Consider the following 57,671-nt stretch of genomic DNA (forward strand, 5'->3'; position numbering starts at 1 on the left):
GGTATTTCTCTACAAACAATCGTACCACATGCGAGCCTATGAAGCCTGCCCCACCAGTAATGAGGATATTTTTCTTTTTACCGTTTAGCATATATTAATTGCTTTTTACTTTGTGGCAAAAGTACTATAATTCCTCTTGTTAACAAGTTTATTTAGCCGATAAAATTGTTAAAAAAACTGTTTAAATAATTACACCTTACTTACCAAGGCCTTCAAACTTTCTACAGTTTCCCATATTGTATTCTCGCCGGAATTATAACTAAATCCAGTATTCACTTTTTTAGCCTTGTAAATTTTAACAAATTCCTCTACCTCCCAGTTAGGATTCGGTGGTAAAATAACATAGAAATTTCCCAAATCGTAAGTACAAAAGGCATCGGCAGGCGCTATCATTTCTTCATGGATCTTTTCTCCAGGGCGTATGCCCACAATAGGTTTCTTACAATCTGGACTTATCGCTTCGGCCAAATCTGTAATTCTATAAGAAGGGAGTTTAGGCACAAAAATTCGCCGCCCCAAGTACACTCCAAAACAGACAATACCATATCTACCCCCTCCTGAATCGAGATATTAAACCGTGTCATCTCGGGATGTGTAATGGGTAAAACGCCTGTTTCCTTTTTCTTTATAAAAAAGGGTACCACCGAACCACTAGATCCCATCATGTTACCATAACGCACTACTGAAAAACGTGTTGTCTGGTTGCTTGGAATACAATTGGTCGCCACAAATAATTTATCGGCTGCCAGTTTGGTTGCTCCATACAAACTGACTGGAGCACAAGCTTTATCCGTAGACAACCCCACTACACGGGATACTTTTGTTTTTAAAGCTGCTTCAATAACATTTTCTGCCCCTCCAATATTCGTTTTAATACATTCCCCAAGATTCGCTTCCGTAATACTTATATTTTTCATGGCCGCTGTATGAATCACATAATCGATGCCCTGAAAGGCTTGTAATACACGCTCTTTATCCCTTACATCACCAATTATAAAGTGTAATTTCGGATATTCTTCAACAGATAATTCCCGTGCCATCGATGCCTGCTCCTGTTCACCCCTTGAAAAAACAACCACACGTTCCACTTCAGGGTGTTTCTTTAGAATATGTTTGGTAAGTGCTTGACCAAACGAGCCTGTGCCACCCGTAATCAACACAGACTTCCCTTTATAATTGAATGTTGTTTTTGAATTCATTAGAATTTAATATTAACACTGCAAATTCCTTTATAAAAAAGAAATTGCTTCATTCGCTCCTCATTCGCAATAGCAAATTTTAACAGCTAATTTAAGGTAAATATAGTTTTCTTGAGATTAGTTTATAGAATTCTATTATTTAAATGATAATAAAATCCTAATTGGGAAAGAAGTACAACCGAAGCTATGTGTTGTATATGAAACTTGCCTCCAAGGGATTGCTTCATCCAGACTGCAAACGTCTGGATTCGCAATGACAGACTGCCCTTTATTCCATACAACACCCCAACATGCGTCATTGCGAGGACGAAGGACGAAGCAATCTGTTGAAAACAAAGCCCGCAACCTAGAGATTGCTTTGCCTTGCTCGCAATGAAGGATTGCTCATTGTTTCACTCAACAAACCCAATATATGTCATTGCGAAGGAGGTACGACTGAAGCAATCTCACGCTTTGGCTGACAGAACAAACAGATAGCTTCACTACGTTCGCCAAGACGTTGCATTGAGTTTGTCAAAATGAGCGCTGCGACCAAAGTAATCTCATAGTTAGGCCTACCTAACTTACGGATTGCTTCGCTATGCTCGCAATGACGGACTGCCCATTATGTTATATACCCCAACACAACCTGTACAATAAACTCTTTATCCGTTTTACTTAAATTTGATCCCGATGGCAAACACAGTCCCTGTTCAAAAATCGATTTCGACACTTTATTACCGTAAAACGAACAACCTTTAAACACGGTTTGTAAATGTAATGGTTTCCATATGGGTTTTGACTCAATTTTATGATCCTTCAGATATTTCAATAAGCCCAAAGAGGTTATATTGGCTTCATTTGAATGGATTTGGATACAGTTTAACCAATAATTCGAAAAGCAATCTAATGATGGTTCTGAAAACACCTCTATAAAATCATATGATTGAAATAATTGCTGATAAAATTGATGGTTCGCTCTACGCTTTTCAACATAATCACACAACACCTTCATTTGTCCTCGACCAATTCCCGCAGAAATATTACTCAAACGATAGTTGAACCCTACCTCGCTATGCTCATACCATAGAGCATCATCTTTAGCTTGCGTAGCTAAAAAAATAGCTTTTTGTTTTAGTTTTTCATCCTTACAAATTAATGCACCTCCTCCCGAAGTCGTTATCATTTTATTACCATTAAATGATAGGATTCCAAAATCACCAAAAGTGCCACATTGCTGCCCCTTATATTTACTTCCTAGGGCTTCGGCGGCATCTTCTATAAGTGGAATGCCATATTTTTGGGAGACCTTAAGTATCTCATCCATTTTGGCAGGCATGCCAAAAATATGAACCACAATAATGGCTTTGGGTTTTTTACCTTTCGCAATCCGATCTTTAATACCTCGCTCCAAATGTTTGGGACACATGTTCCAAGTCTCGCTTTCGCTATCAACAAATACGGGCATTGCTCCCTGATACAAGATAGGATTTGCTGATGCTACAAAGGTCATGCTCTGGCAAATCACCTCATCTCCCCTTTTTACACCTGCGAGTATCAAAGCCAAATGAATAGCCGCTGTGCCCGAAGATAAGGCTGCGACATAAACACCTCTTCCTAAATAAGATTCTAAGGCCTGCTCAAAAGCACCTATGTTTTTACCAGCCGGCGCTATCCAGTTTGTATCAAAGGCCTCTTGAATGTATTTCAATTCCTGGCCTCCCATGTGGGGTGTGGATAGTTTTATTTTAAAATCCATAAGATGAATTATAATGTTCGGTTTGGATCGTATAAAGATAGAAAAAGCAATCTTGTGAAGAACATTTTAGGGGTTGAACTGTTCTCGATACATCCGTCATGGCGAGGGAGACACGACCGAAGCCATCCCTTGGATAAGGACTCCCCACTTAAAGATTGCTTCGCCATACTCGCAATGACGTTAAAAACTGATTAACTGTACAAATAATGACCTGCTTTCCCCAAATTGATTGTCCAAACCCTTGTTACAAACCCAAACAAAAAACAAACACGTACGTCATGGCGAGGGAGACACGACCGAAGCCATCTCTTGGTTAAGGACTCCCCTACTTAAAGATTGCTTCGCCATACTCGCAATGACGTTAAAAACTGATTAGCTATACAAATAATGACCTGCTTTCCCCAAATTGATTGTCCAAACCCTTGTTACAAACCCAAACAAAAAACAAACACGTACGTCATGGCGAGGGAGACACAACCGAAGCCATCTCTTGGTTAAGGACTCCCCTACTTAAAGATTGCTTCGCCATACTCGCAATGACGTTAAAAACTGATTAGCTATACAAATAATGACCTGCTTTCCCCAAATTGATTGTCCAAACCTTTGCCGAAAGTCCAACCAAAAAACAAACACCTACGTCATGGCGAGGGAGGTACGACCGAAGCCATCCCTTGGTTAAGGACTCCCCTACTTAAAGATTGCTTCGCCATGCTCGCAATGACGTACCAAATGAAGTGCAAATCGTTTTAAGAATTATAATGATGTCCTTATAAAAGCTATATTCAGCAATATAGGTTTTGTTCAATTCAACCTTTTTAGGCCAAATCACAGTTCTATTATAGAATTCAGGATCTGTTTGTTGCGCTAACAAATGTTCTTCATTTTTAAAATACAACGATGCTGGTCCTGTAATACCTGGTTTTACCGACAATATAATGCGGTCATCGCCTTCAAGTATATCTGCAAAACCAGTAATATCAGGACGTGGCCCTACCAAACTCATATCTCCTAAAAGCACATTCAATAATTGGGGTAATTCATCTAACTTGGTTCGTCGCCAAAAATGCCCCAATCGCGTAACATTTAGTCTATTATCAGGCATCATTTTCATACTACGCAATTTATAAATCTCAAACAATCGGCCATTTTTGCCTACACGCTGTTGTTTAAAAATTCCTAGCTGCTTAGTGTCCAACCATGCCATGAACATAAATATTAAAATGAGCCAGCCGAATAAGAGCAATAACACTATCGACAACGAGAGGTCAAAGATTCGCTTTATGATAAGGTCTTTTCTTTTCAATACTATTAAATTAATTTGTTCGGTTTATAAAAATAGTTAAAACTTGTATACCGTGTAATCTTAGATTATTTATGATTTTCATATGGATACCTGCCTACGCAGGTATGACATTAATACGCTATTTTTTTCTTACTCAAAACCCTCGACAGCACTTAACGTAAAAAGTCAAAATATGCGCAGTTATGAATAGAGTCACCCTCTTATACTTTAGCCTGACCTAACTAGCAACAGAGCCTTTTAAGTTACTTGTCATGCCTGTGAAAACAGACATCCACTTAGCACTATGTGCTTATAAAAACTAAAAAATGTCGATAGGACTATGGGATACCTGCCTACGCAGGTATGACAACGAAACGTTTTTAATACAATTCCAAACACTATTTAGTCTGTCGTAAAGACTTTACCCCAACTATAACGCTTTAGGCTTGTAACCCGCAACAAGACCAATAAGGTTACCTGTCATGCCTGTGAAAACAGGCATCCACTTAGTAGTAAGTACTAATAAAAATTAAAGAAATGCCGATATGGTAATGTGGATACCTGCCTGCGCAGGTATGACTCACTGTACTGGCTAATAAAAATCATCTTGAATACAAACACACACCTATCTACTTCTACTTCTATTACAAACGCGCAGTGACCAATGCCTTTGGAAGAAAACTTTTTACATCATAAATAACACAGCCCTTATCTCTATACGATGCATAATCAATAGCCTCAAACTCGTTGTGACCAACCGCTAATACAATGGCATCGTAGCCGTCTTTCAACGTTTCCACCAATTCAAGATTATATTCTTTTCTAACTTCATCGGCCAGTGCATGCGGATCGAATACATCAACATCCAATCCAAACCCTTGTAATTCACTAACAACATCTACTACTCCTGAATTTCTTATATCCGGGCAGTTTTCTTTGAAGGTAATCCCCAAAACCAACACTTTGGCCCCTTTAATGACACTACTTCGTTCCACTAATAATTTTACGACTTTATTGGCTACATGGACACCCATCATGTCATTAACACGCCTTCCCGACAAGATAACATCTGGATAGTATCCCAAACTCTCGGCTTTGTGAGTTAGGTAATAGGGATCAACCCCTATACAATGCCCCCCTACCAAACCTGGCCTAAAAGGTAAAAAATTCCATTTGGTTCCGGCCGCTTCTAAAACTTCCATAGTATCAATCTCCAGTTTATCGAACACCAGGGCTAGCTCATTGATCAACGAAATATTAACATCACGTTGAATATTCTCTATGATCTTACCAGCCTCAGCCACCTTTATACTAGAAGCTTTATGGGTACCTACTGTTACGATTTGGTTATATAATTCATCAATGACACTTGCTATTTCTGCGGTGCTTCCAGAAGTAATCTTTACAATATTATGAACTTTTCGAACGGGGTCACCAGGATTGATACGTTCAGGAGAATAACCGCAGAAAAAATCTTGATTGAATTTTAAACCACTTGACTTTTCCAATTCTGGTACACAAACCTCTTCTGTACAACCAGGGTATACCGTCGATTCATAGATAACAATATCACCTTTGGATAAAACACTACCCACCAATTGACTGGCATTGATAAGAAATGACAAGTCTGGTGTATTAAACCTATCAATAGGTGTTGGCACCGTAACGATATAGATATTAGCACCTGTTAGCGCTTCAAGCTGTGTTGTAAACTGTAAGCCCTTAGCTTGCAAAAATGCATTCGAAGGTACTTCTTTAGTGACATCAATACCCTTTTTTAATTCCGATATGCGTCCCTCATTAATATCATAGCCTTGAACCTGAAATCCTTTTTTTGCAAATTCCATCGCCAAAGGTAAACCTACATAGCCCAGGCCTATTATTGCTATTTTATACCGTTCTTTATTCATGTTTTTAATCTAAATTGCAATAAACTCATTTAAACTTTTTCAATATATTAATTCTCACAATATACACTTAAAATCCGTACTATTTTTTGTTAATCTGTATAGTTATTTTAGGACGAGTCAATCTGTATAGGTACTGTATAGATAAAGTATGGATACAGTATGGATAGTGTATGAACACAGAATAACAATTTTTACTAAAACACCGCTCCTAAACACATTTTGCCAAAGCCCTTTTAAGGCTATATTCCCAACTGGGAATACATAGACTCAATTCATGCCGTATTTTTTCTTTATTTAGGACACTATAAGAAGGTCGCTTTGCTGCTGTATGATAAGCTTCTGTTTTTATAGGACTTACTTTTATTTTTGTTTTGGTAAGCTCAAAAATCGCCTTTGCAAAATCATACCAGCTCACAGACCCCATATTACTATAATGATAAAGACCATAATGTTTTGACTCAGTACAAATAATAGCAACTATAACTTCTGCCAAATCACCCGCATAGGTTGGCGATCCTATTTGATCGCAAACAACTCCAATCTCATCATTTGTTTCTGCCAATCGCAGCATGGTTTTCATAAAATTATGCCCGTATTCCGAATACAACCAAGACGTTCTAATAATAAAATAGTGCTCTAATAGCTCCTTAATTTCAATTTCACCCTGTAGTTTAGATGCCCCATATACACTCATTGGATTAGGAATATCCGTTTCAACATAAGGCTCTTTTTTTTCTCCATCAAAGACAAAGTCGGTTGATATATGAATCAAAACAATACCATACACCCGACAGCTTAAAGCTAAATTTTTAGGCCCCGTTGCATTTATGGCAAATGCCTTTTCTGTTTCAGTTTCTGCGCGATCGACTGCAGTGTATGCGGCACAATTGATACAGTAGTCTATTTTATTAGCCTTAAAAAAGGCTTGCACCTGATTTACATTGCAAATATCCAAGTCCTGATGGCTGGTATAGATAACATTTAAATCCTCATACCCCGAAGTTATATCCTTAATGCACGATGCCAATTGCCCATTTGCCCCAGTAACCAGGATAGTTACTAGTTGCTGGTTATTGGTTGTTGGGGTATTTGATGTTTTTTTCATTCAAAAAATACTATTATATACGATCAATAGATTCTTCAGTCGTCAACCTGCCCGCCATCTGGCATTTTCGCTAAACACATCCACTGGATGTATTTTTAACGCTCAATCCCCTTCTGAATGACAGAGAAGACACTTTCGTCGGACAAAAAGCCCCTCCTTGATGACAATATACTTTATAACAAAAGCCGGCTATTATATTATTCAAAAAATCATCTTTCTTTAACGGTCTCGGCACGTATAAGTAGTTGAGTATCCCAATGGCAATCGTGCTTCAGGAATAAGCAAGTAGAGGCAATTACTTATAGCAGTCATTGGGTGTAGTTTTTTTATTCTGTTATTCTATTTTTCAAATCCATTAGCCCGTGTAAGATTCTCGTGATTTCAATCGGTTGGTCAGTTCGTTTTCGATAAAAAATGATATGTCGGCTAGTTTTGAGTCCGAATAAGTCATTTGTTATTCCGTCATAATTCTTTCCCAATTCAGGATTACTAGCAATGTCCTGACAACTGTCCAACAGCAAATTATAATATCTGTCAGCTTGTGGTTCAGACCATTTTTCAATTGTGTATTCCCAAATTCCAGTCAAATCCTCAACCGCTTTGTTGGTCAGTTCATACTTAGCCATTCTTTTTACGTCTAGCTTTTAATTCCTGAAGATGTTTGTCTGGGTCAAAATCGTGTGCAATGCCGCTATCAATTCCTTCTTGAATTGCGTTTCTCAAGGCAATGACTTTACTTTCCTCGTTTTCCAAAAGACGAAGTCCAGCTCTGATTACTTCACTCACGTTTTTGTATCGTCCAGCAGTAACTTGACTACTAACAAATTGGTCAAAATAATTTCCGAGTGATATTGATGTGTTTTTACTCATAACTTCCTAATTATTTATTCAAAAATACCAAAAATTGGTAGGTTCCCCAAATTACATCCAACTCCTTTTACCTTATCTCCTTATAACTTTATCAATCCAACTAAGATTCTTCACTTCGTTGCTCAGCGTTTTGATGACCACACAAATTTAGATGATTACATATACAATGTGTCAAATAATGGTAAGTTTTGATCTTTTTCTGAAATAATTAACTGCGAATCAGGCATCCCCCAATCAATATTCAGGGTTCTATCATTAAATATAATACCGGATTCTGAAGCGCTGTTGTAATAATTGTCACATTTATAAGTGAAGATCGTATCGTTTTCCAATACCAAAAAGCCGTGTGCAAAGCCTCTTGGGATATAGAGCTGCTTATGTTCAATAGCATCTAAAACCACGGAAAAGTGTTGACCGAAAGTTGGTGATCCTTTTCTAATATCCACACAAACATCCAAAACCTTTCCTTTTACGACACGCACCAGTTTAGCTTGGGCAAATGCCCCTTTTTGAAAATGTAAGCCTCTTAAAACACCCTTCGAAGACTGGGATTGATTATCTTGTACAAAATCAACCCTAATTCCCGTTTGTTCTTCAAAATCACGCTGATTAAAACTTTCAAAAAAATAACCGCGTTCATCCTCAAATATTTGGGGTTGTATGATATAACAGTCTTTTAAAGGTGTTGGGGTTATGGTCATTGTATTGTTATGCTGTTATGCTGTTATGCAATTTTACAAACTTTTAATTAATTTGGAGCGCATTCGCCTTATATAAATCAATGCTTCCGAAGTTTCTTTTTGACTATCAATATAATTAAAATTTTCGGCTATCATCAGTTGGGTTTCTAACTCTGCTAAAGATCCTAATGCAATATATAAGAACTGCTTAAATTCTTTGTTACCCCTTCTAGCTGCTCCTTCTGCTATATTAGAAGGAATAGACACCGCAGCACGTCGCATTTGACTTACTAATGAAAATTGTTCTTCTTTGGGAAAGGTTTTTGTGATTACATAAATTTCCGTAACCATTTTCACACGTTTAAATTTTAGTAATTAATTGATTTTATTGTAATTATAAAATTAAGAACGTGTGCAACCACTCCTTACACTCGTTCTCTCATTAAAAATTTTAAACATTTCCTTTTGTGAAGTAATTTTTAAAATTTCTTAATGTTCGTTTCATGGCTTCTTTCCATACATTTAAGTCCTTATGGGAATTTATTGGTGTCACGTATTGTTTGTTATGTTGTTATGCTGTGATCAAGTGATGTTCTTTTTCTGTTATGGTGTGATCAGGTGATAGTGTGATGATATTTTTCATTTCAACCCAAAAGTTTAAACCTCTTCAATTTATGTTCCATAACCAAGTAACTCTTCCATTACATCACATGATAACTGCATCACTTGATCACAAATTTTACTCATCAACCAGCTGCATTAAATATTCCCCATAACCACTTTTAAGCAACGGCAAAGCCAATGCATTTAGCTTTTCCTTATCGATATACCCCATTTTATAAGCCACTTCTTCAATACAGCCAATTTTTTGTCCCTGGCGCTCTTCTATAACCTGCACAAACTGAGACGCCTGCATGAGCGAATTAAAGGTTCCTGTATCCAGCCAGGCTGTTCCTTTGTCTAAGATTTGCACATGAAGCACTCCTTTATCCAAATAAGCCTTATTGATATCGGTTATTTCCAGTTCACCACGAGAACTCGGAAGGATTTGCTTAGCAATTTCTACAACGCTATTATCATAAAAATAAATACCGGGCACCGCATAATTGGACTTTGGTTGTTTTGGTTTTTCTTCAATAGAGATCACCTTGTTGTTTTTATCGAATGCCACTACGCCGTAACGCTTCGGATCCTGAACATGGTAAGCAAATATAATACCTCCGTTAGGCTTAATACTTGCCTGTAACGTTTCATCTAATCCAGAACCGTAAAAAATATTATCGCCTAATATAAGAGCAACATCATCTTTCCCTATAAAATCTTCTCCTATAATAAAGGCTTCTGCCAGCCCATTGGGTTGTTCCTGAACGGCATATTCAAAACGGCAGCCATAATCGTTCCCATCTCCCAAAAGTTCTTTGAACCTGGGTGTGTCTTTAGAGGTCGAAATGATCAAAATCTCCCTGATCCCGGAAGCCATTAAGGTTGTTAGCGGATAATAGATCATGGGTTTATCATAGACAGGCATCAGCTGTTTACTCACTACTTTAGTAAGTGGGTGTAATCGCGTTCCGGAGCCTCCGGCTAATATGATTCCTTTCATTTTTTTTCTTTTAACTTAAACTCTAAAAACGCTCAAACAACACTAAATTATCTGTCATGCTGAGCCTGTCGAAGCACTAGCCTCCTTTTCCAAATTCAGTATAATTTTTTGAAAACTGAATCAGTTTCTCCCAATCTTTATCTATTAATGCCTTCTTTTTTCTTCTACTCCAACCTTTTAATTGCTTTTCTTTTTCTATAGCTAAATTAACATCAGTAAACTCAGCATACCACTTTAATTGAACTGGCTTTCTGCTATAGGTATATGATGAAATATCAACACCCCTATTATGCTCGTATAATCTTTTAGACAAATTAGACGTTATCCCTATGTAATAAGATGCATCTGAACATTCTAATATATACACATAATAAATTTTCAAGGCCTTAATATCCTTCGACAAGCTCAGGATGACATTTTAGTTCTTTTTACAATCTGATTTACTTCAATGTTAGTGTTTTTATAACGACTTAACGATGTAACCATCTCCCCTAATATAACTTTTTAACCATATCACTACCCCTAATAGCTTTTTTACTGCTTCTCATAATACGCCTGATACGAGCCACTAGTCACATGGTTTAACCATGTCTCATTTTGCAGATACCAATCAATGGTTTTGCTTAAGCCTTCTTCAAAAGAGACCGACGGTTGCCACCCTAATTCTTTTTTAATCTTTGAGGCATCGATAGCATATCGCAAATCATGCCCTGGACGATCTTTTACAAAAGTAATAAGCCCTTTTGAAGTTCCCAAAGGGCGTCCCAGTTTTAAATCCATCTGCTCACATAACAACGTTACCAAATCGATGTTCTTCCATTCATTAAAGCCTCCAATATTATAAGTTTCTTTAAGTTTTCCTTTATGAAAAATCAAATCGATGGCTTTAGCATGATCCATAACATACAACCAATCCCTGGTATAATTTCCATCGCCATATACCGGTAGCGGTTTATTATTGACTATATTATTGATGAACAGCGGAATTAACTTTTCAGGAAATTGATGGGGTCCATAGTTATTGGAACAATTTGAAATCACATAAGGTAAGCCATAGGTTTCTCCATAAGCCCTCACAAAATGATCGGAACTCGCTTTTGATGCTGAATATGGTGAATTGGGATCATACGAAGTCTTTTCAGTAAACAACCCTGTTGCCCCTAATGTTCCGTAAACTTCATCTGTGCTTATATGATAAAACAATTTTCCATTAAAATCATCACCCCATAAGACTTTAGCGGCATTCAATAAGTTTACTGTCCCGATAATATTTGTTTTTACAAACGCCAATGGGTCACTAATGGAGCGATCGACATGCGATTCTGCAGCTAAATGAATGACGGCATCGAATTGTTGTTCTTTGAAAAGCCTATCGACAAAGGCTCCATCTGTTATATCGCCTTTAATGAACCTATAGTTTTGCTGATGCTCGACATCTTTGAGGTTCTCCAAATTACCAGCATAGGTTAGGGCATCTAGATTAAAAACAGTGTGATTAGGATAGGTGTTTACAAACAATCTAACCACATGAGATCCTATAAACCCAGCGCCACCAGTTATTAAAAGCGTCATAGCATTTATATTCTATCTTTAAAACGATCTAAAAACCTCACAAATTCTCTTGTCAATAGCAAAACAAATGTTAAAAGTCCCAATAAAATAGCGTATTTTATTTTTTTGTTGATATCATAGCCTAATAACCTACTCGACGTATCTACCGTACCTGTATTCTCCTGACTGGATACAAGCTCTATTATTTTGGATTTATCCTCTTTTTTTCGTTGGATCTCCACCAATTCCCTACGCAACCTCACATCATTCGTATACAGTTCGAATTCTTTCGTTACACTTTTATCTTCGGTATTGTCTATTCGAATGGTAGTTTGCGAACTGGCATCTGTCCCAACTTGTTGTTTTAATACTTCTTGGTAGACTCCTTGTAGGGCTTCAGACTTGGACAACGCCTCATTAATTGCATTTTCCTGACGTGTTAACTCCAACGAGTCCTTTCTCTTCTCTGCTTCAAAATAGGGTGTCCTATTAATACTCTCAATAATATTCGGAATGACATCCTTAAATACATTTTTGGATTTAGCTTTTAAGATAATCCGTTGTAAAGGGTTCTCAGAAGTCTTGGCACTCTCAATATAATCTTCGAATGTAATGGTTGAAGCCAACACAGAATCCAAGCTTTTTTTATACTTATCGAAACGCACCATTTCATCATTTTTAGTCGCAACCGATTCCACCTCAAACCCAATAATACTTTCCAGTTTTTCTTCATTTTCAAGACCCAAAGAGGAACTTAAAGACGTAAAATCCCTTTCTCCAATCAGTTTGTTGTAATAATCTATTAAATTGTATAGATTTTCACCTGTTTTATAATTTTGCTTGACAATGGCAGTCGATTTATAAATAGGGGCAGACACTTGCTCTTTAGCCATTCCCAATCCAAAACCAATTACAGTGGCTATAACAATCTTTAAGGCATGTTTTTTAACAAAAAACACCAACCATACAAAACCCAAAAACAAGGCGTTAAAAATCCTACCTATAAACTTAAAAAAACGATCGAATGCATTCCCTATAAGTTTAAATAATTGTCCCAAATCGACTTCTTCAGATTGCTGGGGTTGCGGCAACTCTTTACTCATACTTCTTTCTTTTTAATTAAAAATTTGTTCTAATATATTTCTGGTTATCACATAGGTTGGTTTAACTCCTGAAGTTCCTAAGCCTCCCGATGCCAGCGTACTTCCTGTTTCTAACGGGTTATCACTGGCATAATAGGCGTAACGTACTTTTACACTAGGACTGATGTTTCCTCTAATTTTTGAAGCTGCCTGAATGGCCTTATGGTAATGTGCACCTTCCATCTCCAGACCAATGACCTTCCAGGTAGAATTGTAAAAAAACTTTAAAATATCTCTGTTCTGCAAGGAAGTTCCCAAAACGGTAATCATAGTACCCTCATAAACATCCACGCCTTCACACTGGATATCCTCTTTCTTTAGTTCATTTTTAAAAGGGTAATTATCGGCTGTACCTTCAAAAATATGTGCAGACGGAATCATGATGTCACCCTTTTTACCTTCTAAAATACCTGCTTTCCCCATAATGGATATAGATTCTACATTCAGGTGGATCTTTTCACCATTAACTTCATAAGGTTTTAAAAGCTCGTCCATGGTTTCATAAGCTTGTTCCCCAAAGGCATAATCCATGACCAAAATAATCGGTTTTTCCGATTTTAGCAATGTTTCATCTACTTTAATATCTATTTTGGAAACATCGAACATACTGGAATCAAAAATCTGTACATCGATATTGGTTCCAGACGTATCCTCAATATAACACATGCCCTTTAGCAAAGCTTCTTTTGTCACCTTTTCCCGAAGGTTTCCGTTTTCATTATGACTTAAAGCTTCGTACACTTCAAAAACATCTTTCTTGGAAACCAATGTTTTTAATGCATTGGGCGCAAACAAGGTATTCATCACACTATGCATATTGGCACTAATAATGTGGATAGGGCGCTTTAATATACTTTTTTTATAAAGTACATCTTTAATAGCATCCGCCCAAATTTCACCATGAATGTGGTGACCTATACGCTCCCGCAACATAGGGCTAAACATAACGGTACGTTTATCGTTATGCAACTGTTCTTCAATGGCTAATTTCCCCAACCAATATACAATATGAAGAAACCGTTCGGGCTGAGATTTCGTAGCAAATTTCGAATATACTGCACTTATTTCATTAAAGGTTCTTCCTAAAATACTGGCGGTATGTGTTATGGCTATTTCTCTTGCCTCTTGTGTTAGCTTCTTAGTATCTAAAACTACTTTTTCTAATTTCTTCCAATCACGCGTAGTCGTTCCTGCCTCATCTATTAGCACGCGGTTACTTATTTTATGGGACTCTACAAACAAAAAAGTAAGATGCGTTAGAATATCATAGATCTCCGAGCGCCCCCGGGTAATCTCAATATTCATTTGCTCAGCATCAATTCTATAACAGTTACGGCGTCTCTTTTCTGGAATAATGGGTTTAAAATGTGATTTGCTATAACCTTCGTCACTTGTTAAATTGATGAACCGACATTCCTCAATGCCTCTTGGCAATCTATCAATTACATAAAGAAGCCCCTCTAATTCTGCTTTTTGATCACCTATAGAACCATATATTTCAGGACGTAATAGCAATAAAGACTCTCGTAAAGTTTCACCCGAAATCCCCATAGGCTTATAAAAGCCCCTGTTAAACAAATGGCGCATGGTTATATACATCCTTTCAATGGCACTGGAGCTCTCTTGTGCCCGTGTTCTGTCATGATGTTCCTGATTGCCCATTTGTCTTCTTTTTCGGATGCAAAGATAGCATTATTTCACTTAAACTAACTGCGAAAAACCATCAACTATTTTCCTGTCGTTGGACAGTCGGGGCACCTTATTTTGTCCTCCTAATTTCCCAACAGATTTCATATAATCTTGAAAACCATCTTTTTTCACTTTGGTAATTTTAAGTGACTGCAATACTTTTCCTTGTATCAAATCGAAATAATAACTGTTTTGCTTTTGGAGGGACACGTCAATTTTTTTTGCAAATGCCTGTATATCCTCCGGTTCATTTTCAAACTCTACAAACCATTCGTGATAAGGCAACCCTGTTGGAGGGTTTATTTGTGGCGCCACTGTAAATTCTGAAACACGAACCGATGTATCTATAATAGCTTCCTGAATGGCTTGCTCTACTTCCTTCCCAATAACATGCTCTCCAAAAGCGGATATAAAATGCTTGATGCGCCCTGAAACGATAACACGATAAGGTTTTATTGAAGTAAACTCTACGGTATCTCCAATACTATAGGCCCAAAGTCCCGCATTGGTAGAAATGATCATGACGTAATTAACACCCAACTCCACATCTTTAATTGTAATCCGCTTAGGGGAATCATCGTAAAATTCATCTGCCCTTATAAACTCATAAAAAATACCAGAATTTAACTGCAACAGCATACCTCTTTCATTTTGTTTATCCTGAAAAGCAAAGAATCCTTCACTGGCAGGATACAGCTCAATGCTATCGACTGGGCGTCCGATAAGGTTTTCAAATTTGGCACGATAAGGCTCGTAGTTTACACCACCGAAAATGAACAAATTAAAGTTTTTAAAGACCTCTCCTACTTTCTTTCCTGTTTTCTTTTGTAATTTTTCAAAATACATCTGCACCCAAGACGGTATCCCGGAGATTACCGTCATATCTTCTAGTAAAGTTTCTTCCACAATAGCGTCCACCTTAGTTTCCCAATCTTCTATGCAGTTGGTTTCCCAAGAGGGCAACCTGTTCTTTTGAAGGTACTTGGGAACATAATGCGCCACGATCCCCGACAGGCGTCCAAGCTGAATCCCATTTTGTTCTTTAAGTATGGGACTGCCTTGTAAAAAAATCATTTTTCCATCCACAAAGCGGCTATTCCCGGTTTCGTGAATATACATCAAAATAGCATTTCTGGCTGCTTCAACATGACTGGGCATGCTTTCTTTAGTAATCGGAATATATTTTGCCCCAGAAGTTGTACCCGATGTTTTTGCAAAGTACAGAGGCTTGCCTGGCCAAAGCACGTTTGATTTACCCTCAACAACCAATTCTACATATGACTTCAAACCTTCATAATCTCTAACAGGCACACGTCTTACAAAATCTTCATAAGTGTTAATACTTATAAAGTCATGATCTTTTCCAAACTGAGTAGACACCGCTTTGGTTATTAATTCTTGAAAGACCTGTTCTTGTGTCTCAACAGGGGTATTGGCCCATTTACGAATGCGCTTATAGATCTGTTTTGCAAATGGCTTTGCTAAAGCTGATTTTAATGATAGCATTAATCAATTTTTTAGTTATGAAATCATATTGATTTCTAGGTTAAATTTCCTGTGGCCTTAAAATAGTTTCTGAATGAACAACTTCATAACGTCTTACAAAGGCTATTATTTGTTTACACATAAACACAACCACTAAAATGACAAAGGTTAAAAGTGGAAATATTAAGCAATATCTGTTCCAAATGTTCTTATCAATGAATCCTATTTCCTGAAAACTTGAAACACTATCAAAATAAGTGTCTTCTTCTATTTGCTGTGCCGATAATTTAGTTAACTCATTTCTTAATTCAAGTTCTTTGGATAGCAATTCGTATTCACGAGTATTGACGCGCTCTTGAACCAGCGACATTCCATCCTTTAGGGTGATAGATCCCGTATTAGAATTGGATTCTGTTTGCATGACTTTAATATAAACCTTTTTAAGGGAATCTATCTGGTTTAAGGATTCTCCAATACGTGCTTTTTCTACAACTATTAACGAATCCCTTTTCTTCATTTTTTTTATAGAATAATTATTCGTGAAATTTGAATTTAAACCAGTCTCCAGAGACCTAAAAAGATCCTTTTTTAAAGACCTTACCTTAATTTCAAATAATGTGCCTCCGTAAATACTTCTATTCTCTATAAAATCATCAAATTGGATATTTTGTTGCCTTACACTATCTAGTTTCTTTATAAAACTCTCATATTGAAGAATTCGATCGTTTTCCGTTTCCGGTCCTGGGTTAATTTCAAATTCCAATAAAGTTTCGGCATCTCTTTTTTCAATCTGAAATATTTCAGCAAGGCGCTTGTAATTTTTATCTTCAATCAAAGCATTATAATAATCAATGTTCGTTACCAGCTGGTATTTCGACTCGAAATAGGGCTTTACCAACATTTTTGAGGCATATACTTTACTGGACATTCGCTCTAATCCCAAGCCTAAAACAGCTGCAGTGACTATAGATATTCCTATAAGTTTATAATTGTCGATAATCTTTTTTACAATAAAGACGAAAACATATAAAATCGAATTAAAAATAGATTTTATAAAGTTGTAAAATCGGTCAAAAGCTTTTCCTATAAGCTTAAATAACTGTCCAAGGTCTACCTCTTCGGACGGTAATTGTTGTGGTGTTTCTCTATTCATTTTTTGGGTTAAATTGGTTAGGTTTGTTATTTGTTTTTACATATTAAAATCTTATAATATAATAAATATTTCCTTTCATTTTGTAAACAAGGTGTGCGATAAAAAAAATACGTGAAAAGGCTTTTTTGTATATATTCAGAGACAAACTACTGATTAAGATATTAACAATGGCACCTGTATCCAAAACGTGTTTTTGAATGTTTAACATGCTTATTCAAAATCTATAAAGTTGGTTGGGTTAATTGGATAGCCATCATTCCACAGTTCAAAATGCAGGTGTGGTCCGGTAGACAGTTCACCAGTATTACCAGCAGTTGCAATAACCTCACCAGCCTTAACCAAATCGCCTTGTTCTTTAGTTAAAGATGCATTGTGTTTATATACCGATATTAAACCGTAGCTGTGCTCTAAAATAATAACATACCCTGTACTTGCCGTCCACTCCGAAAAAATAACCACACCATCTGCCGTCGCTTTTATTGGTGTATCTTTCTCTACTACCAAATCGACAGCATAATGTTTGTCCTCTAAATTATAGGGTTCACTAATAGTTCCTTTAACTGGGGGGAATAATACAAAATTTGCGGCTGATGTTGCCGACTCAAATAAATTGTATTTATCTTCTTTATCGACCTTTTCCCTTAACAACGAATCTTCTACAATTGGATTTAAATCGACTTCGCTTATTTCCAGTTTTACCGCCTCAACGATAGAATCTTTATTAAAATCTAAAGCACTAACATCTCCTTTTAATACCTTTTTTATGGATTCGTAATAACGTTCGTTCATCGTAATAACTTGCTGTAACGAATCCGTTTTATAATTTAACTCGGTGGCTTTCTTTTTTAAAGCTGTAGAGGAATAGCCAGGAATATATTCTCTAAGGGGGGTAAATGCAATTAATAAAGAGGTGGCTACTATAAAAAAAATAGTGATTAATGATGCAAATACAAAGACATTTAAGCGCGAAAGCTTAAATGAAAGACGTTCTTCGAAAGTGTCTTCATTTAGTATTACCAGCCTGTATTTAGCCAGCAACTTTCGCCTTATTCTTTTTTGGACTTTCTTTTTTTCCTTCATTCGAATACAAAATTAAATAAAATTCTCGCAAGGCATATTTCTCTTTATGCTAAAGTTACACTTAAAACGAGTTTATTAAACTTTAATTATTAACTTTGTGACATCAAATAAATACATTATGAGTTTATATACGTTACCACTAGCGATTGGAGCCCCACAAATTATACTAATTGTGGTTGTTGTTTTATTATTATTTGGAGGAAAAAAAATACCGGAATTAATGCGTGGTTTAGGTAGCGGCATTAAAGAATTTAAAGACGCTAGTAAAGAAGAAGGTTCCAAGAAACCATCTAAAGAAGATAACAAAGAATAAAAAATATTCGCTTGTTTAAAACAAAAGCCAGCATGAAAATCATGCTGGCTTTTGTTTTATATACATCTACTCACAGCCATAAGAAAGATTGACTAAAGACCGCTACGCTTTTAGATTTAAGAAATTTTAGACAGGTTTATTTTCAGTAAGTTAAAAAATTCTGTCTTTTTAAAAGAGGCTTTTATTCACGAAAAGATAAACTCTTTAAAAGGCTTCATGTTATGCAAAAAAGCAAAGTCCAAAGCATAGATATTCAATTTGTCTGCTATCTTTTGTCTGGCAGTGAAACGGTCTTGCTTTAAACGTTTTGGATGCTAATGACCTGCAGCATAACAAAAGATTTAATCTAACTTAACAGACTTAATTATGGCATCAAGTTCAAACATATAATTTCGTTTATCTACTGAGGGTGCAAATACAAAACCTTCTATAACCACCCACCTATTGTTTTTCTTGTCCTCGATCGCATAGTTTACATAGGGCCCAGCCATAAAGCCTCCTTTTAAATCCCATAATCCTTTAGTTTCTAAAGCGGGTTTGTTATCTAAAACTATTTTGGCATGGAAAGGGGTGTACGCATTTTCTGTAACCATATATGTGCCATCTAAAGTTCCATGTACATGCGCTTTGCCTATGGAGTCCCTGGTTTTTATAATTTGATTAATAATACTATCGTTTCGCTTTATCGCATTATAAGGCAATTCGTAAACCAACAAATTTGTGCTTCCTGTTGTGATATCTTTACGGATCCAAAAGAAATTGCCTTCCTCTTTTGCTATTCTAAATACCGAAGGAAACTTAAGGTGCACTCCCATTTTTTCCTGCATTGCTTTATTCTTATGCAATGCCTTGGCTATGCGCCGTTGGAGTTCTTTTAATTCTTCTTTTTTAAACTCTTCTAATATTTTATCGGAATTTGTTTCTATAACCTCGATAAGAGCTTCTTTTGTAGGTCCTGAAACAATAATTACTTTTTGGGGCTTTGCATATATATCCTTTTCTACTTTTAGCCCAGCTTCTTTCCCAAGCTCTATTTTTAAAAGGGTCCTATTTCTAGTAACAAAGCCAGAGAAAACGCTTGGTGGAATTTGACTGATAACAAATGTAGGTTCGTCTTGAGGCAAGCCGTAAATAGTTGTTGTAAGGACTTTTCTTATTGCTTCTCCTAAACTTCCACTCCACATCTCGTTATCTATAACAACAGATACCTGATTGATATTCCCTGACGAATCTAAAAGTACTTTTTGCTTTGATACTTTAGAATCACGACAGGACGTAACAAGCAATAATCCCAATATCGCTATAAAAATATTTCGCATTATATTTTAGGTTTAATAGGAACTTAACCTTTCGATATTTTAAGTTTCATTCCCGGTTTTAATTTTGTCCCACTAATATCGTTCCAATCTTTAATATTTTGAACAGAAACCCCTGAAAATTTTTGAGAAATGCTCCACAAAGAGTCTCCTTCTTTAACAGTATAAATTGTTACATTGCCTGTAAGTGTTGATTTTGTTGTTACAGCTGCCGATGGGACATACTGTTTTCTTGGATATATGGTTAATCGTTGCCCTATTCTTAAATTATTGCTTCTTAAACCATTCCATTGTTTTATTTGACTTACACGCACACCATAGCGTCTAGATATTTTCCCCAAATAATCGCCTGCTTTTACTTTATATCGAATTCTACTATCATTATTAAAGAACTGTGGCAAAGGTTTTTCACGTTTATCAAATTCAGCTTTAGCAAATGCGTATATTTCTTTTTCATTATTCACGAACGCTCCCACAACTTCATTAGGCAGCCTCAAAACATAATTTTTCCCTTTTATAATGGGAATAATATCCAATTTATAAGAGGGATTTAAAAACTGTAATGCTTCAATAGGTGTACCTGTTACTTCGGAGACCTGATCTAATGTTATCATTTGTTTTACCCTTACTGTATCGGTTTCAAAATAAGCAAACTCGGGCTTTATACGCTTAAATCCGTGCGCTTCGGCATATTCAAAAATGTACATCGTTGCTAAAAATGCAGGTAAATATCCTGCCGTTTCCCTAGGCAAGTTGTGTCGTATATTCCAATAATTTTGATAGCCCCCAGACCTTCTAATCGCTTTTGTTACATTGCCTGGTCCGGAATTGTATGCTGCCAATGCCAAATCCCAATCGCCAAATATCTCATATAATTTTGACAAGTATTCTGTAGCTGCTTTTGTGGACTTTATAGGATCGCAACGCTCATCAACATAACTACTCACATCTAAGTCATACATTTTACCTGTAGCAAACATAAACTGCCATAAACCGGTTGCACCAACCCTGGACTTAGCTCGTGGCTTTAATGCCGATTCTACTATGGCCAAATATTTTATTTCCAATGGAATACCTTGATTATCTAACTCCCTTTCGAACAATGGAAAATAAAAGGCGCTCAAGGTAATCAGTTTTTGTAATGTTTCCCTACGGTTTTTTAAATAGGATTTAATAACGCTTTCCAAAGACGGATTATAGGCTACGTTAAAAGGTGTTTTTGCATCCAACTCTTTTAATCTTGCCTTTAGGGTATCTGTTGGCAACTCCAGATAATCTACGGTCTCGTATGTTAGCTCTGTAACCGACTTATAAATTGTATCGAATAATGTATTACTATAAATCTCTTCGTACCATTTCTTATCCAAGTCAGCAAGCTCTTTAACGTCAGCCCTATCTTTAATTGACGTACTATCTGGAAGTACCGGTATTTGTTTTTCAACTTTTAAATCTCCATCGATTATTGAATCCACTACTGCCTTTTTTTGAAGAGGAATAGAATCTTGTGTTTGTGCTGTTCCAACACAAAATGTACTTAAAAATAATAATGAAAGAAAAAATTTAGCCATATCTGTCGTTTCGGTTAGGTAGGAACGATGATACGGCTAAATTCGTATATTTTATGGTAATTAAAAAACTTAAAGGCTGTTATTCCAAAATAGCAGCAATTCCAGGCAATGTTTTCCCTTCTAGACTTTCCAACATAGCGCCACCACCTGTACTTACATAGCTCACTTTATTTTCAAACCCAAACTGCTTTACGGCAGCTACAGAATCACCTCCACCTACTAACGAGAAAGCACCATTTTTTGTTGCTTCGGCTATGGAGTTACCTAACTCGATAGTTCCCCCTGCAAAGCTTTCCATTTCGAAAACGCCTAATGGGCCGTTCCAAAGGATGGTTTTAGATTGTAATACAACTTCATGGAATTGTTCTCTAGACTTTGGCCCGGCATCTACGCCTTCCCATCCTTCAGGAATATTACGAATGTCTACTACTTGGGTATTAGCATCATTACTAAAAGCATCGGCAGCAATCACATCTACAGGAATATGTACTTGTACGTTCTTAGCTTCGGCTTGTTTTAATATATCTAAAGCAAGCTCCATTTTATCGTCTTCACATATAGAATTCCCTATTGACCCTCCTTGTGCTTTAATAAATGTAAAGGACATACCTCCTCCAATAATTAAATGATCTACTTTATCAAGAATATTTTCTATAATTGTAATCTTCGACGACACTTTAGCGCCTCCTAAAATAGCCAAAACTGGTTTTTCTCCTGTTTCCATCACTTTATTGATACTCTCTATTTCTTGTGCCAATAAATTTCCAAAACATTTATATTCAGGAAAAAATTGGGCCACTATAGTTGTTGAAGCATGCGCTCTATGTGCCGTTCCAAATGCATCGTTAACATAAATATCTCCTAGCTTAGAAAGTTGTTTGGCAAAATCCTTATCGCCAGCTGTTTCTTCCTTATGAAATCTTAAATTCTCTAATAACAAAATTTGTCCGGGCTGCAATGCTGCTGCTGCGGCTTCAGCCTTTTCACCAACACATTGGTCTACAAACTTTACTTCAACCCCTAATATATCTTCAACTTTGGCAACAATGTGACGTAATGAAAATTCATCTTGAACACCTTTAGGCCGTCCTAAGTGCGACATTAAAATACAGCTTCCCCCATCCTCTAAAATCTTTACAATAGTAGGTTTGGCTGAAATAATGCGAGTTGCATCGGTTACTTCAAAATTTTCATTTAACGGCACATTAAAATCAACACGGATCAATGCTTTCTTATTCTCAAAATTAAAGTCACTAAGAGTTTTCATCTGTTTATATTTATTGTTTTATAGGTCATGCTCCATTTTCTTTTATCCTATGCAAAACCCAAAGGGTTTGTACAAGATAAAATTTGCCAATAAGCATCTAACTCTGTTAAGAGATGTCGCCCCTTTTGCTTTTAGGTGTCAACTAATGGTTATGGCTCATTTAAATGTTATATAAAGCATTATTATTATTAATAAATGCTTTAGAACTGCAAATATAAATTAAGAATCCGAGTAACTTAATAAAAATTACTCGGATTCTTAAAATTGTTAAGCTTAAATAGCTTCTTACTTCTTAATTACTTTTAAACTTTGGGATATTGTTCCTGCAGTTATTTTGGCTATATAGACGCCTTTTGGGAAAGCCGATAAATCTACATCCATACTAGTTGCATGTCCATCTTTTCTAATAACCTCTCTTCCTAATATATTATAAACGGCAACATGATCCAATACCACATTTGCCCTAAACGTCACAATATCTTCTGTTGGGTTAGGCCCAAACGAAAAACCTTCAATGGCATCATATTTTGAAGATAAGGTGGCTGTTTTAATTTGAAAATCATCAAAACCCAGATATGCGTTTCCATTTTGATACACGATCAATCTCATACGCGCATACTCATGTCCTGATGGGATATTGTACTTAACTTCTTCCCAACCTCTAGAATTATACCTGCCGTTTTGGTTTGTTTTAAAAATATCCTCCTTATAATCGTAAGTATCCCATTCCGTATCATCGTCGTAAGCAATCTCATAACGAATATAATCTCCTGAATCTAAACCAACGTATTGTACTCGAAATGTTATTTCTGCTGGTAAACCGTCTAGGTTAACAGTATCGAACATAAGGATATGCTCTGGTGAGGCTTTGCCTGTAACCGACTCCGAATAAGCATTGTCCAAATCACGACCGGCTATATAGGTCGTTCCGGAAAAAGCCCTATCTATCCTTCCATTGGCTTTGGATAATTTTCCCCAAATATCGGTACCATTGTTTTTTGAATAAAACGGAATATTAGATGTGTAGCCCCAGCTATCTTTATTACTATTATCAAAGCCCTGTTTTGAAACCTGTGCTTTCAAAATAAACGAACTGGCAACTAGAAACAATAAGGTTAATGTAGTCTTGTTCATAACATTTTAATTTAAATAACTAAAACAGAATAGATTAATGAGGGATTCAAATCTAAAATAAATTCATTCTAAAGCCTTACATACTCGATAATCGGCTAGGATTTTAGTCTTAATGCATTACTTAATGTGTAATCTTTTATGAATTCGGTTATATTTGCCCTATGTTGTTTTCAGAAATTATAGGACAAGAGCATATAAAGGCCCATCTCATTCAAACTGTTGAGAATAACCGTATTCCACATGCGCAGTTGTTTGTTGGTCCTGAAGGAAGTGGTACCTTACCCACAGCTATTGCATATGTGCAATACCTTTTATGCAGCAATAGTGATGGAGAAAACCTTAATGGGAACGAATCATGTAATTTAAAGTTTAAGAAATTTTCCCATCCTGACTTACATTTTGCCTTTCCTGTAACTACAAGCAACAAAGTTAAGAGTCATCCTGTTTCGAGCCACTATATGGAAGAATGGCGACAATTACTAAATGAACAACCTTACGGCAATTTATTTGATTGGTACAAATTATTGGGTGTTGACAATAAGCAAGGTCAAATAGGTGTCGACGAGGCTCAGGATATAGTAAAGTCATTATCCTTAAAATCTTATGAAGGTGGTTATAAAGTCATGCTTATATGGATGGCTGAAAAAATGAACACAGCCTGCGCCAACAAACTTTTAAAGCTTATTGAGGAACCTCCCAATAAGACAATTTTTATCCTCATTGCTGAAGACGAAGAGCAAATAATTAACACGATTAGATCACGTTGCCAAATACTGCATTTCCCTCCTCTAGCAGAAAACGCAGTAAAACAAGCCCTAATAGACAAATACACCTTAGAGGAAGCAATTGCAACAAAGATTGCGCACCAAGCCAATGGCAATTTTAATAAGGCTTGTGATCTAGTATATCAAGACTCTGAAGACTTGCAATTCGAAACCTGGTTTATTTTCTGGATTCGTAGTGCTTTTAAGGCCAAAGGCAATAAAACAGCCATACACGATCTTATTTCATGGAGTGAGGATATTGCAAAAACGGGGCGCGAGACCCAAAAGCAGTTTTTACACTTTTGCCTAGATTTTTTTAGACAAGCTCTTTTACTAAACTACAACGCTACAGGTCTTGTTTATTTAGAAACTAAAACTGACAAGTTCAAACTGGAGAATTTTGCGCCTTTTGTTCATAACAATAATATTTTAGAAATCAATCAAGAGTTACAAGATGCTATTTATCACATTGAGCGTAACGGAAATTCTAAAATTATTTTAACCGATTTGTCCATAAAACTTACACGCTTACTACACAAAAAATCGGTTTAGGTCAAAGAATATAACCTAAAATTCAACTCTAAAAACAAGATTTGGTGTTAACCCAACCGACGTTTTATTAATTTCCCGAAGTACTTGACCGTTGTCGGTATTACTTTGACGTTTCTCATATTTTCTGCTCAAAATATTCTTTTGATTATAAACATTCAATATAGAAACACCTATTTTACCTTTCCATGTGTCTCTTTTGGACATATTAAACTTATAAGTGGTCGATATATCAAGTCGGTGGTAGTTTGGCAATCGGGCAGCATTGGTTTCTTCAAAATCTATAACTGTTCCATCTGGCGTGTCCTTAAGTCCTTTAGCTTCGGTGTAGGGAATTCCTGTTCTTATGTTCCAACCTAAAGAGACGTCAACATTCTCCCATTCATAGGTATGGGACCAAGTAAAATGGTGTGTTATATCGGCATTTCCAGAAAAAGCATTTCCATTATTAATGTTACTAAAAGTGAAATCGTTATCCATTAAAGAATAACTTAGCCACGTTCTGTAATCTTGAATTTTCTTCTTTAACAATACATCCATGCCCAACACCTTGCTTCTTCCTTTTGAGAAAAAATCATCAATATTATCAAAGCCTAACGTAAATGAGGTCAGACCTTTTATCTTTTTATAATAGCCCTCAACGTCAATATGCCATCCATTTTTATTGAAAACAAAACCCGATGTAAATTGCATGCTCTCTAATACTGGTATACCCTTACCGTCTGACAGTACCCAAATTTGGTTTTCCAAACCAAACTCTTGAGTGTTAAACTCAACAACTTGACTTACCGATTGGTGCAAGCTTTCTCCTGAAACCTTAAATTTTAAATTGTTGAATAGTTTTGTTTCTATTTGAAATCGAGGTTCAACAAATAACTCATTCAATACAGAAAAGTGATTCGCCCTTAGTCCAACATTTAACATCCATTTATTGGATTTTTTAAATTTGTAATCGGCATAAACAACATGGCTATTATTGGTTTCAAGATTTGACTCGTTAAAATTACTCTCGGGCTCTTCGCTATCTTGAAATCCTAATGCATACTTAACTTTGTTTGAAGCAAACTGATAACCAAAACCAAGTGTAGTGGCCTTATTAACATGCCAATTGGTATCGAACTCCAAACCTAGATCATCAATTCTATTTTGTTTATCCAATCGATCGTTAAATTCATCTGTAATGCTGTTACTCCCTATGTATTCCAAATCAAAATTAGAATAATATGCACTAACAGATTGCGAAAAAGCTTTATTGTAGTTATGATTCCACTTTATACTTGAACCTTGGTTTTTTATATCCAGTTGATCTCTAGAAGCTTCACCGTATTCCTCTATTAAAAATCCATAATCCAATTTATTCTTGGTAAATAAATTACTTATTAAAATGGTATTGTTTTCATTGGGTTTAGCAATAGCCTTAACCGTAAAATCCGTAAAATAAAACAAATCTTTAGTTGTTGTTACTTCATCATCTTCAAACACTTTATTCCCCTCAGATATTTTGGTTTCTTGAAACACGCGCTTAGATAAATTCCTAAATGTTTTTGTATCAATAATATCGGTAAAAGACCGTCTGGCAGATACCATTACTGCCGTTTTTTCACCTACTGGTACTTTTAAATACGCGTCGGCATGTGTCATATTAAACCCAGCTCCTCCTTCTACTTTCTTTGGAATTTCGTTATCTGAGGTAATATCTACCACACCCGATATCCTATTTCCATAACGTGCTTTCGTTCCATTTTTATACAATTTAACCTCCTCTGTAATATAAGGGTTTAATGCCGAAATCGTTCCAAAAAAATGTCCTGAATAGTACATTTTAATACCGTCCCAAAGCACTAGATTCTGATCTGGTGTGCCGCCTCGTATAAATAAACCAGAAGCTGTTTCGGTTGGGCTTTGCACGCCTGGCAACAACTGAATGCTTTGCAAAACATCTGGCTCTGTTAAACCTGGTAATATGCCTAGTCTTTCTGGGGATAAAGAAACTGATGTATCGTCATTTTCTTTACTTATACCGGTAGTTAAATACTCTTTAATATAAACCTGCTGTAAATGTTGTGTATCTGTTAAGCTTCGCTTTTTAATCTTCTTTACAATATAATACCGCTCCGATTCTTTTTTAAAACGAATATTTACTTGTGCTTCTATGGCAAATAGTATCTCAAGCAACGTAGCATCTTCAATATCCAGGTTAATAAATTGATCGTTTGTTATTTCTGAATTATAAGAAAATTTAATATTAAACTTCGATTCTAAATCGGCAAAAACAGTATTTAAAGCAGTATTGGAATAATTTACTGTTGCCTTTTCTTGAGACAGTCCAAAAAACGTAACAAATAGTAAGGAAATTGCTAGTTTATATTTCATTTAGTCCATTAGTTCATTCAAATAACACCTTAAATTTAAGATAATATTACAAACAAATATAAAATCTAGTCTTTGTTATTTGAATTAAGGACTATAATGCCTTTAGATTCATTAAAGGTATATGAATATTCCATTGGTGTAGTAACCATTTTTAAAGCCAATTTCAAATTATTATGAGGAAAGCCTCCTGTAAAACGCTTATTTAAATTGATATTAGCAATATCGCAAGTTATATTATATTGGTTTTCCAGTGCGATTAAAACTTGTGAAATTGGGGCATTATTAAATGTACTTTCTCCTATCGTCCATGAAGGATCGGTTACATTGAAATTCCATGTTTCCAATACATCACCAACTAGACGAAGCGCTTTTCCTGGCAATAAGACCGTTTCTTTTTGTAATAAGGCACACGTTACTTTTACCTTGCCTTCTTTACATTGCACTTCAAAATAACCATTTCTTGCAATAACATTAAACTCGGTTCCTAAAACTTCAACAATCCCTTCTTTTGTAAGGACTTTAAAGCTGGCTCCTTTTTCCACATCAAAAAAGGCTTCTCCCTTAAGGTTCAATAATCTATTGTCATCCCAATTTCTCTTTTTAAAATCCAATTGCGAATTGGCATTTAACTGCACCCTAGAATCATCTGGAAGCACAATAGCTAGCTGCTCACTAAAACCTGTTCTAAATTGCGTACCCGTATTTAAAAAATAAAATATACCAAAGGCCAAAATAATTGTAGCCGCAGCCGCATAAATAGAATTAAGAATAATCTTACGTTTTCGTGAAACTAAAGTTCTTGTCTTTATTATGTTTCGTTTACTCAATTTTATAAAATTGGACTGCGCGTCAAATTCAGGAGCTTTGAGCTTTGTAGAAGCTTGGTAAATTTTATTAAAAAGCGAATACTCTTTGGTCCTTTTAAAGGCCTCAAGCTCTTCTGTAGATAATTCTCCCGAAATCCATCTTGCTAAAAAGGAATCATCTTTATTAAATGCCTTCATATAGTAATGTTATTATACTTGTAAAACAGTTGATTAGAGTTTTACCCTACTTTAATATGTACATATTTAAGAATCTTAATACTACTTCTAATTAAATTTCCTCATTTTGCAACATACCAAATACACGATTTAGATATCGAACAAACAAAAATTTCCTACCTATTATTCATTTTAATCGATAATCGAAATTTGACACCCTAAAAGTTGATTTAGAAATCAAAATGTTTCAACACCTCCCTTGAAGGCTTTCCTTCTGGAAGTATATTTATATATCCCCTAATTGCTCTCGTAAGGTAACTAAAGCTTGGCTCATGCGCTTTTCTACAGCTTTTACCGAGACACCAACTATTTCTGAAATCTCAGAATACTTCTTCTTATCTATCCTGCTTAGCAAAAAAACCTCACGTTGTTTTTCGGGTAAGTTAGCGATGACCGCCTTGAGTTTTTTCATGAACTCTTTTTCCTCCAGCAAAAATTCAGGTGTTTCATTTGTGCTACTATTTACAGATAGGGCTTGATGTTCAAGAACTATTTTTTTGTGTGCTACCTCATTATAAAAAAGGTTTCTGGCTACAGTAAACAAATACGATTTAGCCTTTCCGAATATTACCTTAGCACAATTATCCCAAAGTTTTATAAACGCTTCTTGAACAATGTCTTCTGCCTGTTCTGTATCTCCACATTTGTAGTATACAAAATTATGTAATGTTTTGGCGTGCGCATTAAAAAGGAATTCGTAGGTTTCTTCCTTACATACAGATTGGGTATCGCTATTCATAAATACTAAATACAAGTGGGCTTCGCTGCCAAATTTAAAAAAATTAAATAAAAAAGTAGGGTGATTCCTTTTATAACTGTTATATACATATAATCGGGACATTGCCGCCCCAATAATGCTCCCGATTTCGCCCCAAGCCCCATTTTAATCTACCTACACTTTGTATTGAACGACCTAATAATGTTATGTGTTGTTATGTCAGATTAATAATCTGAAAAGGTTGAGTTAGCTAATTTGCGCCAAAGCATGCCCCCAATCAGTAAGCCTTTGACGCAAATCGGCAAACTTTTAAAAAAATTAGTGTAAAAGAAAAGACAAGTCCCAATGAACTTGGCATCGTATTTTAAAAATAACCATAAAGAGCTTCCTAAGCTTAGCGAGGCTTTTATAAAACTATCTAAGGGAAAATCCTTAAACGGAAGTCCTGTTTTTGACTTATGGTTGTTTGAAAACGGGCACGTAATATACCATGGTATTGACAATGTAGAAAAGATTGGTACTTACAATGGATCGATTCCATTGGAAACAATAGAAAAATTAAAAGCTTGCTTAAGCAACATAAGGCCAGAAGATATAGGAGAAGCTAAAGGTCGTGACAAAGCCCTAAGCATCCTCAAAACACCAAATAAAAAAATAGTTTTCCAAGCTTCTAAAACCAAAAGAAGCTTATATGAAATAAATAAGGTGTTAGAATATATCGCTGAAAATATGTAATTAAAAATCTTAAACAACAGATAAAAGAGAATGAGGGTTCTAACTTTTATTGTTAACTCCTGCTAACTACTTGGCAGGAGTTTTTTTATTGCTATTATCTCAACAAAAACCCTTTTGAATTCATTCAAAAGGGTTTAAAATGCTTTTTAAAATTTAGTAAAGTCTATTACTTTTTATATTCTTCGTTTAGAGCATCTAAAATAATCTGTGTTAAATCATTTTCTTCTGTTCCATATAAAACTGTAGCGGCAGCATCGCTAGTTCCTAGGATGTATGTATACCCATTCGTTTTACCATAATTTTTAACAAAATCTTTGACTTTAATTATTATAGAGTCAATTTCTGATTGAAATGCTTGCTGCAACTGTTGTTGTTCAAACTGCATTTGCTGTTGTAACAACTGTTGTTTTTGTTGCAATCCAGTCATTAGTTCTTGTGCTTTCTTTTGGGATGACTTTTGAGCTTTTAATTGTGTTTCCTGTATTTCTAATTGAAATGCCTTACCAATACTATCTGCTCTTTTTTGAAAAGCTTCATCTTTTCCTTTAAACTTTTCTTCTAAATCTTTTTTCTTTTGAAAATCGTTCACAACGATACTGTTATTCACATAACCAATTTTTTGTGGCTGCTGACATGAAGTCAAAACAAATAAAGTTGCCACTGCATAAAATATATATTTCATTTTTTTATTTTTTGATTCGGACAAAAGTAGCAAAGTAAAATATAATTTGAAGCAAAAATAATTCAGTTTCACACACATAATCAAAAACTATTTAAAAAACAGACTCTAATAGAAAACAGTTATTAAAAACAAACTCAAATAAAGCGATCTAAGAGCTTTTCTAAAAAACACAAGGTATTTGCTCATTTAAAAAGATTTTAAGGCTCAAAACCCTTTTTAAATTAATTTTCCCTGTTTTTTACGACATAGATCAAAGAAGAACACTCCTTTGTTCGCAAGGCTTTAAGATTTGATAGGCTCGCAACACAAAAAGCTTTGATCGGATTCATTTTTCCTGTTTTATATTTTTCAGAAAGTAAGCTTACATAAAACGCGTCAAACCACATTGGTTTTATTTTATCAACCTTCATGTTTTGTTTTTCCATCAATTTTGAAATTGATGTTTTTGAAAAGTGCCAAAGATGCCTTGGCACATCATATGCTGCCCAATGTTTTTTGTAATAGTTTGCATCATAACTATTATAATTTGGCACTGCAATTATCAACACACCGTCCGGCTTTAATATTTTTTTAAACAAATTTAATTGTTCTTGTAAATTAGGTAAGTGTTCTAAAACATGCCAAAGTGAAATAACATCGAAACTAGACTCTTTAAATTTTAAAAGTTGCTCCGTTTCAAAAGTAGCGTTTTCTGTTTTTTGATTAGCTATTGCTCGAGCCTTTTCATTTGGTTCAACACCAAACACCTCCCAATCACCATCTTTAGCAACTTTTAAAAAATCGCCCGTACCACAACCTACATCTAAAAGTTTCTTATCCTTTAAATCAAATGAATTGATTAAATCCAACTTATGCTTCAAAGCCATTTTTCGGACAAAATGATATGCTTTTTCAAAGACATTTCGTTTTGTATCGGTATGTGAAATGTAATCTTCGCTGTTGTAATAATCTGGCAACTTATCTTCAGAAGGCCTCGGAAATGTTTCGAGAAAATTAAATTCTGAATTAAAAACCAAGTCAAATTCTTCTCCAGAAACAGAATAATCTTTTACTTTTAAATACGTTTTCACCTTAGCCATTGAATACATTTTACACCATGTTCCACGTGGAACATACCAGATAAACACACAAATTAACGCCCCATGTACACCAATAACACAGAAATATCGTTGGGAGAAACACCGCTAATTCGCGATGCTTGAGACACTGTGGTTGGCTGTATTTTTTTAAGCTTTTCGCGTGCCTCAAAACTCATAGACTTTATTTTAGAATAATCGAAATTCTCAGGAATCTTCACATATTCCAATCTACTTAATTTGTCGGCATTATTCTTTTCCTTTGCTATATAACCAGAATATTTAACTTGAATTTCAGCTTGCTTAATAACTTCATCATCTAGTTCGTGCTCTAAAATATATTCTTCAACCGCATTAAATTTTCTAACATCTTCAATCGTGATATTTGGCCTTGAATATATTTTAAACATCTTATCTGACTGTTTAACTGGTGCAGAACCTTTAGCCTCCAAAACAGGATTCGCCTCTTCGGGCTTGACACTTGTTTGTTTAAAAAACGACACAAAACCATCTGCCTTAACTTGCTTTCCCTCCATCCTTCTCATACGTTTCTCCGAAGCCAAACCTAACTCATACGATTTAGGCGTTAGCCTAAAATCTGCATTGTCCTGCCTAAGCAACGTCCTATACTCAGCCCTTGAGGTAAACATTCTATAAGGCTCTTCAGTTCCTTTTGTAATTAAATCATCTATAAGAACACCTATGTACGCCTCATCTCGTTTTAACGTAAAAGCTTCACGTTCCTGCACCCTTAAACTGGCATTGATACCAGCCATTAGACCCTGAGAAGCTGCTTCTTCATAACCAGTCGTGCCATTTATCTGTCCAGCAAAATACAAACCATTAATTAACTTTGTCTCTAGCGTATGCTTAAGCTGTGTTGGTGGAAAATAATCATATTCTATTGCATAACCAGGCCTAAAAAACTTAACATTCTCAAAACCTACCACAGAGCGCAAGGCCTTAAATTGAACATCCTCTGGCAGCGAAGTTGAAAAGCCATTAACGTATACCTCGACAGTACTCCAACCCTCTGGTTCTACAAATAATTGATGCCTATCTTTATCTGCAAATCGATTAATCTTATCTTCTATGGACGGGCAATACCTAGGCCCTAAACTTTTAATTCTACCATTAAACATTGGCGACCTATCAAAGCCTTCGCGTAACAAATCATGAACAACCTCACTTGTATATGTCATATGACAAGACCGTTGCTTTGTTAAGGCTTTTGTAATATCCAAATAAGAAAACTTATCAGGATTTTCATCGCCAGGTTGCTCTATCATTTTAGAAAAATCCAAAGAGCGCCCATCAACTCTTGGAGGTGTTCCTGTTTTCATTCTTCCTGAATCAAAACCCAAATCCACCAGTTGTTCTGTGATTCCCGTAGCCTGTTTTTCGCCAGCTCTACCGCCTCCAAAACTCTTTTCTCCAATATGGATTAATCCATTTAAAAAAGTACCATTGGTTAAAACAACCGACTTGGAACGTACCTCCACTCCCAAAGAAGTTTTTACACCAACCACAGAATCTTTTTCTATTAATAAGCCAGAAACCATTTCTTGATACAAATCCAGATTAGGCGTTTTCTCCAGCATCAACCTCCAGTCCTCTGCAAAACGCATTCTATCGCTCTGTACCCTTGGGCTCCACATGGCAGGCCCTTTAGATTTATTAAGCATTTTAAACTGGATCGCTGATGTATCGGAAACAATGCCGCTATAACCTCCCAAAGCATCAATCTCACGAACGATTTGTCCTTTGGCAATACCACCCATTGCCGGATTACAAGACATTTGAGCAATATTTTGCAGATTCATGGTAATAAGCAAAGTTTTACTACCCATATTGGCAGCAGCAGCAGCAGCCTCACTTCCCGCGTGACCAGCTCCAACTACTATAACATCATAAACCTCGTTAAACATAATTACACTCTTTTACATTCTCCAAAAACATCATCTTCTAAAATACATTCACATTGTTCCACGTGGAACATGTGAATTCATTAGTAATAAAAATAATTTGCAAATATACACCGAAATAAGGAATTCTACACAAACGCCTTTAAGTAATGGTTTTCCTTTTCTCGCATTAAGGAAGCCTCTTCGTCACTTTTATCTTTATAACCACAATAATGCAAAACACCATGCACCATAACACGTCTTAGTTCTTCATCAAAAGAAACCTTGAAATCCTCTGCATTATCTTTAACACGATCAACAGATATAAAAACATCACCTTGAATGATTTTTCCTACCGAATAATCAAAGCTGATTATGTCAGTTAGTGTATCATGTTTGAGGAATTCTACATTAATTTTATGCAAATAATCATCATCACAAAAGATGTAATTTACTTCGTCTTCCTTAAACCCTTCAACATCTATGACACCAGATATCCATGCAGAAAGCCTTTCCTCATCTTTTAACTTAAATGCTGTCTCGTAATTAAAATTAATCATCTGTTTGCTTAAAATACGTTTGCACTTTCTTTTTATAAACTTGCTGCAAAGGTAATGTTTGTCTGTTCAATATTTCTGTAGTCTGAAAATATTGTTTTGCTTTTTGAATCTGATTGTTAGCTTTATTATCAAAATTCCTATTGTTTGTTTTAGATTCACGTTTATTTTCCTTTCCTTGTTGGAATGCTGCGTTATCTAGTTTTAATAATTGATGTTGAAGACTCATCATCTTTTTAAGTGTTTGATTGGCAAAACCTTTATTTAACAACTCCAACTCTATCTGCTCCATTTGGTTAATCAATCTTTTAGCATCTCCATTGCCCCCACCTTCTTTAGCAATCTTTTCCTCTAAAGCTTGGCGTAATCGTTGTTGTTCTTGATAAATTTCGTATAACCTGCCATTCATTAACTCGTTATCTCCATCTCTTTCTCCTTCACCAGTGGCATTCCCACTTTTACCTTCACTTTCTTCTTCACCATCTTGTCCTGTGCTTTCTTTTCCCTGCTTCTCTCTGCCACTATTCTCTTCTCCCTCCTTCAAGCCCTCTTCCATCTTTTTATTGAGCTCTTCTTGACTCATGATAATGTCAGGTAACTGTATATCCCCTTTTCCTCCTTGCCCTGGTGATAAACTTAAATTTTCTTGCATGCTATCTAGAATATCACTTAGAAAATCGGCTAAATTATTAGCTGAAGTAACCGCAAATTGCTGGCTTGCTACACCTTGATACACTTGATTTTCGGACAATTGACCTAAGGACTTGTCTATATTAAAAAAGACTTCATTAATTTCTTTATTGACCGTTTCGGATAATTTGGGATTTCTAAGAGACAACGCAAATAAACTATCATCAATATGCTCAAAGTGCTCCCGTAAACTACTTTGCTTTCTTAAAAAGGCTGCATACTTATTATGATTCTCTTCTATAGTCTTAAATTGTTCCATAAGAGCTTCTTGTTCGAAAGAAAACAACACGAGATTATCTAATATTTGACGCAACATATCAATGTCTTCTTGCATCTGATCTCCACTACCAGACATCATAGACTGGGCCATACCCTGACTCATTTCCATCATTTTCTTGGCTGCTTTCTTTTGACTTTGCTTAGCCTTATTAAGCTCCTCTTTCTTTTTTTCGTCGGACGCTGGCTCCTTATCTCCTGAAGATGATTCTTGTTCCTTCTTCTGGAGAGATTCTGAAGCCTTTTCCTGTTCTTTGTCTACCTCTTGCTCATCTAACTTGTCTTGTGGAATATCTATTGGCTTCTTTAGCTTTTCACTCTCTCTCTTTAGCTCTTCTAAAGCTTTTTTAAAATCATCAAATTCTTTGTTTAGCGCATCTTGCTTTTCCTTTGTATTATCATCTTCATTACTGTTGGACAACTTTTCTTGATCTATTGCCTGCTTCGCCAAATCTTCTTTTAACTTCTCTAACTTTTTTTGCACATAAAAACGCTTTGTAAGTTCCAACAACTGTTCCAAACTTCGCTTCTTATTCTTATTCTGTTTAGCCAATTGCTCTAACTTTTGAACCAGCTCCTCTTTATTTATCTTTTCCTGTAACTTATCCAGTTCCTTCATCAACTTTTCATCCTGTTTAAGTTGCTCTTCGTTTTCTTGCAACCGTTGTTCTAGATCTTTTTTGAAATTATCGGGCTCTTTACGTTCATCGTCAAAATTCTCTAAATTGTCTTTTAGCTTTTCATTAAAATTTTTCATCATTTCATCCTGTTGCTTCTGACGTTTTAAGAATGCCTCTAATTTTTTCTTATCACTGAATGAAAGATTCGTTTTTTCTTTTTGTGTATTTGTTAGCTCTGTTAGTTTCTTATCTTGTTCATTAAACTTTTCAATGGATTTATTTAAATCCTGTATAGTTTCTTTTTGATCCCCCAGCTGCTTTTCCACTTCTTCTTCGTCTGTACGCTTACGATAGCCAAACACATTGCTTTTGGCACTCTTATACTTGTTCACCTGATCATTATCGAAAACCTGAAAATACAGCTCGTAAGGCACGCCTGATTGAATGTTTAAGCCGTTAGGAAAAGCACTGATAAATTCAGATATATTTGATTTAGAAAAGGGAATTGACTCAACTTGTTTCTCATTTTCCCTTCCTAAAGGGTAATATACCAATTGCAACTTACTAAATCCATAATCGTCGCTAACCTGACCGTAAAAGTAAAGTGTTTGCAAATCTACACTGTCTTTTACAGCTCTTAACTTGATCTCGGGATATTCATCTTTAACAACATTGATGGCAAAAGCCAAATTCTCGTAATTGGGCAGCTTTTTGTTACCAGCACTTAAGGTATAGTCAAAATTTGAAAAAACACGCTTAGACGCATTAAAAACAGCATCTTCTTTTAAGGCAAACGAAACGGTGTCTTTTGCATATAAATGGATAAATTCTGCTGCTTTTGCCCGAAGTTCCCAAGTTACGTTAGTGCCTTCTGGAACTATTGCATTGCCTGTACTCTTAAAACGATCACTAGACTTATTCGTATAAGCCGGATAATCTAAAACCATATCAAAGCTAGTAATAGTAGGTACTTTAACCACTTCTAACAGATGTTGCCTCGATACAACATTGTTGGCCTTAATCCGAAAGTTTATGTCTGATTTAGGGGAGGAAAATTTGAAGGCAAAGCTAGCAACACCTGTTTGTTGCATAATATAAACCTCGTCGTTATATACAACCTGGACATTTTCCGGAACAATGTCCCCTACTGTCTTAACGTTTAAAGTATAGTCTTTGTTTTCAAGAGCTGTTAAGTCTTTATTTAAAATTAAAAACTGAAATGGAGCAGGTGGCGAATAAGCTGTCTTATAATGTACGACACGCTCATAGCTGTCGCTAAACCATTTTAAATTACCTGTAAACATAACAGCCAAAATAACAAGGACTGGTATCATTGCGTATTTTAGATACTTTATATTAGCCTTATAATTAATAGCCATCTTAAAAGGTACAGGCTTAAGCTCTAATGACTTTTGTTCTATACTTGCTAATAACAACTCCGACTCCTCTGAACTTTGGCGCAACTGAAGCACGTTTAACAACTTATCGCTTACTTCAGGAAAGTGCTTACCAATAATCAACGAAGCCCCTTTATAATCAATCCCCTTCTGCAACTTGAACAATTTTGCCATTGGCAAAACAATAAACTTTGATAATAACACAAGTTCCACCGCTATAAACAACCAAAACAAAAAAGTTCTTGCTAACGGATTCAACCACAGGATATGCTCAACAAACAATGTCAACAAAAAATACAGAACACCACTTGCAAAAAACAAAATAGCACCTTTTAGCAATTCGTTTGTGCAATATCGCCTGATAAAACCTTCTAGTTTTTCCTTTATGACACCAAAACTATCCATTCCTTAAACAAATTGACTCTACTTATAAAAGTTAATATCATTATAACTTACTAAACTACAATTTTATTTAGTACGCTTATTATAATTATGTGTTAATTGTATCTTTGCAACCAAATTACTGGGAGCAACTTTCACCATAACATAAGGTAACGCCTCCAGAATTTCTATATTCGTCCGTTAACTAAACTTAACATAAGATAAAAACTAGATCAAACATGACCAAAAACGTTCGCGTGCGGTTTGCACCAAGTCCAACAGGCCCACTACATATTGGCGGTGTTAGAACTGCCTTATTCAACTATTTATTCGCCAAAAAACACAATGGTAAATTTATTCTAAGAATTGAGGATACAGATCAAAACAGGTATGTTCCGGGCGCCGAAGACTACATTATAGAGGCCTTAAACTGGTGTAACATTCCATTTGATGAGGGACCTGGAAAAAACGAAACATTTGGCCCCTACCGTCAGAGCGAGCGTAAAGATCTTTATAAAGCTTACGCCGAAAAATTAATTGCCTCCGGCGATGCTTACTATGCATTTGACACGGCTGAAAGTCTTGATTTTCACAGAAAAGACCACGAATTGAAAGGAAAAACGTTTATTTACAACTGGCATAATCGCATGAAACTAAACAACTCCTTATCGCTTTCAGAAGCTGATGTGAAGTCTAAACTAGATGCTGGAGATGATTATGTAATACGTTTTAAATCCCCACAGGATGAGATACTCCACCTAAAAGACCTTATTCGAGGAGATATAAAAATAGACACCAATATTTTAGACGATAAAGTACTTTTTAAAAGCGATGGGATGCCCACTTACCATCTTGCCAATATAGTAGATGACCATTTAATGGAAATATCACATGTTATTCGTGGCGAAGAATGGTTGCCTTCTTTAGCATTGCATCAGCAACTATATACCGCTTTTGGATGGGAAGCTCCCCAATTTGCTCATTTACCTCTCATACTAAAACCAACGGGCAAAGGAAAATTAAGCAAGCGTGATGGTGATAAATTAGGGTTTCCAGTGTTCCCTCTTCAATGGCAGGATCCAAAAACCCAAGATATTTCTAGAGGCTATAGAGAAGATGGCTATTTTGCCGATGCCATGATTAATTTTCTTGCCTTTTTAGGATGGAACCCTGGTACCGAACAAGAAATTTTTAGCTTGGACGAACTCATTGAAACTTTCGATTTAAGCCGTGTTAATAAATCGGGGGCTCGCTTTGACCCCGATAAGATTAAGTGGTTTAATCACCACTATATGCAAGAACAAAGCAATGACAACCTGGCTCAAGCTTTTAAGTCACAACATACGGCTTTGACCGATATAGATGTTAATTATATAGCTTTAGTTGTTGGCCTTGTTAAAGAACGTGCCAATTTTGTTAGCGACTTTTGGGATTTATGTCATTATTTCTTTCAAGCTCCCAAAACTTACGATGAAAAAGCAGCCAAAAAAGCCTTAAAAGAAGAAACTCCAAAACTGATGACCGAGGTAATAGCACTCATTGATTCAGTTGGAGATGATTATAATGCTGAAAGTCTTCAATCTGTTATTAAAGGCTGGATCAGCTCTAACGAAATAGGTTTTGGGAAAATTATGATGCCGTTACGTTTGGCTTTAGTTGGAGCTTTACAAGGACCAGATGTATTCGACATTATGTACTTAATCGGCAAAGATGAAACCATAAAGCGCATCGAAGCAATGATGCACCAATTATAACAACCCTTTAAAGGCAATCTGTCTTTTGGTTAAAAGCAAAACATCGCACCAAAAACCAACATAGACTGATTGCCTTTAAAACTCTCGTTTTCAGATTCAAGCCCTTCTTGAGTATTTAACTTTTTTAATATATTGGTAAACCCATAAATGTACTGCGCCTTTAATTTAAAATTTTTAATTCCTGCTGTAGCCCCTACTACACCATTAAAGTTTACCTTAGAAATATTAGCAATGTCGGTAGCAGATACATTGGCAAAATCGTTTATAAAATAACTTTCCTGACTTTTATCCTTTAGTTCCAGTTTGCCGTTGTATTGAACCATAGGCCCTGCATCTATAGTAAAATAGTTTCCTGCGAGCTTTATGTGTCCCAATAAAGCCAACTGAGCCGCAAAAAGTTTATACTCAATAAAGGTTTCTTCAGAATTAACTAAATCTTGATTTGTACGCCCTAAAATATGGATATAATTTTCAGATAACTGCATTCCATAGCTCATATTATACCATCTATGAGGAATATCGACCGTAGCAGACAACCCTCCCAAAAAGCCATCTCCTTGTTTCGTTACAAAATTGTCCGTTTGAATATCAAACTTTGTAAGTCCTCCAAAAATACCTATCCCATTCGTTATGGCATATGTTTTATGCTGTGAAAAACTTTTTGTAACAAAACCCATAGTTAGTGCTACTAATAAAATGTAATGCTTAAATTTCATATGTTTATTTTTTATTGCATTTTCAATGGTCAGATGCAACATCCATATAATTACAATGTTGTGCTACAATATTTTTAGTCATGGATGTTTCATTGGTTAATTTTTTGGTTATCTAAAGCAGTGCATACTGTCTGATAAACCTCAAATATAGTATAAATTTATATCTTAATTTTTTAAACAGCTATTATGAACTACTACTTTATTCCTATTATTCTGATTGGGTTAATTATTTTAATCTCATCTTTTTTCATTGTAAAACAGCAAACGGCCGGCATTATTGAACGTTTCGGGAAATTTCAAAGTATTCGCCATTCAGGTCCTCAATTTAAAATCCCATTGGTTGATAGAATTGCAGGTCGATTAAGCCTAAAAATCCAACAGTTGGATGTTATTATAGAAACCAAAACATTGGATGACGTGTTTGTACGCTTAAAAGTTTCGGTACAATACAAAGTAATAAGAGACAAAGTATACGATGCCTTTTATAAGCTTGATTATCCACACGATCAAATAACAAGTTATGTCTTTGACGTGGTACGCGCCGAAGTTCCCAAAATGAAGCTGGATGATGTGTTTGTTAAAAAAGACGACATCGCACTTGCTGTAAAAGCAGAGCTTAACGATGCTATGCTGGATTACGGTTTTGACATAATAAAGACCCTTGTCACCGATATTGACCCAGACCCACAGGTAAAAGAAGCCATGAACCGCATTAATGCTTCGGAACGTGAAAAAATTGCTGCTCAATTTGAAGGTGATGCTGCTCGTATCTTAATTGTTGAAAAAGCAAAGGCAGAAGCAGAAAGCAAACGTTTGCAAGGTCAGGGTATTGCAGACCAACGTCGTGAAATTGCACGGGGTCTTGAGGAATCTGTAGATGTATTAAACCGTGTGGGTATTAATTCGCAAGAAGCATCGGCTTTAATAGTTGTTACACAACATTACGATACCCTGCAAGCTATTGGAGGTGAAACAAACAGCAACTTAATACTTTTGCCTAATTCGCCACAAGCAGGCAGTAATATGCTTAACGACATGGTCGCTAGTTTCACGGCTAGCAACCAAATTGGTGAAGCCATGAAAGACGCTAAGCAAAATAAAAAAGACAACAAAGATTAACTAATGCCTTTTTAATACGGAAAGCAAAAAGCGACTTGATAAAAACAATTTTTTAAACGGTTGCTTTTTTGTTTACTCGTGTTCTCCTTTATAGTCTCTTAAAAGACGCTCTAAAGTATCTAAATACTCATCCATAGAATCCGCATCGATATTAGGATGCGCTTCGTTAGGAATAGTCATTGGGTTTTCATCCAGATACTTATATAGTCCTGGATAATTTGTTTCTATTTCCCTCGTTAGCTTTGATATTTTTGACAGTATTTCTTCTGAAGATCCCATAATATACCCTTTTAAAAACATTAGCCTTAAATTACTAAAAATAAAGCACTTATTAAAGATATTTCACAATCGTTCGAAAGTTTGACTAAAAGCAGCTCAGCTTTTAGATAAAAGAAGTTAGGCTAAGGGACTATTTAAATTTCCCTTTCTGTTTTCTCACAAAAGCTTTGGATGCTAGTGAAGTTATTTAAAAGGGTGCCGTTCATTCCAGTTTTGTTTAGGGTTCATTAACCGAAAAATCAGCTTTAAAACCATATTCATAACTCCGTTTGTATGCTTTAAATACACTACCATGGCTTTAGGCTCTGCTCCTACCGAACTTTTAATTTCCATAGCCGTTCTGGCGTAAACAACTGTAGAGAACTTGTTTTCGATGGCATACTGAGCCATATCATACAGCATATTCAAATACAACTGATTGGGGTATTGATGCGCTTTGTCGTAGCCTAAAAAATAGGTTTCAAGGTCACTATTATTCAGCAGTAGTGTATAAAAACCGACAAGCTCATTGTCGATGTAATAACCAAATATTTTAAACCTTTTTCCTAATTGTAATTTTAAACTGTAGAAATGATTGTCTGGCAATAAAAACGTATTAAACTTGGCGTTATTAGACACGTTTAAGTACAGTTCATGCAGTCTTGGTCCTTCTTTATAAACTGCTTCCAGACTCAATTCTTCAATAAGAATAGCATTAAATTTCTTTCTAGCCCGTTTAAAGCGGTCTCGGTACTTCTTTGTCATACTACCCACGTAATCCCCAAGGGTTTGCCACTGGAGCCTAACTGGCATAATCATATTGGGCTGCACTGCTATTTTGTACAACATCTGTTTCTTAAAAAAGTGCTTCTCAAGATGAATGGAATCCTCTAAAAAATAATCTTTCCATAAAAAGGCCCTAATCTTTTTGTTCTGGGTTGTTTTAATTTCTTTTTTAAGTGAATTTAAAGCTCCTGAAACCGCATTTAAATAAGCAGCCGTATCTATTTTGTCCTTTAAGTAAAAAATACCGTGCTGTCCGGTATGGGTTAAATTACCAACAACCAAAATATTTCCTTTTAACACCTTTGAAACAATATCCTGAACAAGCTCTTTTATACAAGACACTTTCGTTTTCCTAAACATATCCTTTAGATACAACTGTACCCGTTGCACAATTGCCCCCCCAACAAGGTCTTTATCTTTAAAGACTCCTATATAAAACAGTTGTATGTTGCTAGGCGAAGCTTCTTCGAGAGCCTTTAAATAACTTGTCTGTAAAAGAACATCATGTTCAACAAGGCTATTCCATGTACTGGGAAGCTCTTTGAAAGAATAATAAATACGATATGTTTCCAATAAACTAGTTTATTTCCAATAAAAAAGACCGAAAGAGAAAACCTTTCAGTCTTTAAATATGCTAAAAAATTACAAAATTATTTCCATCCACAAACAATAGCTCCCATAATAGCTAATGTTACAATCCAATATCCACTGTTTATTAAAATATATTTAGTGCCTCTACGCTCAAACAGCGCATTGGTTCCAATTATTGGTAAGGCTATAAAAATACCTGCAATAACACCATGCAACGCACCATGCTTAAAGGTTCTAAACGCATCTCCATAATCTTCCATAAACGCTGCAAACGACGGCAATGCGTTTTCTACATCGCCCCCAACCATACTTATGGCTCCAGTTTGATGAATGGCTAAGAACTGAATGGCGAAGGCTAATAAGAAAGCAAAGATGAAAGCCAAAATGAAAATCTTTGCCATATTAGCGCCTTTCATTTTCTCTTCTGTCATATCTGCTGCTTGCATCCAAGCATTACCAAATACTTTTGGATTGTACCAAATAAATCCCATTACCAAAGCAGAAACTGCTGAAGCTAAGAGTGCTAAAAAATTAATTTCCATAATTAAAAATGTTTAGTTAGTAAGCTAAATGTAATAAAATTTACCTTACACACACCATCTTACCTTTTTGAAAATCAACATTTTTATAAAATATTTTTGGCTTCGGCTACCAAAATATCATTTTTATCTTCTAACGCTATGGTGATAAATTTGTGAATTTCATCATTGTTTCCAAGCCCTCTTTTTAACAAAACACCGAGCACTATAGTCGTTGCTATTCGTGTCCCTACTTTTTTAAGGGCAGTATTAAATAAAGGCTTTAATTCCTCGTAACTTACCTGTTTTGCCAATTCTTGAATTTCGGCCTTTACTTTCTGTTGCTTCTCATCTGGCAAATTAGTATACTTTTTACCTAACTGCTGAATAACATCTATTGCTTTTCTCTTAGGCTGTACTTTTTTAACTTGCGGTTTATTGGGTTCTTCTTTAGGCTTCTGCTTAGCCCAAGTATCTCTTAGACCAACCGTTTTGTTAAATATTAAGTTACCCGAAGAGGCATCATCATCAACATTAAAATACCCCAAACGCTGAAACTGAAAACGCTCTCCTACTCTCGCATCTTTTAAACTTGGCTCCACAAAAGCCTCGATTAGCCTTAAAGACTTGGGGTTTAAGAAATCCATAAAATCTTTGTCCTGATGACTATCTGGAGCCTCATCCATAAACAACCTGTCATATTCCCTTACTTCTGCTTTTAAGGCATGCTGGATAGAGACCCAATGCAGTGTCCCCTTTACTTTTCGTAAACTTGCTTCTGTCCCACTTCCACTTAGTGTGTCTTCATCATATACACAATGGATTTCCAAAATATTACCATCGGCATCTTTAACAACACCCTCACCTTTAATTATATAAGCATTTTTTAATCGTACTTCCTTTCCTAAAGTCAAACGGAAATATTTACTATTGGCTTCTTCCTTAAAATCATCCCTTTCAATATACAATTCGCGAGAAAAAGGAACCTTTCTATAACCTGCACTTTCGTCCTCAGGATTATTTTCTGCATCCAACCACTCCTCTTTTCCTTCTGGATAATTAGTAATAACGAGCTTAATAGGGTCCATAACTGCCATAACCCTTGGAGCCGTTTTATTTAAATCTTCTCGAATGCAGAATTCTAAAAGAGAAACATCAATTACATTATCGCGTTTGGCCACACCTACACGTTCTACAAAGTGTCGAATCGCTCTGGGTGTATACCCTCGGCGTCTCAATCCTGAGATAGTAGGCATTCTTGGGTCGTCCCATCCGTTTACTATACCTTGCTCAACCAATTGAAGCAATTTACGCTTGCTCATTATGGTGTAACTTAAGTTTAAACGTGCAAACTCTCGTTGCTTTGGCCTAAGCTTATTAACATCGACTATTTGATCTAAAAACCAATCGTAAAGTTCCCGGTGAGGTTTAAACTCTAAAGAACATAAAGAATGTGAGATTTGTTCAATATAATCGCTCTCACCATGTGTCCAATCGTACATCGGGTATATGCACCAATCATTTCCAGTTCTATGATGGTGTTTTTTTAATATCCTGTACATAATAGGATCTCGCATTAGCATATTAGGATGCTTCATATCGATTTTTGCACGTAATATGTGTGCTCCTTCCTCGAACTCTCCTTGCTTCATACGTTCGAACAAATCCAAATTTTCTTCTATACTTCTATTTCTATATGGACTATCTACACCGTGCTGGGTAGGTGTTCCTTTTTGTTCAGCCATAGCCTCACTAGATTGGGAATCTACGTAGGCTTTTCCTTTTTTAATAAGGCTAATTGCCCAATCGTAAAGCTGTTGAAAATAATCCGATGAAAACAACTCCTTGTCCCAGGTATATCCTAGCCATGCAACATCATTCTTTATAGCATCTACATATTCCTGTTCTTCCTTTGCCGGATTCGTATCGTCAAAACGAAGATTTACTGGGGCATTATACTTTTCGCCTAAACCAAAACTAATTCCTATTGCCTTAGTATGTCCTATATGCAAATACCCATTGGGTTCTGGTGGAAATCGAAAACGCAATTCATTATTCGATAAACCATTGGCTAAATCTTCTTCGATAATTTGCTCTAAAAAATTGAGCGATCTATTGTCATTCTCCATGTAACTTCTAATGATTTGGGCAAAATTAAGCAAAATTGAGATACAAAGTTGAGCTATGTGTTTTATAAATCGTTGAAGGCATTTTGTAATAAGTTTGAAAAAAAAATTGTGCAATCGAAAAAAAAATTTACTTTTATATCGTTAAAATGCTTATTTTTATCGACGAAATGAAAAAACATTGTTTTAATTGTCATCATTTTTTATTCGATAATAGCAAAAAAATAAGGTTGAGAGGTACTGTTTGAACTGGATTTAAATATCAAACACCAACCTATAAACAGTTGTTTTTTAAGCTTATAATAAGAAAAGTAATGTCCTTAATATTGTAAAGGCAAAACCTATAAGCTCGTTATTTTGTAATGAACTAAATGAAAGAAGAATAATTTTAAATTACAATCAAAATATCCGATGAAACGTTTTTTTTAACGATTAATTACATAGATTTGTTTTGTTAACCCTTAAGTCTTAGATATGAAAATAAAATTTATTTTACTTAGCTTCAGCCTATTTTTTATAACTGGTATTGGTTATGCACAAAAAAAGAAAGAACCCAAAAGTATTATTAGAGAAGGAGCAGCTATAAAAAAATACCATAATGTAGAAGAACTGGAAAGTATGCAAAAAGGAGAGTTATTAGCACTATACATAGAACGTACAGAAAGCCTCATTAAAATACTGCCCTACATCGCTTTTGCAACTAAACCTGGCGTTACTATGGCCACTCTTGGTATTCCAAAAAACAACGACAACAAGAAAGCATTAGAAAATCAATTTGAAGCGACAGATAATTTTCTGGAAAACACAGTAGAATTTCAAAAAATGATACTACCCTATTCTGACACTAATAAATTAATATCTGCAATATTATTCTATGAAGAAACTATGAAATTGTTGCATCAATATTCTGAATTTAATTAATATTTCACCACAACAAAGAATTCAAAGTATTGTTATAAAATTAACGTTTTGATTTTTAGCCTATTTTCTATCGAGAATAGGTTTTTTTATATAAAATCCATACTTAACAGATGCTTAAAATGCTAATTTCTGAAGCCAAAATTTTACAAGACTTTAAGCTGTAATTATTTACTCTATTAACAAGAATTACGTCAACAATTGTAAACAGATGTAAATATGATACAATTATTCCTACAAAAATTAAATATTTAATGCATTTTATCGAAATAATTGGTATTTCATAGGTTTTTTTATATATTTGAAGACTAAATTTTTTGAATAAAATATTGTTTTAATGATAAATTTTTAAACATGAAAAACGTTACCCAAATCGCATGCGTGTTTCTACTAATAATAGGAAATGTTTTCGCTCAACAGGAAAAAGGAATAATAGGCTCCAACAATTGGTTACATAATTGGACAAACTTTAAGCCCAGTATTCAGGATTTTGATACTCCAACTCAAATATTAGCAGGAAATATTACAAAAGACACAAAACTCTTAAAAAGGGACATCTACTTATTAATGGGAAATGTTTTCGTAACCAATGGCGCAACGCTTACCATAGAACCTGGTACGGTAATTATTGGTGATTATGAATCTAAAGCATCTCTTACAATTGCCAAGGGAGCAAAAATAATTGCAGACGGTTTAGAAACAGACCCTATTGTTTTTACCTCAAACAAAAGCATAAAAAAAGAAGGGGATTGGGGAGGCATCATTTTACTTGGCGATGCTCCAACAAATAGATTTGGTAACGGTTCGGTAGCTACATTCTATCCACATTTAACGCCTGCCTCATATGGAGACACAAACTATGGTGGTGCAAATACAGAAAGCAACTCGGGTATTTTACGTTACGTAAGAATTGAGTATGCGGGAAAACGTGTAGGGAGACAAAGTTATTTTAATGGATTGTTGTTGGCTGGTGTAGGTAGTGAAACAGTATTGGAAAACATAATGGTGAGTTATTCTGCTGGAAATGCCTTTGAAATATGGGGCGGTAACGTAAAACTAAACCAAGCTGTCTCTTACAAAGCAAGTAACAATGATTTTAAATTTAATTTTGGAACCCAATCGCAAGTACATAATTCCCTAGCAGTTCGCTCACCTTACACGTCTAGTAGCACTGGATCCAGATGTATGCAAATTAACTCTTATGATAAAAGAGAAGAAGTAGACTTTACTAAAAAAGGAACATCTGTAATTGCTAAAAACTTAACATTAGTAAACAATAGTAATAATTTAAAAGAGGATATGGAAAAAGGACTGGTTAAAGAAGCTCTTTTTGTAGGAGAAAATGCCTCTCTTGATATGAACAAAAGCGTGATTTCTGGTTTCAACCCTGCCGTAATTTTGGAAGATAAGATTACTATTAATCAGGAAAATTTGGAAAAAATCAAATTTACCGATATGTATTTTAACAATTGTAATGGGAATATTTTTGTTGAACATAATTCAAATAATGAAGATTTAGAGAATTGGTATGGGAACAGTGCATTTTTTAATGTATACTCTAAAAGTTCTGATTCTGAAACATTTATTGATTTAAAGAACGATAAAAGACCTGACTTTAGATTACGAATTAACAGGATAATACCTGCTCCACAAGAATATTTTGCATCAGAAGATTTAGGCATTGATGATTAATAACAGGAACTATTAGGTTAAGTATTTAATTAAACTACTCTAGGGATTTCTTTATACTTTCAAGTTTACTTTTAAAATTCCATTTTTTTGATAAGCCAACAATAATTGTATAAGTAATTTTAACTCTAGCGAAGCCTTGTTAGTTCCGATAATTGTTTCTAAAAATTAATTAAAGAAAAAATATCGCATGAGAAAATTTACTACTATCAAAATTGTTGCAATACTCTTTCTTTGTTTTACAGAAACAATAGAGGCTCAACTTGTTATTAGTAAACCTAACCTTGGGTTTAGCCAAGCTTGTGCCGGAGCTACATTTAATACCTATTATGTTACTTTTAGCTTTTCTCCAGAAACCGAATTAACAGCAACAAACCAATTTACTATTGAATTATCGGATGAAACAGGAGATTTTAGCACTCCAACAATCGTTTACACATCATCACAAGGTTCTGTTACAACATCGCCTGCTACATTAGAATTTTCTATTCCCGATACAACAGCTGGAGAAGCCTATAAAATTAGAATTAAAAGCTCTTCTCCTGTCGCTACAAGTACACCTTCCAATGCGTTTGCGGCTTACTATAAAATACAGGATACACCTTTTTCCATTAACAATCTAATCGAAAATGCAGTATACTGTGCTGGTGAGAGCTACTTACTAACAATAGACAATCCTGGTTTTGGGGATAACGATTCTCCTTTGCAATATCCCTCACTTACTTTTAATTGGTATAAACAAGACGAAACCAATACTTCCATATCTGTTTTCGTCGCTTCAGGATCCAGTTTAGAAGTAACTGAAGCCGGAACTTATTTTGTTGAAACAAATTATGGTAGTTGTACATCAAACTCGTACTCTAACCGTGTTACCGTTAGTGAAGCAACTACGTCGAGTACTACAACGATAAGTTCCAGTTTAGGTAATCCTTATTGCTCCAGTGAGGGCGAAACAACATTAAGTACCATTAATGGCAACAGTTACCAATGGTATAAAGATGGCGATGAAATAGATGGCGCCACAAATCAAAACTATATTACCAGCGACTCGGGAAATTATTCAGTTACTATAGACTTAGGAGACTGTGTAACAAATGCCTCCATCGATCTTGAAACCACAGGCTTTAATAGTAGCATAGATGTTCAAGACAGTAATACAATTCAAGAAGGAGAAACATTGGTAGCAACAGTATCTACCAATGCCATGACCCCCCAATTTGAATGGTACTTGAATGGCTCCTTAATCCCAACAGCTACTGGTGCTAGTTATGAAGCTTCACAAGTAGGTAATTATAAAGTTGTAGTTACCCAAACAGAAGGATGTGTTGCCTCACATGAGATGACATTCTCTGTTAGTGAACCATATCCCGATGTTGCTAAGATTCCTAATGTTATAAGCCCTAATGGTGATGGTGAAAATGACACTTGGATTATTCCTAAAGCATATGTAAATGGTACTAATACAGAAGTTTTAATTCTAAGCTCTGAAGGAGAGGTAGTACTACAAACCAACGATTACCAAAATAACTGGCCCACAAATGAATTAATTTTTACAAATATCAACCCTGTTTTCTATTATGTCATCACAACGCAGAGCAAAACAGTAAGAAAGGGATCGATAACGGTCATAAAATAGAATGAAAATATATCTAATACATATCATTATTTTATTGTGCTTAACACAACACTTCTATGCACAAGAAGATGGTGTGGTAGCACTTTCATTACCCGTTAGGAACTCATTGAAATTTAATAGATATATTCTAAATCCCAGCTTTAGTTTTGTAAGAGAACAAAACAAATATTTAAGTTTCTATAATAAAAAACAGTGGGCTCAATTTGATGATGCCCCTCAATCTTATTTATTTAGTTATTCTGGCAGGTTTAAAGAACGTATAGGAGCTGGTATTGGGCTATTTCAACAAGACTACGGTGTATTAACAACATACGGAGGTATTCTAAACTTTGCTTACAATGCAAGCCTTAACAGAGGTAGCAACTTAACGTTTGGCCTTAACTTAGGTTTTTATCAAAGCGGTATTAATAGAGGTAAAGTTATAACGAACTACCCTGATTCATCGTTGGACAATATACCCTCTAATACATTGGTAACTATAAATCCCGGGATAAATTACGGAACAGCCTTTTTCGATTTTGGTGTATCGGTAAACAACCTTGTTTCATACAACTTTAATACCTCAAAGTTAATAGAGAATAACCCAGAACAAAGCATTCAAGGACATATTATGTACACTGGCTATATGAATGCCCGTGGCTTTTTTGATGAAAGCAAGTTTTCCTTTTTAGCAAGATCAGAATTTAAAACCAATAAAACCATACTTTCTGGAGTGGCAATGCTTTCCATTCCTAAAGGTCTTTGGGGACAGGCTGGTTATAATAGTATATATGGGCTATCTGCTGGTATTGGAATTAATATTAGCTCTCAAATAGCACTGGAATACAATTATGAACAGGCTATAGGTGATTTGTCAACCTTTGGTAACTCTCATGAAGTTACATTAGCCTATAAATTTAAAAACAAGGCTAGGTATAACTATAATGGCGACGATGACGAACAAGCCCTTTTTACACCATCAAGAAGATCAAAACGTGTCATTGCAAAACCAAAGACTACAAATACTAAAACAAACAGGCAATCACTTGTAGAAGCCAGAAAAAAAGAAAAAGAAGAAGCTGCAAAACAACTAAAAGAAAAAGCAGAAGCTAAAATAGCAACCAGAGCAAAGCAAAAAGCAGAAGCAGAGGCTAGAATTGCAGCTAGAACTAATACAACAGAAAAAGAACAGGAAACAAAATTAGCAGCAGAAACAAAGGCTAAACAAGAAGAAGAAGCCAAAATTAAGCGTGAAGAACTTGCTAAAGCTAAAGCCGTAGAAGATGCCAGAATAGCTGCCGAAAACAAAGCCAAACAAGAAGCAGCTAGAATTAAACAAGAAGAACTTGTCAAGGCTAAAGCTTTAGAGGATGCTAGAATAGCTGCCGAAAATAAGGCCAAAGAAGCAGCAGCTAGAATTAAGCGTGAAGAACTTGCTAAAGCAAAAGCCATAGAGGATGCCAGAATAGCTGCTGAAAACAAAGCCAAAGAAGAAGCTGCTAGAATTAAGCGTGAAGAACTTGCCAAGGCTAAAGCTTTAGAGGATGCTAGAATAGCTGCCGAAAACAAAGCTAAAGAAGAAGAAGAAGAAGCAAAAGCAACTTCTGAAAATAATGTAAATGACGAATTTGTAATTCCCGTATCAACAGACGCTAATACTGACGCGATGAGCAAAATAACGCAGTTAGCTAGGGATTCCAAATTAATACAACAAGAATTAATGGCTAAATTGGGAGAATCTGTTGCCAGTAAGGAACAAGACTTAAAAGACCTAAAAGAAGAAAATGATTTAAGCGAACAAGGAATTTATGTTGCTCCTAAACCTTTTAAGAGTGTAACGGCCGAAAACAATGCTTTAGAAGCCTTAACATCAGAAATTGATATTGTTATAAAATCACAGGACGAAAAGATTACAACTCTGGAAAATCTTTATAGTGAAAGACTAAAAAAGGTACGTAGTAAAAACGATGCCACTAATATATTTTACTCAAACGCTATACAAGATTTAAAGAAAGAACAATCCAGGATCAAACAAGTGAAGGAAAGTTTAATAACCGAATTGGAATCTATCAAAGTAGCTACCGAAATAGAGAGAAAAAGACGTATAAAACGTGCATCTTACGACAATCAAGAAGTAAGATATATGAAGGACATGGCAACCTTAAATCAAATAAAACAAAACACGCCCGTGAGTCCTGTTCCACTAACGGCTAATGATTTTGATTTTGGAGAAGATCTTGGAACCAATATTAAGATACTGACTAACGTTAAAAACACCGAAAACGGTTATTACCTTGTAGTAGCTGTACACAGTGATGTAGTTAAAAGAGATGACTTCCTGACAAAGTCTGTTGCAGCAGGTCAAAATGATATAAGTTTCTTTTTTGATGTAAAGACAAGTAAATACTATATTTACTACGAAAAATATAGTAGTTTGGACGCTGCTAATCAAGCTTTACAATTAAAAGGAAGCAAACCATATAATGGTAAGATGTCAATGGTTAAAATAGAAAATTAAACATGTAAAAGTAATTTTCCCCAAATGTACCAAGAGGAGAGACAATGCAAAATATTACCGCTATGAAAAAACCTACTATCTATAAATCCGCATTTGTTGTTCTATTTATATTACTATGTATTAACGGTATGGCTCAAACTTATGAGCCTTTTGCCGTAAGAAAAAATATAGATATAAAAGGAAGTATGCTTGTTATAGGAAATAGCATTCTAGGCCAAGACAACAATGATTTTAACGATTCTACTAAAGACAATCAGGACATATCAATGCAATATATTGATATTGATAGCGATACATCTACCTTTAGTTCCAGTAGTGCCGATCTCTTATTACCCGATCATGAAGATGGAAGTGCCACCGATTGTTACCGAGTAGCCTATGCAGGTTTATACTGGGGTGCTATACTACAGAGTGGGAGCCGAACCGATATAAACAATGTTAAGCTAAAAATTCCCGGAAGCACTACTTATACCGATATTACAGGAGAAATTGTTTACGATGCAATTGTTAATCCGATTATTGCAGAAACAGGAGAACCGGGAAACACACCTTATGCTTGCTATGCCGAAGTAACAGATTTACTATCTGGTTTATCGGATATAGAAGGAACGTATACCCTAGCCAATGTAACATCTAGTATAGGCTTTAACAATTCTACTGGCTTAGCTGCTGGTTGGACACTTATAATAATTTATGAAGATCCTGAGCTGCACACCAAATCTTTTACAACTTTTGACGGGTTTAGTCATATTTTCGATGGACACCAAGAAACAATTCCCGTAACAGGATTTACAACACCACCAGCAGGCAATATCGACTTACAATTTGCCTATGCCGTGTTAGATGGAGATAGAACAAAACGTGCTACCAAACTTGAAATCAACGGTAAAGAAGTTACAACACCTCTAAGGTCTGCCAATAAGTTTTTTGGATCGGTTATCGAAAACACCAATGGCGTATCCAATCCTAGAAATCCAAACAGTTCAAACACGCTAGGTTATGACACCGGTTTTTTGGAAATATTAAGTGCAGAACCCGAATTCATTAAAAACAATGACTCTTCAGCAGATTTTAGATTACAGGTAGCCAGGGGACAAGCCGACCCTATATTTGCTTTTTTAAGTGCCTTTGCTGTAGATATTATTGCACCCGATATAGACCTTACCAAAGTGGTTCTAGACACTTCTGGTGATGATATTGATGGCGATGATGTTAACTTAGGACAAAACCTTTTTTACGAAATAACCTATCAAAGTACAGGTAATGATAACGTTACTGAGTTTACGATTAAAGATATTCTTCCCGACAACATTATTTTTGATCCGGCAACCGACATAGATTTAACCAATGCAGGTGGTGCCACCTTGCAATCCTACGACCCAGTAACACGAACCCTTATTTTTAGTATTCCAGATGAATCTGTAGAAGTAAACGACCCAGCCTTTGTCATCCGCTTAGCTGTTCGTGTAGTCCCCAATTGTTACGACTTGAGTCAAGCCTGTTCTAATGAAATCCAAAATCAGGCCTTTGCAACTTATAGAGGTGTTATTAATACCAATTGGATTCAAGATGAAGGTAGCTTTGCAACAACGGAATGTTTGGGGGTTCCGGGGTCTACTAATTTCCTGGTAGATATCTCAAATTGTAGTTTCGAAAGAACTGAGGTATTATGTGGAAACAGTGTCGTTATAACAGCTGCCGATGGATACGACAGCTATTCTTGGTCTACAAGCCCAACAGGCACCCCCGTGATTGGTACTGGGCAAACTTATACCGCTACAGGCACAGGAACCTTTTATGTAACCAATACAACATCGGCTACCTGTATATCAATAGTAGAACAGATTACGGTAATTCCTTATGGTAACACCATTACTAACCCAGTAATTCCATTTGCCGACCTAACACCTGTGTGTCCTAATGATGGTAAAGTTTTACCTTATATATTTCTATGTGGCGCCAACGATACCAGAGCAATCACAACAGGAATTAGCGATGCCGTTTCTATAATTTGGGAAAAACTTGATGAAACTAGTTGTGACCCTGTTACTGTTGATGATTGTGCAAACGAAAATGATGCCTGTACATGGAATCAGGTCGGTACCGGCCCTAATTACACCGCCGATCAGGCAGGTGAATTTAGAATTGTAATAAACTACCCCGGAGGTTGTTTTAGCATATTTTATTTTAATGTCTATCAAAACTTATTAAATCCAACTGTTATTGCCAAAGACATTATTTGTAATACGCTTGGAGAAATAACCGTAGGTGGTGTTCCTTCTGGCTATGAATACAGCTTAGATCCAAATGGTTCCTATCAATCGTCCAATGTATTTTCTATTGATACTGCTGGTTACTATACCGTTTATATCAGACAAGTAGGTGTGGATACTAACCCCTGTATTTTTGAAACACCCAGTATCTACGTAAGAGACAGAGATGTTTCAGTATCTACCGTTGTTACACAACCCAATTGTAATGGCGATAAGGGAAGCATTCAGTTGGCTGTAAACAATGGCTTGCCACAATACTACTATAGTCTTTCAGAAGGAGGAACTTTAGTAAACAGCGTTGGCCCTATAACAAACAGCGATTATACTTTTGCAAACCTTAATCCTGGAACTTATACCTATACAATATCAACCGATGATGGTTGTCTTTTTACAGGTGATATAGAAATAATAAATCCGCCAGTGTTAACAGCTACCGTAGCGCTTACAAGGCCTCTAACATGTACAGATGGCGAAATTACTGTTTACCCCGAAGGCGGAACGCCTCCCTACCAATACTATGTAAATGGAGCAACCATTTCTCAAGACAGTCCGATAATAACAGTGCCTACAGCAGGAGATTATAATATTATCGTTATAGACGCCAACAACTGTAGTACAACAACATCCATTACCGTCGAAGCCATTTCAGCTCCCAATTTTACTGTATCGCACACCGATATTTTATGTTATGGCGACAATACGGGACAAATACAATTTAATGTTACCAATGCCAATGGATATACCATTGAATATAGTATAGATAATGGCACCACATACCAATCTAACCCGACATTTTCGAACCTTACTGCTGCCACTTACACAACAAACATTAAATATTCATTGAATGGTATCGAGTGTTTTAGTACTTCTGAAGATATAATCATAACACAGCCAGATATAGCATTAACGGCCTCAGCAGGCGTTTCTGAATTGGCAGGTTGTGGTCCTAATGGTGAAGGTAAAGTACGCATTACAAACCCACAGGGAGGTACCCCTCCATACGAGTACAGTTTTGACAACCAAGCTACTTGGACAAGTACAAATGAAGCCTATGTCGCTCCTGGAACTTATACACTGTATATAAGAGATGCCAATGGTTGTATTTATGCTATGCCAGGCATTATTGTTGATCCAGAACCAGTACCCCCAACCATAACTGTTTCTGATCCAGATTTTAATTGTGATGGTACAGCCAACGCAACAGTAACAGTAACCAATGAAGGATCTAATTCTTATACTTACACCTATTTACTGGACGGTGTCGAAAACCCCAATACAGCAGATCCTAAAACCTTTTTAGATGTCTCTGAAGGATCACATACTGTAACTGTTACTTATAAACTGGAGACCGTTCCTACTTATAGTAATTTGTTGAACGAAAATTTTGGAAGCGGAGCACCAACAACGTCACCTGGAATAGCAAGTGCTTATTGTTTTAACGACCAACGTGTAAACTCTCCTTATCCTTGTGGCACACGCTCTGTAGAAGATAATCAATATTCTGTAGCCAGTTTTTTCTGGAGATCTGATGATCCCTCATCTAACAATTCTGGTGCATGGTATCACTTTCAAGACCATACTACAAACGGAGCCGATCCAGACGGTAGATTTTTGCTTGTAAACATTGGATCTGCTGCAGGGCCTTATGGTGTATTGTATAGCAAACCCATAAACGATGTTATTCCCAATCAAGATATAAAAGTCGATTTATATCTAGCAAACTTAATGCGATCTGTTTATACTGTTCAGGATGATCCAGATTTCAGAATACAGTTGGTAGATGGTTCAGGAACTGTAATAGCCGAGCAATTTACTGGTACTATTCCTAAAAATGAACAATGGAATTTTAGTCAGTTAACCCTCAACCCAGGCAACAATACCAACTTAACCTTTGTAATACGCTCTGGAAGCGTTGAGTATTTCGGAAATGATGCTCTTATAGACGATATTAGTGTTTACCAACTTCCTGTAACCTGTATAGAACAGGTAGACTTTCCGTTTGTTGTAAACTCTGGGAATGCCTTTACTGCTGATGTTACTGGAACATCGAATGTGAGTTGTTCGACTGGATCAGATGGCACCATAACTATTGCTGCTCAAAATTTCGATCCTGCTAATGGTTTTCAATATTCTTTAGACGGTGTGAATTGGAATACTCAAATGACATCTCCTTACACCATTACCGGATTAGCAGCAGGTAGCTATACCATTCATGTGCGCTATGAGGATGCTGTTGATACCTGTAGTTTTACTTTTAATCATGATATTATTGCTCCTACGTTATTAGAAGTAAATGCTTCTGGAACACCAGTAACCTGTCTTGATGGGTCGACTGTTACAGCAACAGCAACAGGCGGAACACCCGCTTATTCCTACGAACTATTAGACAATACACTAAACCTAATCGCAAATTTCCCTAGCAACGGTATTTTAACGAATATATCTGCAGGAAACTATACCATAAGAGCTACCGATGCAAATGGCTGTGTGGCAACAACGACACTTGACTTAATAGCTCCAACGGCACCAACGGCATCTATAAGTAATGCCGATTATTGTTATGATACAAGCAACGGAGCAACGCTAGAAGTTACGGCATCTGGAGGCCAAACACCCTATGAATATAGCATTAACGGTGGTGCATTCCAATCAAGCAATAGTTTTACAAATCTAACTCCAGGCAATTATGATATAACAGTAAGGGATGCTTACGGATGTACAGTTGCTTTACCAACTGAGACTATTGCAGCACAAGTAAACGTAGATGTTGTTTTAACAAAAGCATTAGACTGTAGGGCGTCTCCCGATGCGGTAATTACGGGAACTATCTCAGACGGTTACCTACCATACTCTGTAACATTAATACAAGGTTCGGGAATACCAAACCTAACAGGAAATACCTTTACCTTAACAACTGGAACCGATGGTACGTACCAATTT

General features: G+C 35.8%; 45 protein-coding genes and 1 pseudogene (2 of these 46 cut by a window edge). 11 read left to right on the forward strand and 35 right to left on the reverse strand.

Going from position 1 to position 57,671, the window contains the following annotated elements:
- The 3 genes and pseudogenes from rfbB (ABD792_RS07950) to ABD792_RS07965 form a co-directional block, all read right to left on the reverse strand.
- Window positions 1-91: the 5' portion of a dTDP-glucose 4,6-dehydratase gene (gene rfbB / locus ABD792_RS07950; RefSeq protein ID WP_345005354.1), read on the reverse strand. The gene continues 971 nt to the left of window position 1, outside the view; only the first 91 of its 1,062 coding nucleotides appear in the window; it begins with the start codon at window positions 89-91; its stop codon lies beyond the left edge, outside the window.
- 98 nt (window positions 92-189) lie between these two features.
- Window positions 190-1,199 (reverse strand): annotated as a pseudogene (gene pseB, locus ABD792_RS07960) (UDP-N-acetylglucosamine 4,6-dehydratase (inverting)).
- A gap of 604 nt (window positions 1,200-1,803) precedes the next feature.
- Window positions 1,804-2,937: an aminotransferase class I/II-fold pyridoxal phosphate-dependent enzyme gene (locus ABD792_RS07965; RefSeq protein ID WP_345005358.1), complete on the reverse strand. Its 1,134-nt coding sequence runs from the start codon at window positions 2,935-2,937 to the stop codon at window positions 1,804-1,806.
- Window positions 2,938-2,940: 3 nt separating this feature from the next.
- Here ABD792_RS07965 and ABD792_RS07970 point away from each other — a divergent pair, with 3 nt between their 5' ends.
- On the forward strand, window positions 2,941-3,132 hold the full coding sequence (locus tag ABD792_RS07970) for a hypothetical protein (RefSeq protein ID WP_345005360.1): 192 nt from the start codon (window positions 2,941-2,943) through the stop codon (window positions 3,130-3,132).
- A 496-nt stretch (window positions 3,133-3,628) separates the two neighbouring features.
- Here the strand turns inward: ABD792_RS07970 and ABD792_RS07975 are convergent, their stop codons facing one another.
- The 15 genes from ABD792_RS07975 to ABD792_RS08045 all read right to left on the reverse strand — a co-directional run bounded on the left by ABD792_RS07975 (window position 3,629) and on the right by ABD792_RS08045 (window position 18,487).
- A complete protein-coding gene (locus ABD792_RS07975; RefSeq protein WP_345005362.1) occupies window positions 3,629-4,240 on the reverse strand; it encodes a sugar transferase in 612 nt (203 codons plus the stop codon).
- Window positions 4,241-4,863: 623 nt separating this feature from the next.
- Entirely contained in the window at window positions 4,864-6,129 is a 1,266-nt protein-coding gene (locus ABD792_RS07980) for a nucleotide sugar dehydrogenase (RefSeq protein ID WP_345005363.1), read from the reverse strand.
- Between the two features lie 208 nt (window positions 6,130-6,337).
- Window positions 6,338-7,234 (reverse strand): dTDP-4-dehydrorhamnose reductase, encoded by an 897-nt coding sequence (rfbD, locus tag ABD792_RS07985; RefSeq protein ID WP_345005364.1) that lies wholly within the window; start codon window positions 7,232-7,234, stop codon window positions 6,338-6,340.
- Window positions 7,235-7,560: 326 nt separating this feature from the next.
- Complete coding sequence (locus ABD792_RS07990; protein ID WP_199114909.1) at window positions 7,561-7,860, reverse strand: type II toxin-antitoxin system RelE/ParE family toxin; 300 nt, start codon at window positions 7,858-7,860, stop codon at window positions 7,561-7,563.
- The gene (locus ABD792_RS07995; protein ID WP_199114908.1) at window positions 7,853-8,104 is read right to left on the reverse strand and encodes a type II toxin-antitoxin system ParD family antitoxin; all 252 of its coding nucleotides are present in this window, start codon (window positions 8,102-8,104) and stop codon (window positions 7,853-7,855) included. The genes ABD792_RS07990 and ABD792_RS07995 overlap by 8 nt, the downstream gene beginning before the upstream one ends.
- Window positions 8,105-8,259: 155 nt before the next feature.
- A complete protein-coding gene (gene rfbC / locus ABD792_RS08000; RefSeq protein ID WP_345005366.1) occupies window positions 8,260-8,805 on the reverse strand; it encodes a dTDP-4-dehydrorhamnose 3,5-epimerase in 546 nt (181 codons plus the stop codon).
- A 33-nt stretch (window positions 8,806-8,838) separates the two neighbouring features.
- Window positions 8,839-9,135 carry a four helix bundle protein gene (locus ABD792_RS08005; RefSeq protein WP_345005367.1) on the reverse strand — a complete coding sequence of 99 codons (297 nt, stop codon included), beginning with the start codon at window positions 9,133-9,135 and terminating at the stop codon, window positions 8,839-8,841.
- A 388-nt stretch (window positions 9,136-9,523) separates the two neighbouring features.
- Window positions 9,524-10,387: a glucose-1-phosphate thymidylyltransferase RfbA gene (rfbA, locus tag ABD792_RS08010; protein WP_345005368.1), complete on the reverse strand. Its 864-nt coding sequence runs from the start codon at window positions 10,385-10,387 to the stop codon at window positions 9,524-9,526.
- Window positions 10,388-10,463: 76 nt separating this feature from the next.
- Complete coding sequence (locus ABD792_RS08015; protein ID WP_425568131.1) at window positions 10,464-10,754, reverse strand: GIY-YIG nuclease family protein; 291 nt, start codon at window positions 10,752-10,754, stop codon at window positions 10,464-10,466.
- A 167-nt stretch (window positions 10,755-10,921) separates the two neighbouring features.
- Complete coding sequence (gene rfbB / locus ABD792_RS08020; RefSeq protein ID WP_345005369.1) at window positions 10,922-11,959, reverse strand: dTDP-glucose 4,6-dehydratase; 1,038 nt, start codon at window positions 11,957-11,959, stop codon at window positions 10,922-10,924.
- 5 nt (window positions 11,960-11,964) lie between these two features.
- A complete protein-coding gene (locus ABD792_RS08025) occupies window positions 11,965-13,041 on the reverse strand; it encodes a hypothetical protein (RefSeq protein WP_345005370.1) in 1,077 nt (358 codons plus the stop codon).
- A 12-nt stretch (window positions 13,042-13,053) separates the two neighbouring features.
- On the reverse strand, window positions 13,054-14,742 hold the full coding sequence (locus ABD792_RS08030) for a DUF6909 family protein (RefSeq protein WP_345005371.1): 1,689 nt from the start codon (window positions 14,740-14,742) through the stop codon (window positions 13,054-13,056).
- A gap of 39 nt (window positions 14,743-14,781) precedes the next feature.
- The gene (locus tag ABD792_RS08035) at window positions 14,782-16,275 is read right to left on the reverse strand and encodes a GH3 auxin-responsive promoter family protein (protein WP_345005372.1); all 1,494 of its coding nucleotides are present in this window, start codon (window positions 16,273-16,275) and stop codon (window positions 14,782-14,784) included.
- Between the two features lie 40 nt (window positions 16,276-16,315).
- The gene (locus tag ABD792_RS08040) at window positions 16,316-17,407 is read right to left on the reverse strand and encodes a hypothetical protein (RefSeq protein ID WP_345005373.1); all 1,092 of its coding nucleotides are present in this window, start codon (window positions 17,405-17,407) and stop codon (window positions 16,316-16,318) included.
- A 210-nt stretch (window positions 17,408-17,617) separates the two neighbouring features.
- Entirely contained in the window at window positions 17,618-18,487 is an 870-nt protein-coding gene (locus tag ABD792_RS08045; protein ID WP_345005374.1) for a M23 family metallopeptidase, read from the reverse strand.
- Window positions 18,488-18,605: 118 nt separating this feature from the next.
- Between ABD792_RS08045 and tatA the strand changes: the two genes are divergently transcribed.
- Window positions 18,606-18,800 carry a twin-arginine translocase TatA/TatE family subunit gene (tatA, locus tag ABD792_RS08050; protein ID WP_199115233.1) on the forward strand — a complete coding sequence of 65 codons (195 nt, stop codon included), beginning with the start codon at window positions 18,606-18,608 and terminating at the stop codon, window positions 18,798-18,800.
- A gap of 341 nt (window positions 18,801-19,141) precedes the next feature.
- On the opposite strand, the gene ABD792_RS08055 is transcribed toward tatA, so the two are convergent.
- The 4 genes from ABD792_RS08055 to ABD792_RS08070 form a co-directional block, all read right to left on the reverse strand.
- Window positions 19,142-20,119 (reverse strand): DUF4837 family protein, encoded by a 978-nt coding sequence (locus tag ABD792_RS08055; protein ID WP_345005375.1) that lies wholly within the window; start codon window positions 20,117-20,119, stop codon window positions 19,142-19,144.
- 23 nt (window positions 20,120-20,142) lie between these two features.
- A complete protein-coding gene (locus ABD792_RS08060; protein WP_345005376.1) occupies window positions 20,143-21,684 on the reverse strand; it encodes a LysM peptidoglycan-binding domain-containing protein in 1,542 nt (513 codons plus the stop codon).
- Between the two features lie 79 nt (window positions 21,685-21,763).
- Entirely contained in the window at window positions 21,764-22,951 is a 1,188-nt protein-coding gene (locus tag ABD792_RS08065; RefSeq protein ID WP_345005377.1) for a phosphoglycerate kinase, read from the reverse strand.
- Window positions 22,952-23,236: 285 nt separating this feature from the next.
- Entirely contained in the window at window positions 23,237-24,085 is an 849-nt protein-coding gene (locus ABD792_RS08070) for a T9SS type A sorting domain-containing protein (protein ID WP_345005378.1), read from the reverse strand.
- 161 nt (window positions 24,086-24,246) lie between these two features.
- Here ABD792_RS08070 and ABD792_RS08075 point away from each other — a divergent pair, with 161 nt between their 5' ends.
- Window positions 24,247-25,401: a DNA polymerase III subunit gene (locus tag ABD792_RS08075; protein ID WP_345005379.1), complete on the forward strand. Its 1,155-nt coding sequence runs from the start codon at window positions 24,247-24,249 to the stop codon at window positions 25,399-25,401.
- A 15-nt stretch (window positions 25,402-25,416) separates the two neighbouring features.
- Here the strand turns inward: ABD792_RS08075 and ABD792_RS08080 are convergent, their stop codons facing one another.
- The 3 genes from ABD792_RS08080 to ABD792_RS08090 all read right to left on the reverse strand — a co-directional run bounded on the left by ABD792_RS08080 (window position 25,417) and on the right by ABD792_RS08090 (window position 29,553).
- Window positions 25,417-27,771 (reverse strand): TonB-dependent receptor plug domain-containing protein, encoded by a 2,355-nt coding sequence (locus tag ABD792_RS08080; RefSeq protein WP_345005380.1) that lies wholly within the window; start codon window positions 27,769-27,771, stop codon window positions 25,417-25,419.
- Between the two features lie 65 nt (window positions 27,772-27,836).
- Complete coding sequence (locus ABD792_RS08085) at window positions 27,837-28,775, reverse strand: FecR family protein (RefSeq protein WP_345005381.1); 939 nt, start codon at window positions 28,773-28,775, stop codon at window positions 27,837-27,839.
- 265 nt (window positions 28,776-29,040) lie between these two features.
- On the reverse strand, window positions 29,041-29,553 hold the full coding sequence (locus ABD792_RS08090) for an RNA polymerase sigma factor (protein WP_345005382.1): 513 nt from the start codon (window positions 29,551-29,553) through the stop codon (window positions 29,041-29,043).
- A gap of 324 nt (window positions 29,554-29,877) precedes the next feature.
- On the opposite strand from ABD792_RS08090, the gene ABD792_RS08095 reads away from it, so the two are divergent.
- A complete protein-coding gene (locus tag ABD792_RS08095) occupies window positions 29,878-30,267 on the forward strand; it encodes a DUF6438 domain-containing protein (RefSeq protein ID WP_345005383.1) in 390 nt (129 codons plus the stop codon).
- Window positions 30,268-30,433: 166 nt separating this feature from the next.
- Here ABD792_RS08095 and ABD792_RS08100 read toward each other — a convergent pair whose 3' ends face one another.
- The 5 genes from ABD792_RS08100 to ABD792_RS08120 all read right to left on the reverse strand — a co-directional run bounded on the left by ABD792_RS08100 (window position 30,434) and on the right by ABD792_RS08120 (window position 37,874).
- Complete coding sequence (locus tag ABD792_RS08100; RefSeq protein ID WP_345005384.1) at window positions 30,434-30,949, reverse strand: OmpH/Skp family outer membrane protein; 516 nt, start codon at window positions 30,947-30,949, stop codon at window positions 30,434-30,436.
- Window positions 30,950-31,170: 221 nt separating this feature from the next.
- Window positions 31,171-32,028, reverse strand: coding sequence for a class I SAM-dependent methyltransferase (locus ABD792_RS08105; RefSeq protein WP_345005385.1), 858 nt, complete (start codon window positions 32,026-32,028; stop codon window positions 31,171-31,173).
- Window positions 32,029-32,081: 53 nt separating this feature from the next.
- Window positions 32,082-33,953 carry a tRNA uridine-5-carboxymethylaminomethyl(34) synthesis enzyme MnmG gene (gene mnmG, locus ABD792_RS08110; protein WP_345005386.1) on the reverse strand — a complete coding sequence of 624 codons (1,872 nt, stop codon included), beginning with the start codon at window positions 33,951-33,953 and terminating at the stop codon, window positions 32,082-32,084.
- 125 nt (window positions 33,954-34,078) lie between these two features.
- A complete protein-coding gene (gene ybeY, locus ABD792_RS08115) occupies window positions 34,079-34,489 on the reverse strand; it encodes an rRNA maturation RNase YbeY (RefSeq protein WP_345005387.1) in 411 nt (136 codons plus the stop codon).
- A complete protein-coding gene (locus ABD792_RS08120) occupies window positions 34,482-37,874 on the reverse strand; it encodes a hypothetical protein (RefSeq protein WP_345005388.1) in 3,393 nt (1,130 codons plus the stop codon). The genes ybeY and ABD792_RS08120 overlap by 8 nt, the downstream gene beginning before the upstream one ends.
- A gap of 215 nt (window positions 37,875-38,089) precedes the next feature.
- On the opposite strand from ABD792_RS08120, the gene gltX reads away from it, so the two are divergent.
- Window positions 38,090-39,604 carry a glutamate--tRNA ligase gene (gene gltX, locus ABD792_RS08125; protein WP_345005389.1) on the forward strand — a complete coding sequence of 505 codons (1,515 nt, stop codon included), beginning with the start codon at window positions 38,090-38,092 and terminating at the stop codon, window positions 39,602-39,604.
- Between the two features lie 29 nt (window positions 39,605-39,633).
- Here gltX and ABD792_RS08130 read toward each other — a convergent pair whose 3' ends face one another.
- Entirely contained in the window at window positions 39,634-40,320 is a 687-nt protein-coding gene (locus tag ABD792_RS08130; protein WP_345005391.1) for a hypothetical protein, read from the reverse strand.
- 186 nt (window positions 40,321-40,506) lie between these two features.
- On the opposite strand from ABD792_RS08130, the gene ABD792_RS08135 reads away from it, so the two are divergent.
- Complete coding sequence (locus tag ABD792_RS08135; RefSeq protein WP_345005393.1) at window positions 40,507-41,439, forward strand: SPFH domain-containing protein; 933 nt, start codon at window positions 40,507-40,509, stop codon at window positions 41,437-41,439.
- 72 nt (window positions 41,440-41,511) lie between these two features.
- Here ABD792_RS08135 and ABD792_RS08140 read toward each other — a convergent pair whose 3' ends face one another.
- The 4 genes from ABD792_RS08140 to ABD792_RS08155 form a co-directional block, all read right to left on the reverse strand.
- A complete protein-coding gene (locus ABD792_RS08140; RefSeq protein WP_345005394.1) occupies window positions 41,512-41,718 on the reverse strand; it encodes a hypothetical protein in 207 nt (68 codons plus the stop codon).
- 183 nt (window positions 41,719-41,901) lie between these two features.
- Window positions 41,902-43,056: a GNAT family protein gene (locus ABD792_RS08145; protein ID WP_345005395.1), complete on the reverse strand. Its 1,155-nt coding sequence runs from the start codon at window positions 43,054-43,056 to the stop codon at window positions 41,902-41,904.
- A gap of 77 nt (window positions 43,057-43,133) precedes the next feature.
- Window positions 43,134-43,616, reverse strand: a complete 483-nt coding sequence (locus tag ABD792_RS08150) for a DUF1761 domain-containing protein (RefSeq protein ID WP_345005396.1) — start codon at window positions 43,614-43,616, stop codon at window positions 43,134-43,136.
- A gap of 83 nt (window positions 43,617-43,699) precedes the next feature.
- Window positions 43,700-45,721 carry a glutamine--tRNA ligase/YqeY domain fusion protein gene (locus tag ABD792_RS08155; RefSeq protein WP_345005397.1) on the reverse strand — a complete coding sequence of 674 codons (2,022 nt, stop codon included), beginning with the start codon at window positions 45,719-45,721 and terminating at the stop codon, window positions 43,700-43,702.
- A gap of 471 nt (window positions 45,722-46,192) precedes the next feature.
- Here ABD792_RS08155 and ABD792_RS08160 point away from each other — a divergent pair, with 471 nt between their 5' ends.
- The 5 genes from ABD792_RS08160 to ABD792_RS08180 form a co-directional block, all read left to right on the forward strand.
- On the forward strand, window positions 46,193-46,639 hold the full coding sequence (locus ABD792_RS08160; RefSeq protein ID WP_345005398.1) for a hypothetical protein: 447 nt from the start codon (window positions 46,193-46,195) through the stop codon (window positions 46,637-46,639).
- A gap of 351 nt (window positions 46,640-46,990) precedes the next feature.
- Window positions 46,991-48,328 (forward strand): hypothetical protein, encoded by a 1,338-nt coding sequence (locus tag ABD792_RS08165; protein ID WP_345005399.1) that lies wholly within the window; start codon window positions 46,991-46,993, stop codon window positions 48,326-48,328.
- 187 nt (window positions 48,329-48,515) lie between these two features.
- On the forward strand, window positions 48,516-49,961 hold the full coding sequence (locus ABD792_RS08170) for a T9SS type B sorting domain-containing protein (RefSeq protein WP_345005400.1): 1,446 nt from the start codon (window positions 48,516-48,518) through the stop codon (window positions 49,959-49,961).
- 1 nt (window position 49,962) lies between these two features.
- Entirely contained in the window at window positions 49,963-52,458 is a 2,496-nt protein-coding gene (locus ABD792_RS08175) for a PorP/SprF family type IX secretion system membrane protein (RefSeq protein WP_345005401.1), read from the forward strand.
- A gap of 62 nt (window positions 52,459-52,520) precedes the next feature.
- A protein-coding gene (locus tag ABD792_RS08180) for a T9SS type B sorting domain-containing protein (RefSeq protein ID WP_345005402.1) crosses the window boundary here: on the forward strand, window positions 52,521-57,671 show its beginning. The gene runs 8,607 nt beyond the window's last position; the window shows 5,151 of its 13,758 coding nt (coding positions 1-5,151); its start codon is at window positions 52,521-52,523; the stop codon falls past the right edge of the window.

This window comes from Snuella lapsa (assembly GCF_039539345.1).
Taxonomy (GTDB): domain Bacteria; phylum Bacteroidota; class Bacteroidia; order Flavobacteriales; family Flavobacteriaceae; genus Snuella; species Snuella lapsa.

Coding starts and splice junctions, on each gene's coding strand:
- ABD792_RS08055 (WP_345005375.1), bottom strand. CDS start 20,119: ATGCGAAATATTTTTATAGCGATATTGGGATTATTGCTTGTTACGTCC.
- gltX (WP_345005389.1), top strand. CDS start 38,090: ATGACCAAAAACGTTCGCGTGCGGTTTGCACCAAGTCCAACAGGCCCA.
- ABD792_RS08100 (WP_345005384.1), bottom strand. CDS start 30,949: ATGAAATATATATTTTATGCAGTGGCAACTTTATTTGTTTTGACTTCA.
- ABD792_RS08075 (WP_345005379.1), top strand. CDS start 24,247: ATGTTGTTTTCAGAAATTATAGGACAAGAGCATATAAAGGCCCATCTC.
- ABD792_RS07970 (WP_345005360.1), top strand. CDS start 2,941: ATGAATTATAATGTTCGGTTTGGATCGTATAAAGATAGAAAAAGCAAT.
- rfbA (WP_345005368.1), bottom strand. CDS start 10,387: ATGAAAGGAATCATATTAGCCGGAGGCTCCGGAACGCGATTACACCCA.
- mnmG (WP_345005386.1), bottom strand. CDS start 33,953: ATGTTTAACGAGGTTTATGATGTTATAGTAGTTGGAGCTGGTCACGCG.
- ABD792_RS08035 (WP_345005372.1), bottom strand. CDS start 16,275: ATGCTATCATTAAAATCAGCTTTAGCAAAGCCATTTGCAAAACAGATC.
- ABD792_RS08135 (WP_345005393.1), top strand. CDS start 40,507: ATGAACTACTACTTTATTCCTATTATTCTGATTGGGTTAATTATTTTA.
- rfbB (WP_345005369.1), bottom strand. CDS start 11,959: ATGACGCTTTTAATAACTGGTGGCGCTGGGTTTATAGGATCTCATGTG.
- ABD792_RS08030 (WP_345005371.1), bottom strand. CDS start 14,742: ATGGGCAATCAGGAACATCATGACAGAACACGGGCACAAGAGAGCTCC.
- ABD792_RS08175 (WP_345005401.1), top strand. CDS start 49,963: ATGAAAATATATCTAATACATATCATTATTTTATTGTGCTTAACACAA.
- ABD792_RS08160 (WP_345005398.1), top strand. CDS start 46,193: ATGAAAATAAAATTTATTTTACTTAGCTTCAGCCTATTTTTTATAACT.
- ABD792_RS08170 (WP_345005400.1), top strand. CDS start 48,516: ATGAGAAAATTTACTACTATCAAAATTGTTGCAATACTCTTTCTTTGT.
- ybeY (WP_345005387.1), bottom strand. CDS start 34,489: ATGATTAATTTTAATTACGAGACAGCATTTAAGTTAAAAGATGAGGAA.
- ABD792_RS08065 (WP_345005377.1), bottom strand. CDS start 22,951: ATGAAAACTCTTAGTGACTTTAATTTTGAGAATAAGAAAGCATTGATC.
- tatA (WP_199115233.1), top strand. CDS start 18,606: ATGAGTTTATATACGTTACCACTAGCGATTGGAGCCCCACAAATTATA.
- ABD792_RS08070 (WP_345005378.1), bottom strand. CDS start 24,085: ATGAACAAGACTACATTAACCTTATTGTTTCTAGTTGCCAGTTCGTTT.
- ABD792_RS08025 (WP_345005370.1), bottom strand. CDS start 13,041: ATGAGTAAAGAGTTGCCGCAACCCCAGCAATCTGAAGAAGTCGATTTG.
- ABD792_RS08090 (WP_345005382.1), bottom strand. CDS start 29,553: ATGAATAGCGATACCCAATCTGTATGTAAGGAAGAAACCTACGAATTC.
- ABD792_RS08165 (WP_345005399.1), top strand. CDS start 46,991: ATGAAAAACGTTACCCAAATCGCATGCGTGTTTCTACTAATAATAGGA.
- ABD792_RS08105 (WP_345005385.1), bottom strand. CDS start 32,028: ATGGCTAAGGTGAAAACGTATTTAAAAGTAAAAGATTATTCTGTTTCT.
- ABD792_RS08085 (WP_345005381.1), bottom strand. CDS start 28,775: ATGAAGGCATTTAATAAAGATGATTCCTTTTTAGCAAGATGGATTTCG.
- ABD792_RS07980 (WP_345005363.1), bottom strand. CDS start 6,129: ATGAATAAAGAACGGTATAAAATAGCAATAATAGGCCTGGGCTATGTA.
- ABD792_RS08155 (WP_345005397.1), bottom strand. CDS start 45,721: ATGGAGAATGACAATAGATCGCTCAATTTTTTAGAGCAAATTATCGAA.
- ABD792_RS08150 (WP_345005396.1), bottom strand. CDS start 43,616: ATGGAAATTAATTTTTTAGCACTCTTAGCTTCAGCAGTTTCTGCTTTG.
- ABD792_RS08045 (WP_345005374.1), bottom strand. CDS start 18,487: ATGAAGGAAAAAAAGAAAGTCCAAAAAAGAATAAGGCGAAAGTTGCTG.
- ABD792_RS08130 (WP_345005391.1), bottom strand. CDS start 40,320: ATGAAATTTAAGCATTACATTTTATTAGTAGCACTAACTATGGGTTTT.
- ABD792_RS08095 (WP_345005383.1), top strand. CDS start 29,878: ATGAACTTGGCATCGTATTTTAAAAATAACCATAAAGAGCTTCCTAAG.
- ABD792_RS08060 (WP_345005376.1), bottom strand. CDS start 21,684: ATGGCTAAATTTTTTCTTTCATTATTATTTTTAAGTACATTTTGTGTT.
- ABD792_RS08080 (WP_345005380.1), bottom strand. CDS start 27,771: ATGAAATATAAACTAGCAATTTCCTTACTATTTGTTACGTTTTTTGGA.
- ABD792_RS08005 (WP_345005367.1), bottom strand. CDS start 9,135: ATGGTTACGGAAATTTATGTAATCACAAAAACCTTTCCCAAAGAAGAA.
- ABD792_RS08140 (WP_345005394.1), bottom strand. CDS start 41,718: ATGGGATCTTCAGAAGAAATACTGTCAAAAATATCAAAGCTAACGAGG.
- ABD792_RS08040 (WP_345005373.1), bottom strand. CDS start 17,407: ATGAATAGAGAAACACCACAACAATTACCGTCCGAAGAGGTAGACCTT.
- ABD792_RS07990 (WP_199114909.1), bottom strand. CDS start 7,860: ATGGCTAAGTATGAACTGACCAACAAAGCGGTTGAGGATTTGACTGGA.
- rfbD (WP_345005364.1), bottom strand. CDS start 7,234: ATGAAAAAAACATCAAATACCCCAACAACCAATAACCAGCAACTAGTA.
- rfbC (WP_345005366.1), bottom strand. CDS start 8,805: ATGACCATAACCCCAACACCTTTAAAAGACTGTTATATCATACAACCC.
- ABD792_RS07965 (WP_345005358.1), bottom strand. CDS start 2,937: ATGGATTTTAAAATAAAACTATCCACACCCCACATGGGAGGCCAGGAA.
- ABD792_RS07995 (WP_199114908.1), bottom strand. CDS start 8,104: ATGAGTAAAAACACATCAATATCACTCGGAAATTATTTTGACCAATTT.
- ABD792_RS08120 (WP_345005388.1), bottom strand. CDS start 37,874: ATGGATAGTTTTGGTGTCATAAAGGAAAAACTAGAAGGTTTTATCAGG.